We start from the raw sequence: 57,671 nt of genomic DNA, 5'->3' as shown, positions 1-57,671 counted from the left end.
GCAAAGCCACCAGTTGGAGCTCTTCGATTTCGTGCACCAGAGCTGCCAAATTCTTGGGAAGGTGTTCGTGATGCGACCTCGTTTTCCCCAGTTGCCCCACAACCTCAAAGTGAAATCATGGAGTTCTTAGGTAATGAAACCTTGAATATGGATGAAGATTGTCTGTATTTAAACGTATGGTCTCCAGGAGCTGACGATAAAAAACGACCTGTCATGGTTTGGATTCATGGTGGTGCATTTATTTCAGGCTCTGGGTCAAGTCATTGGTATGACGGTGCATCATTTGCTGCTCAAGGGGATGTAGTGGTTGTAACAATTAATTACCGACTTGGAATACTCGGATTTTTACACCTAGGCGAAATTGGTGGTGAGGAGTACGCCAACTCCGGTAATTGTGGTATTCTTGATCAGGTTGCCGCTTTACATTGGGTGCGAGAGAATATCTCAGCATTTGGAGGAGATCCGAACAATGTAACGGTATTTGGGGAATCTGCAGGTGCTATGAGTATAGGCATATTGCTTGGCTTCCCTTTTGCCCAAGGTCTTTTCCATAAAGCAATTCTTCAGAGTGGGGCTGCAGCTAATGTCCACCCTTCAGGAAAGGCAACAAAGATTGCTAGCAAACTACTTGCAGCTTTAGATGTAGACCCAACGAATATTTCTAAGCTGGAGGAATTACCTGTTGATCAATTAGTCCAGGCCTCTACTCTCGTCCCTATGATGAGCTTAGGACCAGTGATCGATGGTGTATCTATTCCAAAAGCTCCAGAAGAGGCAATTTCAGCTGGTTCAGCAAAGGATGTATCTATATTAATTGGAACAAACAAAGATGAATACCGTATTTTCACTGCTTTTGACCCAGAATGGAAGAACGCAGATGAATCAAAGGTTACTTCACATTTTGAAAAAACATTTGGACCACTGTTGCCAATCATTTCGAGGCAATTCTCTGATGGCAAACCTCTTAACCAAGAACTCTTTAATAAACTACTAACAATAAGTATCTTTACTTCTCCTGCCCAAAGACTAGCAGAGCTACAGGTAAATCATGGGGCACCTGTTTGGATGTATCGTTTTGATTGGGAAACGCCGGTTTTTGGTGGAGCTTTAAAAGCCACTCATGCACTAGAAATTCCATTCGTATGGAACACACTTAATAAGCCAAAGACAGAAAACTTCACAGGCGCTTCCCCAGAAAGACAGCTGGTAGCGAATCAAATGCATTCGGCATGGATTAGCTTTGCTCGCAACGGGAATCCGAACACAGAGCAGAATTCTGAATGGCCAAAATATGATGTTGAAAAACGACAAACGATGATTTTCAACTTAGAGGGAGCAGTTGTTAATGATCCCAATAGTGAGGATCGAATCAAATGGAGAGAAATAACTATGTTGTTGAAATCTTCTTATTAAATTTCATAACTAAAAAAACAACTGTTCATAGTATTAGTGTTGAGCAGTTGTTTTTTGTTAACAAGTGGTTTTTATTAGTTGAACGAATAATCTTATTTATCCTAAACCTAATTCACTTTTTATTAGATTAATATTCTCATCATGACAGGCTCTCATTCCTCTTAAATAAGAATAACCTTTTATTAAATGGGAGCCATCCCCATTAGAGTGAACTGTCTTTTTTAATTCTTCAATATAATACAAGGAATCCTTTTTTCTTTTAATTATTTCTTCTTTACTGTTTGTAAAATGCCCATGACCAGGTACGAGATAATGGATTTTATGAATTTCTTGAATTCTATCTGTCTTTTTCAAGGTTTCCTCATAATTTCTAGTACTAGTATAGATAAAAGGAAATTCGACATCCGATAAGTAATCCCCAGCAATCCAAATTCCTAATGGTTCAATGATGGCAAATATCCCATCATCTGTGTGACCTTTAGCAAGGTAAAAAGTGATGGACGTTTGACCAATATCCAAAACCTGTCCATCTTCAACAACGATATCAACTTTAGGATAAGAAATGGGATAATCACGATCTATGTAGTATTTATCGTCAAAATCTTTTATTTGTTCTATAATCTGCTCTTTTTCTTTTCCTTCTGCTAAGCCTTCGCTTGCAATAACAGTAGCGTCTGGAAAAGCACCACATCCCAATACATGATCCCAATCAGAGTGAGTTAAAAGTAGATAGATTCGTTTATTTTGTTTTACTTGATCAACATGCTGTCTGATTTCTTTCACTTCTGCTGGCAGCCATGTAGGATCAATTACAATAATACAATCATCGGTTTGTACAACAGTGGAAGTAGTTTTAAATAATTGACTTTCAAAAATAGTAAAGTCATTATTTTTAAATTGAATCAATGGGTTTCCTCCTTTCTTTTTCAACAATATAAATTTATTTATTAACAGGAGTTTTAGGTGTAAGATTACCTATTTCCGATAGTCGTTTTATCTCAACCTCATCAATACCTTCAAAAGGACAATATCCATTCCAATGACCTGAATAGGGATAAGACCACGACATTGGTATGATTAATTCTTTATCCTTTGAAACCAAAAAGCACATGCGATTGGTTTCGATTCGGAAATCATCATTCATGTCTCTTGTGCCTTGTTTCCAATACTTCTTACTTTCTTCAATTTGTTCATCTGAAAGAAATGGATATACCTTCTCCTCGGCTTCTTTTGGCAAACATTCCACCCAAAAGGCATCTCCTTGAAGTTGATTTTGATTGTATGACATCCTACAGTTTGGCCAATATAATCTTATTTTCATAGAGAAACTTCTCCTTAATTTTATCTCCTTTATTGGATAAGGTATTTTGATTTAATATTGGTTCAAGTTTAGCTTAACAAATACAATAGGGATTTCCAATATTAGCCGGCGGGGAAAATATGTAGATGGCGTAGACGAAATGTTATTTGGATTCGTTATAAAGGTTTAAATGGTTGAAGGTAAAAGAGAGTGATCTTCCATTTCCTTTATGAAAGACAAAATTCATCCGAAGAACAAGGAAATTGTCTTTCATTCCCCGCATGAAAGACAATTAATGCGGGTGAAGCAAGAGAACGGTCCTTCCTAGCACATCAGAGACAAAACCGAGTTTGAAAGAATAACAAAATCCTCACCCACCCTATTTTGATTTTTAAATATCCTCAAAAGCCCTGTTGAGCTCCTCAATATTGATTTTAGTTTTCATTTGAAGTAACGTTTTCATCACTCTATCTGATTTTTTTGAGTTTGCATTACTTAACATATCATTTAGCACTGCAGGGACTATTTGCCAGGAGACACCGAACTTATCTTTTAACCAACCACATACTTGTGCTTTCTTGTCTCCGCCTTCAGAGAGTTTTTCCCAATAATAATCTATTTCTTCCTGATTCTCACAATTCACAATAAACGATATGGCCTCAGTGAATGGATAATTTGGGCCGCCATTTAATGCAACAAATTCATTCCCTTCTAATTGAAAAGCAACTGTCATTACTGCACCCTCCGAATTACCATTCGAATCGGGTTTCTCTGTTCTATATCGGATTATTCGATTTATTTTTGAATTCTTAAAGATTGATGTGTAAAATCGTGCTGCATCCTCTGCTTCATCATTGAACCATAAATTTGCTGTAATCTTTTGAAATTTACTTGTCAAAGTTTTCCCTCCATAAAAATTGACTCTACTGTGTTGGATGTTTATTTAGGTGATTCCATTGTTTTCGTGCATTGCCATTTAACACACACACGACTTTCTTTTGACTCCTACTCGATTCCTCTCTTCTACTTTCTTAATATAATCTGTAGCAAGTGGTACCTTACAAGCGGTATTCCCTACATTTACATTCACTTTTCCAATTTGCTCAGCAACAAGTTTTGCTTCCTCATTAAGCTTCGCTACATAGGTGCCCACTGAAATGACAAATCCATTCATCACATATCGTACTCGATTTCTCTCTTCATGAATGGTGTTTTTCACTTGATTCAACAAAGCTCTTATTTCCTCAAGATCTAGCTCTTCATCAGGTGTAATCGATAAATAGTTAGAATACGTACTCCATCCACAAACTGCTTCCATTTCTGCCTTAGATTGTATCCATTCCCTTGCTAATACTAGGGCATATTTGCTTTCTGCTGCTACTTGTGCGACAGTATATTCTGCTATCATATACCAGTATGCTTTCTTAGCCCAATCCTTTAAGGTCTCTTTTGAGATAATTTTTGGATTAACCGAAAGACCTGCCAAGTACATGGCATCATGGTTCCCTGAATTATATAATTGCAAGGCTAATTCATGATCCTTTTTCACATACTTAACAAGCTTTTTCAAATCTCCTATTTTCACACCAAAAAAAGGTTCTTTTACCCCATGATTCTCAAATATTTTTTTCGTTTGTTCAGAACCTAATCCTTCAAGCTTTTGCATAATTTCTTCATAATTCATAATACCCACCATCCCCTTATAAACATGTCCAATATCACAAATTTTAAAGCCTTCAACTTAAGGGAAATTCCTCTAAGTGTACAGAAACTAAGTCTAATAAACCACTTTGATAACCTTTTTTACCTTTTATAAAATACTTCTACATTAATAATCTTAACCCCTGCTTATGTTCATACTATTGGATAATATTGTATATTTCCATGTACTCAACTATACTAAATCTATGGAATGATGTACTAATATAGATTACGTTCTAGCAAACATACTAAAAGGAGGAAGACCTATGAAACTAGGAGCATTTTCTATAAGTTTAAATGTAAAAGACATTCATGTTTCCAAAATATTTTATGAAAATCTAGGATTTCAAGTATTTGGTGGAGATATTAATCAAAATTGGCTAATTATGAAAAACGCAGATTGCATCATTGGACTATTCCAAGGGATGATTGAGAATAATACTCTCACCTTTAATCCAGGCTGGAATCAAAATGCAGAAAATCTTGAATCCTTTACAGACGTTCGAGAGCTACAAAAACAGCTTAAGGAAAAAGGAATTCATATTCTTACTGAAGCAGATCCATCGGGTGTAGGACCAGCTTTTATTATGATTGAAGATCCTGATGGAAATCCTATTCTATTAGATCAACATCGTTAAATCTAAAATTTTTACTATTAAAAAAAGAGCATTTGTAAGCTACTTTTTAAATATGTTCTCGTAGTATTCTTTTATAAGGGAAGCGTTGAACATGGGCAGTGGTAAAATAAAGTTTAAAATAACACCAATGATAGTTGGCCCAATAGGAGCGGGTTAGATAGGAGCTTCAGCAGACATGGATAAAACACCCTATTATATTTTGTTACTTATAGTAGGTATTGGATGATTGTTAACTAGTATTTTTCTATCAAATATAGGAAAATCCAATAAATCAACTTAAAGCGAGCATTAAATAGGACTCTCGTAATTGAGAGTCCTTTTTTTATCACAGTTTTTGGTTGTACATTTTGGTATCTGTAAATCAAAACCGAGGTTTCAATGTATTTTCCTTACACCCCCTTTCTTTCAATTGCAGTCATACCAACTTTCAGCAAGCTCCATAAATCACCCCATTAACTAAAAAACAGAATTTAAGAACGCCCTTGTCCGTTCTTCCCTCGGATTGTTAAATAGCTCTTGAGGGTTTCCTGTTTCCACTATTTTTCCATCATCCATATACACGGCTATATCTCCAACCTCTCGAGCAAATCCTATTTCATGTGTCACTACGACCATGGTCATTCCTTCTTTAGCCAGCTCCCTCATGGTGGCTAATACCTCTCCAACAAGCTCTGGATCAAGAGCAGAGGTAGGTTCATCAAATAGCATCACAGCTGGTTTCATTGCAAGGGCGCGGGCAATGGCCACGCGTTGCTTTTGCCCACCTGATAGCTTAGCAGGATAGACGTTGAATTTGTCGCTTAGCCCAACCTTTTCGAGCAAGGCCATTCCTTCTTCTATTGCCTGCTCCTTCGGTATTTTTTTGACTTGGGTCGGTGCTTCAATGACATTTTCTAACACGGTTTTGTGAGGGAATAAGTTGAAATGCTGAAACACCATCCCGACATTTTCTCTTACATTATTCAAATTATCCTTTTTTATATCAATCTTTGACCCTTTGATAAAAATATCCCCACTGTCCTTTACTTCAAGGAAATTAAGGCAACGTAGGAGGGTACTTTTTCCTGACCCACTGGCGCCGATAAGCACAACAACCTCACTTTCATGAACAGTTAGATTGATATTTTTTAAGACATGTAAATCACCAAAGGATTTGTTTAAGTCTTTTACTTTGATCATTTCCTTTTTTTCACTCATCATAACCCTCCCTTCCTCTAATCGCTAACAGTCATTTTTTTCTCAACACGACTAACAATATAGGTGAGTAATAAAACAATGAATAAATAATAGACTGCAACGGTTAAGTAATAGCTTAGGAAATCGAAGTGGTTGGAGCCCATGGTGCTGGCAACACCGAATAAATCCTGCATTCCAATGAATGAAACAAGTGATGAGTCCTTAATCCCAATGATAAATTGGTTACCTAGGGCTGGAAGTGCTCTTCGAAAGGCTTGAGGAAATATAATTCTTCTCATGGTAAGGCCTTTTGACATCCCAAGTGACATAGCTGCTTCCCTTTGCCCCTTATCTATTGACTGGATGGCTCCTCTTATGATTTCAGCAATATATGCCCCACTGTGAAAGGCAAGTCCTGCTACACCAGCCCAAAACATTGGAATAACGAGAATATTAGTTAATCCATAGAATAAAATAAATATTTGGACCACTAAGGGAGTTCCTCTAACAAGCCATATATAAGCATCTGCAATCCAAACCAATACTTTTATGTTAGAAATCTTAAGTAAGGCAAAGAAAATTCCGATAAATAACGCAATAATTAAGGATACAATAGATATTTTAGTAGTGATCCATAACCCATTTAAAAAGAAATCAAAACTACTTATAAAAACTTGGAAAAAATGCGCCAAATCAGGCAAATGAACATCCCCCTTTATGAAAAAATGTGTGCAGCAGCTGCACACATTTTTTAGTTTTTATCTTATTCAGCTGGTTTCTTGGTGATATCCACACCGATCCATTTCTCAGAAAGCTTTGCCAATTCCCCACTATCAATCATTTCTTGTAGAGCTTTATTTACTGCATCTAATAAGGTTTTATTTTCTTTATTAACCGCGATGCCCTGTTCACTTAATCCGAGGTAACCTCGATTTTCAATTTTTAGACCGTTATCGATTGCTGTTTGTCCGGTAATATCATCTGTAATTACAGCATCATGGTGACCACTAGCCAGGGATTGCAAAGCAACCACATCGCTGTCAACCTGTGGGATATTTTTCGTATATTCCTGTGCGATGTCTAGATACGCAGTTCCCCTCGCAACTGACACTTCTTTCCCCTTTAGATTTTCTGCAGATTTGATATTGCTATCAGGCCTTGTATAAATGACTGGACCAGAGTAATAGTAAGGAGTTGTAAAATTTACCTGTTTCAATCGTTCCTCTGTGATTGTATGACTGGCAACAGCAATATCATACCTACCCTCAACCACACCAGTAACAATTCCAGAAAACGCGGCCTTTTGTGGATTCGGTTCTAAGCCTAATTTTTTAGCAATTGCTTCTCCAACTGCAATATCAAATCCAACCATCTTACTCCCTTCCATGTAGCTAAACGGTTTAAATTCTCCTGATGCTGCAAAAGTCAATTTTCCATCTTCAATTAATCCATATTCATTTTTTTCTTCTGAGCTTTGTTTCGGCTCATCATTTTTTGCTTTCTCGTTGGAACTACATGCTGTGAAAATAACAAGCATCAAAGCGGAAAATAGCAGAATACTTATTTTTCTCACTTCGTAACCTCCCCCTTATTAGACTAAAAGAATTTGACCGTACATGCTGTTGATATATTTATATTTTAAAAGGTGGAATTTATTACTTTATTTGCAACAATCCAAGAATGGGTTTACAAAATCATCTTTTATTAAATGAATGTTTAAGGAAACTGAAACTTTCGATGATCCTTCATAATTGCTTTGGTTGAATAATAATAAATTGGCGTATAATGTAGACAACTCATGACAACAAGGTGGTGCTTTTTTTGATTATCCAAGAGAATATGCCAGTTAATGGAATTTTATTAGCATGGCCCTCAACAAGAGGAGTTTTTAAAAAGTATGGAATTTGCTGTAATACAAATAAAAACTTGAATTTAGTCGTCCCAAAGGATCGCATCGAGAAAATAATGGATGAACTGAACAACACGATTGGTCGTTCTATTTCATCATTGAATTAATATGATTTGTGTCATTGATAGGTGATAAGCGTTCATTTATTTGAGCGCTTTTTTATTTGCCTTCATTCTTAGCACAATTTCTCAATAAAATTATATAAAAGTAATATAAAAGGGTATTCAATATAAAAATAGTGAATATAATAAAGTAAGCGCTTTCAATTTTATAATATTTATAGTAAGATAATATTAAAGGGGGGAATGTATAATGAGTATCCAAAAACAAAGGGAAGCATTATTTAAGCGTGAAATCATAATGATTCAATTTAACGAAAGACAGCAAGCATTGTACTCTTCCAAACAGTCACAGGAAAGTAAGAAAAAAGACAAGAAATAACATTAAAACGCCCGAAAATTTTTTAACACGTTAGATTTTATATAGCGGAAAAAAGAATGGATAGATGAACAGGTTTACAGACCTGCATTCATCTATCCTTTTTTCACATCTGATTATTTGATCTACTATACATCTGCATAATACTTGGAAAAATAAAAAATTCCGTATCGCTTCACCAGAAAAGTCCCTAGCTTTGTTTGGGTAGCTGATTCAAATGGAGGTTCAGATAATTCATATAACTGTGCATTGTCGCTTATATGACTTTCACTTTCTATTTTTTTAAACTCAGTTTCAAATGCAAGGATTGGATGACCACTTAATACTAAATGTGTTCTTAATGAAGATGCTGGAGAAATGTGAAAGACGATAAAAATAAATAAAAATGTAAGGAAAACTAAACTGGCACCTATGTCAAGGACACAATAAAAAAAGAGATTAAGCTGCTAAAAGATGATTCCTATATTGAATAGGGGTCATCTTTTTTAAGTTCCACTGATATCGATAATTGTTATAGTAAACCATATAGTGATTTATTTTCGCCTTTAATTCTTTCAATGTTCTAGCTGATTGGTAATCTACTTCATCTTTTAGATGACCAAAGAAAGACTCCTGTGGGGCATTATCCCAACAGTTTCCTCTCCGAGACATAGATTGGCCTAAGCCATATTTTTTTAGTAACCTTTGATATCTTGGGCTCGTGAAATGGCTTCCTTGGTCCGAGTGGATAAAGGCATCTTTATGTAGAGTAACTTTCTTGTTGTTGACTAATTTAAGGATCGTCCGAATTGCTATATCTAAAGTAATCCGGTCTGAAACATGATAAGCTAGGATTTCATTAGTGGAAGCATCTTTTACAGTTGACAAATATGCCATACAATTCCCGTTATATGGCAAATACGTAATATCCGTTAATAACACTTTTCCAGGAACTCCTTGCTTAAATTCTCTGTTTAACTTGTTTGGAACGACTTGATGCTCTTTTGTTGCTTTAGCGATTTTTTTATAAGGATTTGGCCTTCTATGAGGGCAGACAATTCCATACTTATTCATGATTCTTTGAATCTTTTTTCGACTAAAGATAATGTTATAGTCATTCTCCAGTGTCATTTTAATGGAACGCGATCCTTTCTTATATCCCCGTCGATTAAATGCTTTTAGTATTATTTCTTTCGCTTCTAAATCCATTTTCTCTCTTGCTTCTCGGATATCAAAAGCCTTTAGGTAACTATAGTACCCTGAACGAGAAACTCCTAAAAGATCACAAAAGTACTTTGTCATTCGCTTAAATTGATTTTGTTCAATGGTCTTATAAATAAGCTGATACACTTTACTCAGATATAGATTTTCGCTTGCGTTTAGTAGCCTCCTTTCTGTCGTGTCTAGCTTTTTTAATAGCTCTACCTGTCCCTCCAGTAGCTTAATCCTTGCTTCTTGCCTTTCAATCACTTCGGAAGGTGTAAGTTCACGTTTTAATGGTCTGCCAGAAGCCGATTTCCTCGAATCTGTAAGCCCAATTAATCCATTCTTTTCATAGGCTTTTTTCCACCTATAGGCTGATTGTTCCATTCGCTTTATTCCGATCACGTCCACATCGAAGCCGCTCTCTTTAAAAATTGTTCGAGGAAGTTTACCAGCAAGATACTCCTCCATAAATCTACCTTTAAAGGAATCAGTATATGTAATAGCTCGCTCGCTAACACGCAGTACATTTGGATTTTTTTGAAGTGTTTTTATCTCTTTAGATGAAAATATTATTTTACTCATAAATAATGTCCCTTTTCCTCATTGTCTTGAAATTCAAGTATATAAAAAAATACCTGTAGATAAAACACTCTTTTTCAAGTGTCCTAACTACAGGTACCATTTTATAGGAGGCCTTTTTCTTTTTATTATTAATGTTTATGCATATCAATAACCATACGGCCTTGAATTTTTCCTTCTTCCATCTCTTGGAAAATATCGTTAGCTTCATGTAGGCAACGAGTTTGTACGATTGGAACAACTTTTCCTTCTGCACCAAATTGGAATGCTTCTTCTAGATCTTTACGAGTTCCAACAAGAGAACCAACAACTTGAACCCCATCAAGAACTGTTTTCACAATTTCAAGATCCATAGTTTCTGGTGGTAATCCAACTGCAACTACTTTACCCATTGCACGAACAGAGTTTACTGCTTGGTTAAATGCCACTTTAGATACAGCAGTTACAACAGCAGAATGTGCTCCGCCAACTTGCTCTTGAATCCATTTTCCTGCATCTCCATCAGTAAGAGGGTTAACAGTAAGATCTGCCCCAATTTCTTTAGCTAATGCTAATTTGTCGTCGCTAATGTCAATAGCAATAACTTTTGCATTAAATACGTTTTTAGCATATTGAATAGCTAGGTTTCCTAATCCACCACAGCCATAGATAGCAATCCATTGACCAGGCTTGATATCAGCAACTTTAATAGCTTTATAGCAAGTTACTCCAGCACAAGTAATACTACTTGCTTGAGCAGGATCTAGTCCTTCTGGAACTTTAACTGCATAGTCAGCTGTAACAATACATTGTTCAGCCATAGCGCCATCAACAGTGAATCCAGCATTTTTAACGTTGCGGCAGAAAGTTTCATTTCCAGTTAAACAATATTCACAAGTTCCACAGCCTTCGAAGAACCAAGCAACACTTACGCGATCTCCAACTTTGATACTAGTTACATCTGGTGCTACTTCTTTTACAATACCGACACCTTCATGTCCAGGAATACGGCCAGGTACTGCTCCAAAGTCACCTTTTGCAACGTGCAAGTCAGTGTGGCAAACACCACAATACTCAATATCAACTAAAGCTTCACCAGCTTTTAATGGGCGAAGTTCTTTTTCAATAATGTCTAATTTACCAGGTTGTGTTGAACTAACAACTGCAGCTTTCATATGAAAATCCTCCTCTAATGATGCTTAATTGTGAACCTTTTCACAAAACTGATTATATAATCACTAGACCTGTAGTGCAATCGTTTTTCTAAACAATTCACAATTCCATCATTTGGTTGCGACAATTTGTTCACAAATTCTACTAATAACTGTGGTTATATATGTTATAAAGGGTTATCAACCACAAACACTCAACCATTCTCAGGAAAAAATGGTCGGAGGTTGATATGGATTTTCTATCAAAGGAATTTAAAGAGTATCAATCTATTCTTGAAAGAAGTTTCTATAGATAGGAGGAAAGTAACAACATGAGCATATTAGAAGTAAAAAGATTAACCAAGAAATTCGGAAAATTCACTGCCTTAGAGAACATTCATTTAACTGTAAACAAGGGTGAAATTTATGGATTTATTGGTCCTAATGGTGCCGGGAAATCAACAACCATTCGCGTGCTGCTTGGAATGCTTAAGCCAACTGAAGGGGAAGTAAAAATATTTGGTATGGATGCATGGAAGGATGCCGTAGACATACATAAACGGGTCGCTTATGTCCCTGGGGATGCAAACCTTTGGCCTAATTTAACAGGTGGCGAGGTTATTGATCTTTTCTTAAAAATGAAAGGCAATGAAAACATCGGAAAAAGGAAAGTATTGATAGAAAGATTTGGTTTAGATCCTACCAAAAAGTGCCGGACCTATTCTAAAGGGAATCGCCAAAAAATCGCCTTAATCGCTGCCTTTGCGTCTGATGCAGACCTATATATTTTAGACGAACCAACTTCAGGATTAGACCCGCTAATGGAAAGACTCTTTCAGGAATGTGTTATGGAGGTCAAAGCGGCCGGTAAAAGTGTACTCTTATCCAGTCATATTTTATCAGAGGTTGAGAAACTATGTGACAAGGTGGCAATCATTCGCCAGGGGAAAATTATAGAGACAGGAACATTGAGTGAATTGCGCCATTTGACTCGTTCAAACTTAGTGCTTCAAACGAAGGAATCTATTCCAAACTTACATGAAATGAAAGGTGTTTATAATCTCTTAAGCAAGGATTCCGAGCTATCCTTCCAAGTCGACACTGAAGAAATAGATTCAGTGATTCGTTATATTAGCCAATTTGGCATTATCAAATTGGAAAGTGCCCCGCCAACGTTAGAGGATTTGTTCATGCGACATTATGAAGGAATAAAGCCAGCTCATCCAGAAGCTGGGGGTGAGTTGTAATGGGTTCTCGTTTGTTTATAGGAACAGGAAAAATATCCAAGCTTCTCTTTCGACATGAACGGTTTAAGATTTTGGTTTGGTTATTTGGTATTATTGCTGTCACCTTAGCTGCTGCTTCATCCTATCCAAATGTTTATCAAACAAACGAAGACCGTTTAGGCTTTGCTGTTACTATGGAAAATCCTGCGATGGTTGCCATGCTTGGTCCTGGAAAGGATGTTGAAGACTATACCATTGGCGGAATGTTCTCACATGAGATGCTGCTATTCACAGTTATTGCTGTGGCTATTATGAATATTTTACTAGTTGGGCGATGCACTCGAGCAGATGAGGAAGATGGAAGGCTAGAAATGATCCGTTCACTACCAGTAGGACGCCTTTCCTATTTAGCCGCTTCCATAATCGTCATTTTAACTACAAATGTGCTATTAATATTGATTACTGGATGTGGCTTGGTCACTTTAGGAGTGGAAGGTATCGATTGGGAAGGCTCCCTTTTATATGGATCCATATTAGGAGGAACAGGATTAGTGTTTGCCTGTCTAACAGCAGTATTTGCACAACTTGCAGAAACCTCTAGAGGAACAACTATGATTTCTTTATCCCTATTAATTGCTTTCTATCTTGTTCGTGCTATTGGTGATGTAAGTAGTGATGCTCTTTCATTATTATCTCCCCTAGGTTGGGCTGTGAGATCGGATGTTTTTTTATCTAATAAATGGTGGCCAGTACTATTATCAATAACTATATGCATGATTTTGGTTTGTTCGGCCTTTTACTTGAGTTCCATTCGTGATATTGATTCTGGGTTTATCCCAGCAAGAAAAGGGAACAAACATGCATCCGGCTTATTACAAAATCCAATTGGTCTTACCTTAAGGCTGCAGAGAACCAATATTGTTTCTTGGGCGATAGGACTTTTCCTTTTAAGTGTTTCCTTTGGGTCTGTGCTTGGAGATTTAGAAACATATTTTTCTGATATGGATTTTATACAGGCCTTTCTGGAGGATCCAAATTCCTCTATGACTGATCAATTTATCACGTTATTAATGGGAATCATGTCACTAATAAGCACCATTCCTGCCATGATGACGGTGTTAAGACTAAAGGGAGAAGAGAATAAAGGCTATACAGAAAATTTTTTTAGCCGCTCTGTTTCACGTACTCGCTTAATGGGTGGTTATCTTCTTATAGCCATTGCTGTAAGCTTCTTCATGCAATGTCTTGTGGCTCTCGGGCTTTGGTCTGTTGGTTCCAGTGTAATGAAAGAAGGATTATCCTTTAGCACTACTTTCGGTTCAGCGTTAGTATATTTACCTGCCATGTGGATCTTGATCGGAATAGTTATCCTATTAATCGGGATTTTTCCTAAAGCAACTGGTTTAAGTTGGTTGTATTTAACCTTTTGTTTTATTGTCATATATCTTGGTGGATTACTTGATTTTCCTGAATGGGTCAATCAGCTATCTGTTTTTGAGCATGTTCCGAAGATACAAACAGAAGACGTAGAATTAGTCCCAATCATGACTTTAATCGTAAGCTCTACCATCATTACATTTGTTGGCTTTATTGGTTACAATAAACGGGATATGGCTGGATAAAAGTAATTGAAAAAGGAGCTACAATCTCCTGAGAGAGGTTAGTTAGCTTCTTTTTCTTATTTTTTATTTAATTATAGAAAACACATGATATTCGTCAGTTGTGCGTCGCAATTGAAAGTGGTATTTTGAATATATTCTTTTTTTATGATTGAAAAGCCTATACGTGAAAGGAGTACTGAAATTGGCAACGACCCATCTATTCTCTAAACAAGAAGAAATCGCAAACAGTATTACTCACGGAATTGGGATGGCTTTAAGCATTGCTGCTTTGGTAATCTTAATTGTGTTTTCATCCCTATACGGAACGGCATGGCATGTGGTGAGCTTCACCATCTTTGGCGTAACCATGGTCATCCTTTATACTTCCTCTACCATGCTTCATAGTCTTCCAGCAGGGAAAGCAAAGGATGTTTTCGAAATTCTTGACCATTCCTCTATTTACTTTTTCATAGCTGGTACCTACACTCCTTTCTCACTAGTTACTATCAAAGGAGCTTTAGGCTGGACGCTCTTCGGGATAATTTGGGGACTGGCAATTGCAGGGACAGTTTTTAAATGCTTTTTTGTGAAAAAGTATCTTTTTACCTCCACAATCCTTTATGTTGTCATGGGATGGCTTATTGTGATTGCTTGGAAGCCATTATTGGAAAACCTGTCCTTTGAAGGATTGATTTTTTTAGTTATTGGCGGGGTTTTATATACCATTGGAGCCATCTTCTATGTTTGGCCAGCATTTAAATACCATCATGCTGTTTGGCATCTCTTTGTCATGGCTGGTAGTGCCGCACACTTTTTTTGTGTTCTCCTATATTTGTTACCTATGTAATGGGAGAGAGCTTAAGGTCTCTCGTCCCATTCTAGGTTCGAAAAACGGTTCTATATTCTAATTACTTCCCCATCCTTTGCAAGATATGTATCCTTATATTCTTCTGAAAACTGGCCAGGTTTTTCTGTGTGAATAGGGATTAGCTTTTTTGGCTCGCTTCTTTGAATTATACTCTTTATTGTCTTAACACTTGCATGCCCACTTGTGTGAAGATCGATGATTTCCATTTCCCTCTGCTTCATATCCTTCAACAGGCTTTTCATCTGGTTGTCTTTTTTATAACCTCTCCACATGGAATAAATAACTCCTGCATTCTGTAAATTCCTAATATGCTGAAGGTCAGAATGCATGGAGCCTCTAATAATCATGCAATAATCATTTCGCTCTCCTAGCTCTTTTCTTGATATTAAGTGGTGACTAAACCTTTTCAGCAAAGATTCTCCATCAAGCCTATTAAACATTCTTTTTGTTAGGTTGAAGGGATAAAACACCCGAATATCATGAAACTGACCTGGCTTTGGGATGCTGCTTCCCAATTGGGATAAAATATGTGCGGTGAAGATATCGATGACAAAAATACGACCACTCTTTTTGGCGGCTTTATACATCCCAACCAATCGATCAATATTCGTTGAAGATTGGACAACGAAGATCGGGGTATTTCTCCTTTTCATAAAATGATATGCCTGATCTTCAATCCAGTTTTCAGTTTCGACCCTTTCTCCCAGCCTACTCATCATAGTTCCTTCAACTAATAATGCGTCAATCCCTTTAGGAATATGACTGGTGAAATAATTCGTTGCCAGTTTTTTTCTTCCATGGTCTCTAAAATCACCTGTATAGACAATACATTTACCATCTGCCTTAATAATAAATGCATAGGCATCAAACCCAGAATGGTCAACCAAATAAGGAGTAATCCAAATATCCCCCATTTTTATTTCCTTTCCACTCACTAACAAATTCGCAGGGTTTATGATAGACTGGCCACCCGTAAACCTTGCTGTCATATTAACGATATTCAAAGCCTGTTCCCCAATAAAAATAGGGATAGACGGATGGACCTCCTCGATTAGACCTATATGGTCCCAATGTCCATGGGATACAAAAATTGCATCAACGGACTTTTTATCATCCTTATATAAGCCTTCAATGATAGGAGGTTCTGTTTTTATCACATGAGTCCCATCTTCTATTGAAGGCAGCATTTGACCGATATCAAAAATAATTCTTGTTCTTTCCGTCGACAACTCAACACAACTTCCTCCGATATGCTGGGTTCCTCGATGGATGATCAGTTTCATAGGAGATTCCCTCTTCTCTGGCTTTTATAGTATTATCCTTCGTCAGATTCTTCTTTATAAAGGCTGTCTATTAAAGCAATGGCATCCTTTTTATAAAGTGTTATGTCTTCTATTAATCTCCCATCCTCACAAAGCACACCATATCTCCTATTCCTTTTGAGTAAGTAATATTTTTTGGAAAGTGATGTAGCCATGATTCCTTGATTCCTTGACTTAACCCTCCATTTATTGTGATATAGGATAGGCTTTTCATCCAAACTTGGCTCGAGGATTTGCTGACCATTTTCATCAAAAACCGACCATTTAACTGAGCAATCACAGGTTGATTCACCTTTTATTTGAACAGTATCAAATACTGGCTTCTGCGTAATCTCCTGCCCTTCACACCGTTCTTTGGATGCACAAAATAATAAACGGTTCTCATGGTTTTCCTCTAAACTATCCCATTCCACAGGAATAATACTTCTATTTTGAACATCTAAAAGGCCCCACTTTTTATCCCGAGAAGCCTTAACGCATCTATGGGAATAAAGGTAAAATAATTCATCATACTCAAATGGAATACAGATATGATTATCAGAATCTACTAATCCCCAATGCCCATTTTGAAAAACCTTAAAACATTGATGATATGGGATATCTACGGCATCATCGTACTCCATTGGAATAACAAGCCTACCTTTGGCATCGATATAACCATGCTTTCCACCGCTATAATTGATATCTCCTCGATTCATTGACTCCACTTGTATATGTAATGCCACATGTGCATATCCATGATAGAAGGGGCCAGCGTAATCCCATACAGGTTCTATTATTATTTTTCCCGAATAAATATCCGCAAATCCCCATTTTCCTTCTACCTCAAATTGAATTAGGCCTTCTTCACATTCTTCTATGGCCATAAACATCTCTTCTGGATTACGGAGCTGGCCATCCTCCCCTTGGAGGTATACCCTATTATTTTTAATGACACCATTAGCAGATTCATATACTCCCGTATGATATAGCGTGCATAACTGCATCTTATCCCTCCATTCAATCTTGAAATCGAATGACCCCAGCTTCCCCATTTTTATGGAACTCTATTGATTTTTCCAAGTCCACTGTTTCTCCGTATCCATATACCGCATACCCTTCAACCCTCAAATGATCACTATTTACGGAGTGAATTGGATATTCCCTCAATACCCTTTTCATCTCCTCACCCTTTTCCTTTGTGTAGACCTCCACGTATCTTTTTACTTGGGTAACAGGATTATCCTTTTTATTACTTGGCTTTTTTAGCTCAAAGAAAAACAATCTATCCCTTCCATCATAGCCGATGATATCAATCCTCTCTCTTTTAGATTGATCCTCCCTATCGTGCAAAATAAATTCAGAGGCGATAAAAATTAGCTGATCGACCTTTAGGAAGTTTTTTAGTGATTGATTTTTTGACATATCGGAGATCATTTTTGCTTGGAAGACCTCTTCGGCATCTTTAGAGCTTTCCTTACGATCCTCAAAATCTAATTCCGTAAGTCTCAATGACTTTTCTTCATCTGACAGCTTCGAATAAGATATGTTATATAGTTCTGAAAGCCATCTTTTTACTGTGGTTTTTCCAACTTTCTTTCCTCTCATCGGTTTTGCTTCTAATGTGGATACAATAGTAACTTTGTCTTTAGTCGGTCTTAAATGGAAAGTACGTTGAAAAGTTTTGATATCCTTACATTCTTTTGCAAATTCATTCCACTGTTTTGAAGCTTCCTTTGTATTTTCTACAATCTCTTCTATGTACTTTTGGTCCATCTCCAATCCCTCCCTCTGGGTATTTACAGTGATTGATTCGAAACTTTTTAGTTCATTTTCTAGCTTTAATTTTCTAGCTTAATGGCTTTAATACTTTTTTCAACAAAATCCCCAGATATCTTCAACGCCCGGGATATTTCTTTTATATCATTGATTATTTGATCCTTTTCTGCTTTGCTAAACTGATTCTTGTAAGCCTCAATAGCATAAAGAATTCTTAATAATATTTTTTTCGTTGAAGATTCATAGAGTGTTCGTTCATTATCTTTTAATATTTGATAGGAGCATAAATGATGTCCTTCATTTCTTTCGTATATTTTGATTGTATACCATTTATTCTTAATGAATATTAAATATTTCCCTTCAGGAGCATCCATATTTTGAACACATCCTCTGTCTTTTTGATCTCATGACTAAGAGTTAAATCTTTTTCAATAATGGAAAGTAATTGATCTAGTAATGGGTTTCCATACTCCCCTCTTATAATCAATAGGGCTCCCTCTTTTATTAATTGTTTTTCTAGTAATTCCATTCTTGAACATTCGGTAGCCGATATATCATTATCTAGCATCAGCCTTAATTCTTCCTCATAATATCCTTCTACCATAAGTCTGATCGCATGTTTAAAGAAATTTGAACTAAGATTGGGGATATCATCCTCCATACTTAGGATTCCGTACTTATAAGCTTTGTTAGAAAGTTCGACCAAAGCATGAATCGTAGCAAGGATACCTTCTATCTTATTGTGGCCGAGTGATTCTAATAAACCTTTATTCATCCCCCATCATCCTCCCACGATTTTTTTGTTTAGGTATTCCATTCTTGACTGAATCCCTTCAATGCCGTCGGGAAAATCGACCTCATAGTATTGATCCTCTCGGTTGTATTCAATAAAATAGCCAATTCTATTTAACTCTTCAAAATCTCTTTGCATGGTTCTTGTACTAAGGTTAGGGAATTTCTTTTTGTACCAGGTACTGCAGGTTTCTTGACGAAGGCTTCTTTCATCATAGAAAGGATATTCTACATGACCCTTTAATTCGATCATAATTGTCGCTAATCTTATTAATCTGTCTATATGCCTATCCTTTGCCTTATTGTTAGAATAAACAGGAGGTGAAAATGGACAATGCCTTTCATCATCCATATGAACATACCCTCCTTCGCCCTTTGAAAAAATTACTCGAATCAATCCTGCCTCTTGAATCTCTTTCATATCACGAGAGATTGTTTTTGCAGAAACTGGTATTAAATTAGTAAGTTCAACTAATTCAACAATTTTGCTATATAAAAGGATATGAAAGATTATTAGCTGACGAGACGTTTTACCAATCATTGCCCTCCCCTTCCTTTCTTGTATCTTCATTGTAATTATATATAGTCTTTTATACAGACAACAGTATGTCGTATCAAAAAAGTAACCCTTCCCCCCTCTCTAATAAAAGCAAGGCCAAAAAAAGCTGTGCCTATCATTTTCGGGAGGCATCTACCTTACCAATAACCATACCAACACCCGTTCAAATAAAAAAACTAACAACTACTACTAGAGTTCCAGCTGTTAGTTCTCTTCTAATTTTTATCATTTAGTCAGGATGCAAACAATCTTAATGATCCCTGTTTATAAAATAGTTCAATAGATGTTTTAGAAAGACAATATCTCGCGGCATTTCTTGCAATGCCTCTAAGGCAAGGCAATAATGTTCCCACATGGCCTTTTTTGCCCCCTCAGAACCAAGAATCGACACAAAAGTGGTATTATTATTTTCTGCATCCTTTCCAATAGCTTTTCCTAGTAATCCAATTTCTCCTTCGACATCCAATAAATCATCCTTAATCTGGAATGCGATACCGGCATGGAGAGCAAATTTTTTCAAAGTCTTAAGCTCAATCTCTGAAACCTGAGCGAGGATGGATGGCATGATTAGTGATGCCTCAAATGCAATCCCGGTTTTATAAAAGCTCATCCGGTTCAATTGTTCCAGCGTCAGTGTCTTTCCTTTCGAGTCCAGATCCATTGCCTGACCGATACACATGTCTGCAGTCCGCCCCGCAGAATAATGAATTAATTTAAGTACAGAAATGGCGTCAAACTGCTCAAGAGATGCTAGCTCCTCAGTTGCTTTTTGTGTCAAAAAGAGCCCCGTTAACTCTGCGATAGCCGTGTTATATACTTGATGGAGAGTTGGACGACCTCTGCGGATGGATGCATTATCCTGGGATGGCAAATCATCAAATATTAGTGAAGCAGTGTGCATATATTCTATAGCCTTCAGTAAAGGTCCTATTGTTGAATGATTTAACCCATACTCTTTAACACCTAAAACCCATGTCATGATTGGCCTTAGACGCTTACCATCTCCTACTAGGCTATAGTTGGCAGCAGCAATTAGCGGATCGTTCAACAAAGGATCATCCTTATGAGGAATTTGCAGGCTTGAATTTATTTGGACACGAGCATCTTCAATTGTCTTTTTGAAATCCTCTCGCTCTTTCCGTTCATTTTTCAAAGTGGTAATCATATGATCACGAAGTAGTTTATCAAAGAAATCCACATCATCGGCTTTTTGGACCATTTTCTGGATAACTTTATTAAGCTCAGGAATCCCTGAAGCAAAAAGCCCCATTACTTCCCCATATTTTTTCTTTCCCATTCGCTCCTTGAACCGCTTCAAACCATTAATCGCACGATCCAGAATGACCTCGCATGTTTTTGCATCGGAATGATATACGTTATGAATTAAATTAGTAATAACAGCCCAATATAATTCAAAGGGATTTATTAAATTTGAACGCTGATTATGGTACTTCAGGTAGTAGGTATATGGAGTTACAGCACCTATCTTTAAATCATCAGACATATCTGCAAAGTCATCAGCTAGTTGATTATAAATACCATAATAGAAGGTTTGGATGTCAAAACCCTCGTCCAAAGGCGCAGATATTAGAGAACGAACAATTAATCGAGAAGAAGAGGATTTTAATATGATTGGAATAAAGAGCTCTTCATTAGTGTAATTGGCATTGGATAGATCCTTATTTCGGTCTACTTCTTGAGAATGAAAAAAAACAAAAGCCTGCTCGTAAAAATCCCTTCTTGTTTCTCGTCGCTGATGTGAATGGATATATTGAAATGCCTCACGTAATTCAGAATAAATAAAGTACATTAAATCCTTATTATCTCCAGACCACTCTCCCATTTTAGGGACATTTCCTGTGATAAGTGTGTTCCGAATCAAATCGGAAAATTGTCCCTTCTCGTTAGGTGACAAGACTTTTGAATCAAGTAAATCATCGATGAAAGGATAGGTTAGACCGTAGGAATAGCCTAACCTAATGGCCTCATCAAGCCTCAGTGAACGTTCTTCATGAGATATGCTATCATCCATCTCTTCTATCACATGCATGATGACTCCACCTATGATTTTTATTAATTTTCGTTGTGCTTGTTCACCATCCATCTCCTTTGGAATATTGGAAACAAATGTCTTTAACTTACCCATCAACCAAAAAAAAGTGGATTCAATTCCTTCCTTCTGAGCCTTCCGATACATCCATGACTTGCTTAGAAGGTCTGTTTGATCTTCAACGTCAGTTGAAGCAGGATAAATTAAATCTCTTTTTAATCCTTCGACAACATGCTGTATCCTAGCGAGAGTATCAGGTGATTCTAAAGATTTACCTAGATCACGCATATAAATATATGAAATGCTTCGGTCGAGGTACGATTCTAATTTTCCTGTATAATCCAACCATTTTAAATAATTGTGATACCCTTGTGGTCTGGTCTTACCTTTTTTTCCAGGAAAAAAGGATAATAATGAATGATGATGAATATGATTGCTTTTCCATGCCTGAATATCTTTAATTAGGGTAGAGATGTAGTTCTTTTGTGAGACTTGTTCAGATAGTGATTGAAAATATTGAACAGCTCTCCGTTCTGCCAGCCGATAGCATTCATCGGGATTTTTAAGTAAATTTTCGCTCATACAATCCATTCCTTCTACTTCCTAGTTATTCATCCAAGATTATCCTATGTAATTTCTTATAAACTATTAATTATTTTTATTAATCATTTAAAAACTCTTTATTAACTAGCCCTTGGCCTTGTTTGCCATATCGAACATTTTCTTAAATCGTTCTTCAACCTTAGCAAATATAGTTCCTTCCGGAAATTGACCATTTTCATCACGAATGTTCCCAGCTTTTACACCTGTTAAAATTTCAATTCCTTCTGCAATATGACCTATCGCCCAAATATGGAAATTTCCTTGTTTTATTGCCTCTAATACCTCATCCTCAAGCATTAGATTCCGAACATTTTGCTTTGGAATAATAACTCCTTGCTTACCAGTTAAGCCACGCTTTTGACAAATATGATAAAAGCCTTCTATTTTTTCATTCACTCCACCAATTGGCTGAATCTCTCCCCATTGATTGACAGAACCGGTAACAGCGATACCTTGATTAATTGGAACATCTGATAAGGAAGAAAGTAAAACATACAATTCTGTACTTGATGCGCTGTCTCCGTCAATAGCAGAATAGCTTTGTTCAAATGTAATACTCGCTGATAAAGGAATGGGACGATTTTTTGCAAATTCACCGGAAAGGAATCCAGTTAGGATCATCATTCCTTTATTATGAATTTGGCCGCTGAGCTCCGCCTCCCTTTCAATATTCATTATTCCTCTTTTTCCAACATACGTTTGGGCTGTTATCTTAGTCGGTATTCCAAATACAGAATCCCTTGTCCCCATTACCGCTAACCCATTAATTTGGCCAACTCGGTATCCATCTGTTTCAACCATTATCGTTCCATTACGAAACATTTCTTGGTACTCTTCGATAATATGATTGGAGCGGTTTGTTTTTTCAGAAAGTGCCTTAACGACATGACGGTCATCGACGACATCTTCCTCTTCCTTTCTTGCCCAATAGCTCGACTCTACAAGAACCTTTGTAATCTCCTGAAAGTCTGTTGATAACTTTGATTGTTCCTGTACCAAACGAGAGCAGTAATCAATAACCTTTCCGATTGCTCTACGATGGAATGGTAAAAGCCCTTCCTTTTTTACATAATTCTTTACAAAACGAGCTAGCTTCCAGATATTTTCTTGATTCTTCTCCATAAACGTTACAAATTCTACCTTCACCTTGAAAAGCTTATGAAAGTCCTCATCATATACAGAAAGGAAATCATATAAATAGTAAGAACCGATAATAATCACTTTTAGATTTAACGGAATGGATTCAGGTCGATTAGCGTTTGTAGGAATTACCCCGTTTTCTTCATATGAATTTTCAATTTGGATACTTCCGGTTTGCAATACCCTTTTCAGACGGGTCCAAACATTAGGCTGCTGTAACAGTTCTGTTGCTTGAAGGATTAAGTAACCACCATTCGCTAGATGTAAGGCTCCCGGCTTTATTAGAGTGAAATCCGTCGTCCAGCTTCCAAGTGACCCCTGATATTCTACTTTTCCAAATAAATTATAATAGTTTGGATTTGTTTCATAAATTACAGGTGCACCAGACAGATTCTTATTGTTAACAAATAAATTAACTGTATATCGATGATGGAATTGTTCATTTGAACCCATTATTGCCTTCATAATGTTCTCTTGATCATTTTTGTCTTCATCAAGGAAAAAGGAATAATGCGATACAACATCATGAAAATAAGCCTCTAAGTACTCCATTACCTTTTTGTTTTCCTGATATTCCTTTCGAATCGGTTGAAAAAGACCATTTATGGAATTGGCCGCTGTTTCCATCATAAATTGATTCACATTTTTCTTTAGCTGCTCCTCAACCTTGAGTGACTGATAGACCGTTTCATCTATCCGATTTTCTACTAACTTCTCCCGTTCACTGATCATTTCTTTATTTTCTTCGGACAGTTGCTCAAATTCCGTAATTTCCATTGGTCTGCCCTGATACAAAGGAACCATCTTTATTCCTGATGGAGTCCGTTCAATTTTGATTTGTTTTTCTAACGCAAAAGCATCGGTCTTCTTCCAAATTGCTTCTATTTCAGAGCGAAAGTCATCAATGATTTTCCTTTTTTCCTTCTCAAATACCTCGCTTGTAAAAGTGGTACGAATTTGCCGTTCTATATCAATTAATAAGATCTCCATTTCACGTTGAAACTTCTGCCCCGTCCCTGCCGGAAAATCAATGACCAATGGCATGTCAGGGTTTTCAAAATTATACACATAGCAATAATCATGAGGGATCGGAAGCCCTTTTGCTTGCTTTGTTACACTATCTAATGTGTATGTTAATCTTCCTGTACCTGCTGGGCCAACAACAAATAGGTTATAGCCCCTCTGCTCTACTGACAACCCAAATTCCATTGCCTTCTCGGCACGTTTCTGACCTATCATTTCATTTGATAGTGCTTCTAAATCATCTGTTGTTTCAAACGGAAAGTTTTTAGAATCAAACTCAGATCGGAGTTGTGATATAGGAACTCGATATACAGATAGAACATTTTCATATTCTTCAATATTCATATTTTCATACCCCTCTTTTCTATTAATTGAATCTCCATCCGGAATAAAAAGGAAATTAAGTTATTAAAGATTTTCTGCAATATTTGCTTATATGAAAATTCTATCAAATTTTACATTCATATGTACCCTTTAGGTTTTCAAAATAGTGAATAAATTCATTTTCTCCTCTTCTATTTTCATTGCTAATCACAATACATATTATATTAAAATCTTTTTCTGTTCATAATCCCTTGCGATATTTATTATAAGTTCATATTATTTGAGTTTTTTCAGATAAAGTATTACTATAATATTATAATATTTTAAACCATCATATTATACAGAAATATAACCGTAATCATTACTAGATAAGGTGGTTTAACTACACAATAAAGGAGAATGACTATGGATTTCAAAAATATTACTGTAGCTGGTAGTGGAGTTTTAGGAAGTCAGATTGCCTTTCAATGTGCCTTCAAGGGATTTGATGTAACCGTATATGATATTAATGACGAAGCATTAGACCTTGCGAAAGAAAGAATTGAAAAGTTAAAACCCCGTTACCAAGCGGATTTGGGTGCAACTGAAGAAGAAGTTCACTCTGCTTATCATCGGTTGTCGTTTAACTCCGTATTATCTGAAGCAGTTGCCAAAGCAGATTTAGTTATTGAATCCATTCCTGAGGTTGTAAATATTAAAACTGAATTTTATCAAAGGTTGAGTAAAGTTGCTCCAGAAAAAACCGTTTTTGCGACAAACTCATCCACTTTATTGCCTAGCCAGTTTGCAGAAGCAACAGGAAGACCAGAAAAATTTATTGCGTTGCATTTTGCAAACGAAATCTGGAAAAACAACACTGCAGAAGTCATGAAACATCCTGGCACAGATATGAAGGTTTTCGATGATTTAATTGAATTTGCAAAGGCTATTGGAATGGTTGCTTTACCTTTACACAAGGAGCAGCCTGGATATATTTTAAATTCATTACTAGTTCCTTTCCTAGAAGCTGGTCAGATGCTTTTGCTAAATGAAGTTGCTGACCCAGAAACCATCGATAAAACATGGATGATTGCTACCGGCTCACCAAAAGGTCCATTTGCCATTTTAGATATTGTAGGAATTACGACAGCTTATAATATCGCAAACGCTAAAGGAGAAGCAGGTTACGAGGTATTTCAAAGATTGGCTCACCTATTAAAATCAGAGTATATCGATAAAGGAAAGCTCGGAATTGCAACTGGTGAGGGATTCTATACATACCCTAATCCAAGTTATCTAGATCCAGAATTCTTAAAGAACTAAAACTAATAAAATAAAAGAAAAATAATACTAAACTACTTAAATATCATGGAGATAAATTTTACTACCTCTACCAGGGACGTTACAATTGAATTAGTTGTCCTGTAGAATGACTATAGATCACTACTTTTTATAATTAAATGCCCCTAGCATCTTTCTAATGTTGGGGGCATTCTAGATTAATCCATCATAATTTGGAAAATTATTAGAATAATTGATTTTTTCCTTTGTCTGTCTATGATTATATATTATTAAATTAAAGTTTCTGTGTGGCTAGCTTATTATAGATTGCCGCTAATTGGATCATTGGCTCTTTAAAGCTCTTATTCCATTCAAATGCTTTCTTATAATGATATACTGCTTCATCCAATAGATTCAGTCGCAAGTAACAATGCCCTAAGGAATAATGGGCTCTTTCACGATTTAAACCCTTTTGGTTTGCATATTTAGGATTTTCCTTTGTAACGAGGCATTGGTGAAAAAGACCAATTGCCTGTGGATATTCTTTGAATTCAAAATGGCATGTACCCTTTTGAAATATTAAATCATAATAATCTGGAAAATATTTTAATCCTTTAACCAATATTTCACTTGCATCTTTGAATCTCTTATCCGCTATTAAGGTCCCAGCAAAATTCCGAAATAAGCTAGGTACCCACATTTCATGATAATCTTTAAGGAAATCTATAGAATGATTGTATTCCTTAATCGCCAGGTCACTTTTCTTCATCCTTGAATACTCCATTGCTAGATTATAATGGGCAAAGGAAGAATTCGGGTACCTTTCCACTTCGGCCATAGCAATCCTAAGATTTCGTTCACTTTTCTTCTTTTCTTGAACTATCCCTTCAGAATAACCATAGTGATGGATACGGATGGGGGTTAAGATTAATGGTTCTGTTGGATGATATCTAACAATAGAAGAAGCAATTTGCTCATGGAGAGCACCATGATAGCGATATTCCATTCGATTTCTCCATAATCTAACACTAGGAAATATAATTTGATCTCCAGATGTCTCATATTTATGATTGTGAATTTGTAAGAAATATGCTTCTGATTGACTATTTGAAAGTAAAGACTGTAAAAGCCCTATATCTAGTTGTTCCATCTGCTCATCTGCATCTAATTGTAAAATCCATTCACAGGTTGCATGACTTAATGCAACATTCCGTGCTTTAGAAAAGTCATCCTCCCAAGGAATATTCCAGATTTTCGCACCATATTGTTTAGCGATTTGTATGGTGCGATCTGTAGAACCAGTATCAACGATAATAATTTCATCAATAAAGGATTTCACACTATCTAAACAAGAAGGTAAGAAATGTTCCTCATCCTTTACAATCATACAAAGGCTCACTGTAGGTTTTTTTTGTTCACTCACCTTTTTCACCCCTAAAATTGATTCACTAATATTTCCTCTGCAAGCTATCTATAGGTAGCATCCTTAAGAATTAATATTAATAAGAAAAAATCTTCTCTTTATGTAATGCAAAGAGGAGGCTTGTGGTCAGGGTGATTGTACTATTATATTAATCAAAAATAGTAGACAAGTTCATCAATTATGAAAAAGTAATTAAGTTACATTAGAACTTCTTAAAGAGAATTCCATATTCTACAATAAGAACTTTATTAATAATAGAGTTCTATTTTAATGGAAAGGATGATTCATTTGCCAAGAATTTTTGATAACCCCTTTGAAGATGGTTATTTGGCATTAACAACTAGAATTCCTATCAGCGGTCCTGAATGTACATCGTTTTCCTCTATCACTGATGGTACACAGACGGTAACTTTTAGTTCACCCTTAGAAAGACATGATGTCCCTGGTGTAACTTGTAGGTGGTGTGCATGGTCTGGTCCACCAGAAGGAGAAGAAGCTAATCCACCAGTTCTATTTTCATTCGGGACAACCTTAACTATGACATTATCAAATCCTTCTCGCATTTTTGGTTTTGAACTTATGCCCAATCTTCAAACCCCTCCAGAAACCCATAGTGTCCGTGTAGACTTTTTTTCAGGTGCTAATCTAATTCAAAGTATTACTAGAACTCTTACCCTCACCTGTGATCCAGGAAATGGTGGTTCCCGACTGTTCGCAGTTCAAGTAGATGAGCCGGACGGTCCTTGTATAGATAATGTTGTCATAACTGTCCTTACTCCTCAGCCGGCACAGGGATTCTCAATTGCACAAATTCGTTATGCGGAATGCTGCGATACTTGTCTGCCTCTTTGCACCGATCGTGAAATTTCATTTACAGCAACATTTAGTACAGGAGTTCCTTTTACATTGACCGCAGTCGGAACACCTGAATTTAACGGAAATCTTAATGATAATGTTGAGTGTACTACTGGAACCTGTCTACAAACAGTGATGTTTACCATTTGTGATACCACTCTAGAATGCTGCATTACTCTCGGAACGATTAATTTCTCCGGTACGGCTGACTTGCTAATATCTTTACCTGCTTTACTTGAGACAGATTGTGGTTCCGAAGTAGTTACTCTATTTGACAATGTAACAGTACCTATTTCTCAAACCTGCTTTACCTGCTTAGGTGAAGAAGAATGCCCAACAGATATTTGCGGATTACTTGAACCAATTACAGATACCTTTACTGCAAATATTATTAGTGCGACACAGGTTGAGGTTTCTGGAACCTTACTCTTCCATTGTCCATGAAATTGATTTACCTTTAACAAAAAGAGGTTGTCCCAATGATACTTTTGGGACAACCTCTTTTTTGAGTATTATCATAATAGTTTATTTATTTTGGAATTTTTTGAGAGGATACTAACAATTCTCTTTTTAAAAGATTCTATAATTGATAGGTTATTTTGTGGAAATTCCGAAGCAGAGTGATCTTGTATGCCCATTTTTTTCACATTTTCCAATTCAGCAAAAGAAGCATTTTGAGTCATTTTCCTTGTTAAACTATTTTTATCTTCAATCACTTTATTTACAATTAGTTTATTCAAAATTTTGTTAACCTCTAAAGACAAATTTGGTTTAGAACTTTCATGCTTTTGTAATTCAGGTGAGAGTTCAAGTTTTTTTGTTGGATTTTGATTGCCAGACATTCCTTTTTTTCCACCACAATTACAGCCTGTAGATCCCCTTACAACAATTCCTTGAATAGGCGCTCTACCAAAATGATTGCCTTTTCCTAATGATGATTGCGACGATTTTTCATTCATGTTGATTGCCCTCCTTTTCAGTATTTTAGAAACCTCTACTTCCTCTTATTAATATACTCTAGCTTTTGAACTGTGGAATGGACAAACATAATTATCAATCGCCCCTTTTTTCTAGAGGGAGGGAAGTATTCCCTCTTTGAAGGAATGGAAAAGATTATTAGATTATTTAATGACAATCATGCTACACACTTGTATAATATAATTACCTTATTTATGTTGAAAATTCAAATAATTACACCTTCATTTTTTACTTGAACCATTCCTACACTTATTCCTATTAAAAAATATATACAGGATTCAATTTCGCAAAGTTGGCTTTTTTTCTCAAGAATAAATAAATAGCCTTTTTTGTACTGTAAATCAATTAATAGGAGGGTCTTATCTACACTAGGACCAACCACAGTATTTGGCTATATTTCTGCTAATCATATAAAGGAAAGTCTACTTCAAACGGTCGATTCAACATCAAAAATGGTTTAAAAACTAAGAAGGTATCAATTAGAAAAGCCTAATTTCTCAGCCTCGGAAGTGAGAAATTAGGCTTTTGCTTCTATATAGTAGAAAAGCATATGTTACTATTCAATTAATTATTATTTACTTAACTGATCAACAGCAATAATCGCGTTCGCAACATCCTCAGCAGTAATTTCTGGAGAAAGATTACCCATTGTTTCTCCTTCTTGAGTAGCCGCTTCTCCAATCTTCAGTAGATCTTCATATGTTGCATTTTCTAAATGCAATTCTTTTAATGTTGTAGGTAGCCCTAGCTCACGGTAGAAATTAATATATTTATATAATTCTTGTTCTGGATGTAATTCTAGGACTAGTTGTACTAGAGTCCCATAAGCCACCTTTTCACCATGTGTTAGATGATGGATATCACCATCTAATACGGTAAAACCATTATGGATAGCATGTGCAGCAGCCAAGCCACCGCTTTCAAAGCCAATACCTGATAACAATGTATTTGCTTCCACAACCGCTTCAACCGCTTTTGTAACAACACCTTTTTGTACAGCTTTGTAAGCTGGAATTGCATAATTAAATAAAGTCTCTTCACATGCCTTAGCAATTGCCTTTGCCGCGATACTAACCTTACCTCCAGCCATCGCTGAACTATTGCTATGAATAGTTGCTCTTGCTTCAACCCAAGTAGCCATAGCATCTGCAACACCTGATGCAAATAATCTTGCTGGTGCTTTTGCTACAACAGCCGTATCAACTAAAACCAAGTCAGGATTTTTGTCATAGAATTTATAGGATTCAAAAACTCCTTCATCACTATAAATAACAGATAAGGCGCTAGTTGGAGCATCCGTAGAGGCTGCAGTAGGGACAATCACTACTTTAACAGCCAATCCATCAGAAACAGCCTTAGCTGTATCAAGAGTTTTTCCTCCTCCTACCCCAATGACCATATCAACTGAATTTACTTTCCCTTCTTCTACAAAACGATTAATCTCATTTAATGAAGATTCACCTTGAAATTGTACATAGTGAAAACCAACACTTTGGGATTTTAGACTTTCACTAATTGTTTCTCCAGTTATTCCCCAAACAATCTCATCTGAGATAACTAATGGTTTTTTGCCCATCACTTTTACATACTCGCCGATATTTTTTAATACATCTTTCCCTTGGACATATTTGCTTGGTGAAGTAAAACTAATAACTGCCATTAATTATTTCTCCTTTTCTAGTTGATTTTAATATAATAAAATTCGCGAAACTTTTCACAAATTGAATTAAAAAAAATTATGTAGGGAGAGAATCCAAAATGATTCTCTCCAGCCTTCTATTAAAGTACTTGTTCTGTTCTTTCAATGATGTCATCTTGTGTTTGTTTAGAAAGAGAGTTAAAGAATGCACTATAGCCAGCAACACGAACGATTAAATCCCTGTACTTTTCAGGATGCTTTTGTGCATCAATAAGAGTATCTCTAGAAACTACATTATATTGAACATGGAATCCCTTTAATCGATTAAAGAAGGTTCTCAATAATGCGATTAATTTTACTCGATCTTCCTCTTTCGATAACATTTGCGGTGTAACCTTTTGATTTAATAGAACCCCTCCAGTAATTTTATCTGTTGGGAGTTTTGAAACAGATTTAAACACTGCAGTTGGACCATTTTTGTCCATGTAATGAGATGGCGAACATCCTTCTGCCAAAGGTTCTCCAGCTTTTCTACCATCTGGAGTTGCCAGTGTTCCCGCTCCTTGTGGGACATTTGCGGAAATAGAAGATGTTCCAGCATAATAAGCACCGCCGATTGGGCCACGGCCATATCGAGTGTTTTTGTATTTACTAATTTCATCTATATAAACATTGTATGCATCTGTTAATAGGAGATCGATATAGTCATCATCATTTCCATATTTAGGGGCATCATTTATTAAGATATTTTGAATTCGTTTGCCTTCTTCTCCTTCAAAGTTATTGCTTAATGCCACCCATAATTGCTCTGGAGTGATGCTCTTATCTTCAAATACGCATTTTTTGATAGCAGCAAGTGAATCACCAAGATTCGCGATTCCCACTTGAAGATCACTTATAAAGTCGTATACTGCTCCGCCTTCTTTAAGGTTCAATCCTCTTTCAATACAATCATCAGTTAAAGCGGAGCATAAAACGTCTGCTGTAACCTCTTCTAAAGCCGTATCTACACAGTTATCAATAATGACACATTGTCTTGTAAATTCACGGATAATCTTATCCCATGCAGCCTTCACTTGATCAAAGGAAGTCATATCTTTGAAATGACCTACTCCCTCGCAAAGTTTCACACCTGATTCTGGATCAACTCCGTCATTTAGAGCAATTAGCAGGGATTTAGGGAAGTTTAAGAAGCTCATTCCTGTGCAACGGTAACCCCATTTTCCCGGAACAGCCACTTCCACACAGCCAATTGCGCTATAATTATAGGCATCCTCTTCTGCTACCTCTTTTTCAATAAAGGATGGAATAATGATTTCATCGCTGTTGAACGCTGGCATACCAAAGCCTAATCTTACCACTTCAATACATTCTTTCATAAAGTCATCATCTAAACCTTTGTGGTAACGAACCGTTAAGTTAGGCTGTGGTAGTCTCGTTTGGGCCACACTGCGAAGAATTAGGTAAGATAAAGGATTTACTGCATCCTTTTTATCTGTTGTTTGTCCACCTACTGTAACATTCTGATATAATGGGCTTCCTGCGCTGAATCGAGTGTGGGACCAGCTTCTGATTTTATTGATGGTGAATGTTTTAAGCCATAAATTAGTTAAAATCTCACATGCTTGATCCTCTGAAATCTTCTTCTCTTCAAGATCCTTTTTAAAGTAAGGGTATAAGAATTGATCCATTCTTCCGTAGGAAAGGGAATGTCCATTGGATTCAATTTGTAAAATTAAGTGAATCATCCACACGGATTGAACTGCCTCTTGGAAGCTTTCAGCAGGATAATAAGGAACCTTATTTAGAATTCTTGACATTTCAAGTAATTCTGCTCTTCTTTGTGGGCTTGTTTCAACCTCTGCTTTTTGAGCAGCTAAGTCAGCATAACGTTTTGCAAAGGCTGTAACGGCGTCAATTACGATAAGAATTGCTCGATAAAAATAGGATTTATTTAAATTACGATAATCAGTAAGTTCTAGTTCCTTTAATTTCTTTTCTGCTCTCTCTTTAAAATCAATTAGCCCTAATTTTAAGACCTTTTCATAACTAACGGCGATGTGAGCATCACCAGACGTAATATTTCCTTCTGCTTTGATAATTCCTAAGTCATAGAAAATTTTTGTATCCTCAGGCATTCCTGCTAAGCCACGATCTTTCAATGTATTTCTTTCCCAAAATGGGGCAATCTCTCTTAAAGTTTGTTTCGTTTCTTCAGTAATATAGAATCTGTCGCCGTCACGCTGATCAAACTTATCCAGCTCATCGATTACCCAATCCATTGCATATTCAGGAAAAATAGGTGCTGAACGATTAGAAGAAGCCTGGTTTCCAGCAATTAAAGTTTCATCTTCAATAAAGATGGACATATTATTTAGAATATTTTCCAACATGTATGCTCTACGTAAAACCATAGGTTTGTCCGCATGGTCTTTATAGCTTTGAGTTGTATAAACCGCTCTTTCTGCACACACCATTGGCTTTGCATTTAGTAAATCTTCACGGAGTTTGTGCATTCTGTCTGTTAGTTCACCAAAGTGGCTCTTTGCTTGCTCTGATACCGCTACACTCATCCTCTATCCCTCCATTAATATGTGATATTTTTCACATTCAAATCAATATATGTTTAACGATATATGCTTACTATTTAGCGTAATCGTTAATAGCAATTTTTAATAACTCATACGCCTCTATCCCCTCAAAAGAAGTAGAGGCTAATCAACCTGAACCATTTGTACATGGACCTTTTTATCTCTTAGCTCTTTAAGAATATTATCTGGAATATTTGCATCTGTAATAACAGAATCCACTTCCTCAATGTTAAACTGAGCGACAACCCCATGTTGAGAAAATTTCGAGGAGTCCGTTAAAATAATCACCCTATTTGCACTTCTTGCCATTGCTTGAACGGTTTCTGTCCGTGATAGATTGGAGCCAGTAAAGCCAATGTTGGGGCTGTACCCATCTGTTCCAAGGAATAACTTGTCCACAAAAAAATCTGCAGCTCCTTTTTTGGCTAATGGGCCTATTAATACTTGGGACTCTGTTTGATAATCCCCTCCAAGCAAAATTACTTTTGCAAATGGTGCATCTTTAATGAAGGTTGCAATAAATACAGAGTTTGTAATGATTGTGACATCTCGTTTATTGTTTGCTAGTTCTGCTGCAAGCAACGCACAGCTTGAACCCGATTCAATCATAATGGTTTCCCCATCTTTAACGAGATGTGCAGCCAAGTGTGCAATCTTACGCTTGATGTCATAGTTCATTGCTAGTCTTCGATTGATATCATCACTGGAGCCCACAACTGCATAGCCATGCTCACGTCGCAGGAAACCCTTCTCTTCTAGTATCCCTAAGTCCTTGCGGATCGTTACCTGAGAAACATCTAAAAGATCAGCAAGTTTACTAACTTCAATTTTTTTGTGTCCATTCACTATTTCAATGATTTTTGAGTGCCTATTAATCATGATAAATCTCCCAGTTTTATTTTCATGGTTATTATATATTAGAAAGATTTACTAGTACAAAAATGTGAATGATCAAGCAAGTAGATTAAGGGTTCTTAAAGCTCAAACACATATTCATTTTTCTACCAATATCTACACCATTAGTATATACCCACAGTTATGAATGTCAATAAAAAGATTTCATTCGAAACTAATTTTAGTTTTAAACGAAATATTCTCGTTTACATTTTTATAGACCTGATGCTAAAATAAAGGCATACAAAATAGTTTAGAAGGTGCCACTTATGGAGGAAAAGACAGCTACGATATTTAATATCCAAAAATATAGTATCCATGACGGTCCAGGAATAAGGACGGTTGTATTTTTTAAAGGATGTCCGCTTCGATGCTTATGGTGTTCGAATCCTGAGTCACAAAGCAATAAAGTGCAAGTGTTATATGATAAATCAAAATGTCCAAAAGACCAGTGTTTTCTATCTGATTTTAATGAAAAAACAACAACAGATAGCGGCTGTTTTGAGATTAATCCAAACGAATATGATCTTTACGTAAAAGATGCAAAGTCATGTCCGGATGGTGCTATGAAAATCGAAGGAAAGTACTTAACTGTTTCAGAAGTCGTTAACGAGGTATTAAAGGACATCGATTTTTATGAGGAATCTGGTGGAGGTGTCACACTATCTGGCGGCGAGGTATTACAGCAGCATATATTTGCAAAGGAGCTATTACAATCATTAAAAGAAAAAAATATTCATACTGCTATCGAAACAACTGGGTGCACAACAAATAAAATTTTTTCGAGCTTTATAGATGATGTCGATTTAATATTATTTGATATGAAACACTACGACAGACAAAAACATCATGAAGCCACCGGGGTATATAATGATGTAATTATTGAAAACTTAAAAATTGCAATAGTAAAAGGGAAAAATGTAATTATACGGATTCCTGTTATCCCTTCCATTAACTCAACATTAGAAGATGCACGAGGATTTTGCGAGCTTCTTAATACAGTTGGTGCAAATAAAGTAAATCTTTTACCCTTCCACCAATTTGGACAAAAAAAATATGAGCTATTACACAAAGATTATGCCTTTCAAGGTGTACCACAATTACATGAGGAAGATTTACTTGATTATCAGCAAGTCTTTCTTGAAAATGGATTTGATTGTTACTTCTAATCCTCCAATAAAAGTTAAATATAGAAAGTCTCCTATCAATATTTACTGTCGATTTGAAACCGCCAAATACATTCTGATTGGAGACTTTTTTATTACTCTATTCATGATAAGTCCATTAGAACTTCAAAAAATCCGCTATCCCATTAATGGAAAACGGATTTTTCGAAGTCAGGCAACACCTTTTTGTTTATATTACAAATCAGATATTTTTGTATCTACTCCATAAATGGCTTCCCAATCACTAGTAAAGTCATCTACTGCTTTTTGAATTGAAGGCATTGATAGAGCACTTTTAATCACATCAACGCCCATTGTAGCTGCTTGTGCACCACATTCACATGCAGTATTTACCTGGGAGACATTTTTAAAGCTTGCTGCTAGTATTTTGGTAGAGCTATTCGTTCGCTCAATTTCCTTTGCCATTGCTGTAATGGCTTCACGAGGATCGATATTTAAGTTTTCCATACGATTAAAGTATGGTGCAATGTAATCAGCACCTGCAGCAATAGCTAAGTATGCTTGAAATTTTGTATATATAGCAGTAGCTGTAACATTTACCCCTTGCTTTTTCAATGCTTGAATTACTTTCAATCCTTCTGCATTTGTTGGCACTTTGATATAAACGTCTTTATCTATATTTTCTAAAATAGTTTGAGCATCCTTCATCATTCCTTCAAAATCCTGTGCAACCACCTGAACATGTAATGAGCATTCTTGTCCAATAATGGAACGGATTTCTTTCATGTGTTTAAAGAAGTCAATATTTCCTTCTTTTTTTACGATTGAAGGATTTGATGTCACTCCTGCTAAAGGGACAATTTCACTGTATTTTTTTATTTCATTTAAATTTGCTGTATCTAATAAGAATTCCATGACTACCAAACTCCTTTTTTTCTTTGATGTAATGTAATAGTAGCATTCGGAGATTCCTTTTGTACGTTCTGAAGCAAAGATAATTACAAGTGCCTTACAGCACCTGGCTTTTAGAAGATAACATTTTTTATTTTGCACATTTGTTGCAAAATTTATCTAATAAGCATTTTTGATCATTATTGGACTTTATCCGCAAATCTCCTCCAATTTGAGTCCTTTGCGACCTTTAATATTTCAAGGGCTGTTTCCTCATCTGTAATCAATACATTAATATACTGTTTCTTTAGCATGGCTAATATGGAACGGCTCTTTTGCTTGCCCCTTGCTACCCCGATGGAATAAGGTGTCTCTTTCAATTGTTCTAAACGTACGCTTACTGTCCGATTATATAGATTGCCCTTCAATATTTTTCCATCCTGGTCGATAAATTGGCAGCAGCAATCTCCAATGGCCTCCCGTAGCTTTAGTTCCTCGCGATCTTCATTTGTTAGTAAATCTCTCCATTCACTTGATTTTGCTGAAAGGGGACCACCTATCCCGACTAAGGCAACATCAAGGTTTTCCCAATAATTCTTAATCTCCTCGAAATATTTAGAGTTCATAATCCCATCTCGAAGCTCCTTTGTTTCTTGTACCACTGTTGCATTGATGAAAATACTTTTCCCGTTAAAGTGCCTGGCCAAATCATACACAATGGTATTGACATGGTATAGGGAATGGACATGGCTTGGTCCTCCTGCCAGTGGAACGAAAGTGGCATCTGTCATCTTGACTCTTTGTATTTTTCCAATCATTTTTCTTAATGTAGAACCCCATGATACTCCGACTACATCATTCTTTTTGATGATTCTTTTTAAGTAGCTTGCAGCTTCTTCAGCTACATTCTCTTCCTTCTCCTCTTCAGTTCCTTCATAACTACTTGGACAAATAACGATATCCTTTAGGTCAAATTTTTCCTTTAAATACAATTCTAATGAGAACACAGCGGGATCATAATCATGAATCTCTATTGTCACAATTCCCTCGTCTCTCGCTTGTTTTAACATTCGACTAATGGTTGTTCTGTATATATTTAATTCTTTTGCTATCTCATTTTGATTCTTATCTTCAATATAGTAAAGATACGCAACCTTAGCTAAAAGCTTCCTTTTGCCTTCCTGCATGGCTATTCTCCTAATCAAATAAATATTTTTGGAAGCATGGGGACGGTTCTCTGCTTCGAGAAGCACAAGCAGGAAGCAAAGAACCGTCCCCATGCTTCATTATTTTTTCAACGAAATCTTCACAACATCATCCAAATATTTCGTTGTATTATATCCATAAATCTCAAGTCTTTTAGGAACCACTTTCTCTTCTCCGTTGTCACTGTGTAATCTCATAGTATGAACGGTAAAGAAATAACGGGGCTGCTCGATTTCTTCATAAGGAACAATGACTTCATTCATGTCGTATTTATTTCCATGTCTATCAATAATCATTCCTTCTGTATCCATCTCCATAGAAATTGAGTCATATTCATCCTCACCCACAATGTGAAATTGAAGTGACTCATAGGCTCTGCCCTCAATTTCATGATTGCTTATGACCACATTACTTGGCTGTCCAACTTCTACTTTGTCAATAGAGATGGTAGTACCTGCATATTCAAAGGTTTGAGGATATTTCTGAGAAGGATCTAATTTAATATTTCTAGGGTCATCAAATGCTAAATGAACAGAGTCTAATTGTGCGTATACCTCTTTTGGCTTTTCTCCATAAAGTGGACCAAAGTGAACTTGAAAGGAATTCCAATTCGCATCTTGTTGAGTATCCGAATAATTGCCGCCATATAAATCAACTTTCAATTTTTTATCGTTCACTTTTAGATTATCAAAATTAAGAAAATCAATCCGGTTCTTTGGTTGTTCGATATTAATACCATATTGCAGTATGGTCACTGTTGGAGCGATGGTTAGCTTCTCAAATCGAACCGGGATCCCATCAACTTTAGTTTCCCCCTCCAATGCATATTCGACGGAAGGCTGCTTTGTTACAGGAATCTTGAAATCCCACTCTCCTGTTTCATAATCTATGTTTTCGTAAGTATTTATAACATTCCTATCAGAGGTATCGCGAATTAATCTCTGAAGCTTTGTAATCTTCAGCTTGATGGTTCCATTATCCTCTGTGATTGGAGGCAAACTTATCTTCCCATGATACACAGATTTTTCCTTGTTATTTACTTCCGAATCAAGGTCAGGAGGATAATACCTTGGATATCTTGCAAGGTTCATGATGTCATATTGGTTCTCTACAGATACTCCAACATCAAAATTCATGAAATATTGATTGTTTTGTTTTGTATCTTCTATTTCATAAAAAATTAGCGTCTGAACATCATCAGCAATCGCACTCTTAATTTTGATTTTCACCCCAGCGCTTTCCGCTTCGAGTTTCAACCTTTCACCAAGACCCTGTTTATAATAGGCTTGCAATTCCGGATTTTCTTCTGTCCATGCATAGTAGTAACCAGTAAATGTCTTAGTAAAATATTCTACTCCTATTAACAAAGCGAAAACAAAAACAAAAACAAGACCGATTCTTTTCCGTTTTCTATTCTTCTGTTGTCTTTGTTTTTCCTTTTCTGCCAACCTAGCCTTGACATTCTCCATGAACCCAGAGGGTATATGGAAATCCTCTATCTCTTCAGTAAAATTTAACAAGGTTAACATGACATCCTGAAAGGTGCCCAAGTCCCTCTGGCAATTCTGACAGTGATAAATATGTTTTTCAAAATCAATCTTCTTTGAACGTTCCAGTGTTCTTTCTAAGTAATCGATGTAATCCCTATGATACTCCTTACATCCATGAAAGGGTGACTCGTGCCCCCATTCCTCTCTAAGTGATTGAATTCCGGAAAACAAGAGTTCCTTCACCTTTTCCACTGAAACCTGAAGAAGATGCGCCACTTCCTCCTGAGATAGTCTTTTAACATATTTAAGGATTATTGCTTCCTTCTCGAACTCTTCCAATTGATCAAATGCATTAAATAAATCCGGACGTGTTTCATTTTCCTCTGAGGCTTGTAAACCTCTATCCCCACCTATTTCCCGGCAGTTATGTATGAAAATGGATGTAACCCAGGTTTCGAATGAAATATCACCTTTTAATCGAGGCATTTCCTTATGAACCTTTATAATAGAGCGGTAAAAAAGTTCTTCCATTTGCTGTTGGTTGGAAAGATACGACCAACCAAGCATATAAAATGAATGTTTATGCTGATCGAACCAATTTGTGATGGATTCCATACTATTATCTTTTTTCAAAGGAGCTGGAATGGTGTCTATTTTTGCTGGGATCATAAATATGTCCCCCCTTTTTCATTCTCTTTTGAACTTAATAGAATTTTGCATTTATGATTCTAATCATTCTACTTGTCTAAAATCTATTAACCCTATTATAACTTGGTTCACATACTTTTCTAAATATTTATTACTTTACCGTCCTTTAGTTATTTTTCTTAATCTTAGAGAGTAACTTTTTATGAAAGTTCGAATAGAAGTATGGTGTACGGGTGATGAACACAAACAATTTTTTTAAAAAAACATCAAAAAAAAGAGCTAGTATAGATACTAACTCAGGAAAAGGAAAACTTTTCACAATAATTCTCTCCTCATCAGGATTAAGCCACCTTCAAGCAAAGTATACTCACACCCTTAGCAATCCACGGAAGCCCCTAGCAGCATAGTAGGATTCCGCTCCATTATGATATACAAAGACTGTGTCATAGCGACGATCACAAAAGATGGCCCCACCTAGTTTTCTAATCCTTTCAGGTGTTTTCACCCAGCTTGATGTTTTATTATCGAAATTCCCAAGGCTTTGCAACTCGCGATATTGTTCTTCAGTTAAAATCTCAATCCCCATATCAGCAGCCATGTCCATAGCGCTGTTTTTAGGTTTGTGTTCTTTCCTTGACTCCAATGCTTCACGATCGTAGCAAACGCTTCTGCGACCTTTTGGGCTTTCCACTGAACAATCACAAAAAATATATTCGTCTGCCTTTTCATCATAACTAATGACATCTGGTTCACCACCAGTTCGTTCCATCTCATTAAGTGACCACAGTTTTTCTACATTACCTTCTAGCTTTACTTGTACTTTATTCCATTCAAGCCCCTCGTGGAGATTCATGTTTTTCCCAAAACGGACTTTCAATGTATTGAGTATTTCTTCTCGTTGTTCAAGTGACAACTCCCTTTTTTCATTTGTCATACATTACCTCCTCGTTTTCCTTTCAAAACTTAATATTTATGATTTTCTACAATAATTGATAACAAAATACATATTCGTGGGGATGTTATAATAAAAATGGATAAACCTTGAAAATATAATCTAATGACAGAAGGGAAAATGTAGGATGCCTCCACGTGAACTTACCAAAACAGTTAAGCTCAGCCTCAATAATGGTCTCTTAAACGAAGATTGCATTGGATGGGCACGCCAACCTTTAATAGACTGTAATGTAAAAGGAAGCTTTCTTCGCAAGAAAAAATGGAATTACTGGTGCGTTACTACCCCCGAAGTACTATTTTCAGCAACAATCTCACATATTGATTATGCTGCTGTTATGTTTGTCTATCTTCTTGATTTAAAGACTCTTAATTTCTATGAAAAAACAACTCTAGTTCCCTTTGGAAAAAATGTTCATATGCCAACTGGTGTTTCCGAATCCATCTCATTTGAAGGAAAAGAAATGACTATCCATTTTAAAGAGGTGGGAAATAAGACGACAATTCATGTCCAATGTCAGAACTTTGGCGAAAAAGGAAAGGCGATGAAAGCAGAAATTCATTTAACAAGGCCAAAGGATTATGAATCCCTAAATGTTGTTGTCCCATGGAGTAAAAAGCGATATCAATTTACATCCAAACAACCTGCTATACCAGCCACTGGAGAAATCATTTGGGGTGAAGTTGAATATAAGTTTAATGCTAAGGAAGCCTTTGGATGCCTTGATTTTGGCCGAGGAATATGGAAATATCGTACCACCTGGAACTGGGCATCAGCAAGTGGTCTCATGAATAATAGAAGTGTTGGTCTTAACTTTGGTGGTAAATGGACAGATGGTACTGGTCAAAATGAGAATGGCCTCATCATTGATGGCCGATTACATAAGATTCATGACAACATTATGTGGGATTATGATACACAAAATTATATGAACCCCTGGATGTTAAGAACGCAGGATTCCAACCGTATCTCTCTGGTCTTTACCCCCTTATTTGAGAGGATTGCAACGACAAATGCCCTCATCATTCAATCCAGTGTACATCAGATGATTGGTCACTTTGATGGTGTGGTAGTAACTGATGAAGGTGAAGAGATAAAAATTAATAGCATGCTTGGCTGGGCAGAGGATCACATGGCAAAGTGGTGAAAATGTAAAGAGGGGAAGCAAGGGTTTAGACCTTACTTCCCTATATTTGGACTAATACTTGCAAACTAATTCTTTCATAAAATAGCCTTTTAATTACCCTTAATCATATATTACTTCCGGTTAGTTCATGCCATTTTAGTGAAAGGAAAAACCATCTTCCTTACTTACAACATTAGTTTCTTCTAATCTGTCATTTTCGTATTATCTTTACGGACACTAGTTCCGTTAATACTTTTATTAAAAAATTTACAAAATCAATATCTTTATCATTGAGTTCTTATTAACTAATTTCCCCTTCACCTTAGATAGTCATTTCCCGATTATTAATATCTAGCATTTCCATCTTTACAATACCTCCAAGATATTGTGACACTAGTTCAGCCAATTCTTTAAGCGCCATTTGAAACTCATCGATTCTTGATTCATCGATTAATTCAATACAAAGGAACGCGTTTTTTGTATTTTCCGTTAGCATCGTCCTCTGTGCTTCTCGCCAATTCCAACATCGGCATATGGCCCCGACATCATCTTTATAAACAATCTCTCCTTCATATGGCGAAGCATTTTCATCACTTCCCAATGGAAGAAAGGCTTCATGACCATCTGCCTTCGTTAGTCGAATATCACCTACAAAAGTGTCGATATCCTCCCCACCACATGGAAGTCCATAACGCATTGAAATGGTATTATATATATCTACAAGCGGATTAATTGTTCCGATATGATTGCCGTTTTTCACTCTTTTTAATAGGGCTTCAATGGAACATCTTGCCCCTTTCTTCGTTTTAAATTGTTTAAATGCCTCTCGCCAAACAGATATGACCGGATTTCTACTAAATTCCTCTGCATTAAAGAATTTATCTGCTTCTTTCTCTGCTTCCTCCAATAGCTTCTCGTAGATTTCAACGTCCCTTATTGAATTATCAATCCCCTGACAAGTCACAATGCCGATTTTTGCATGAGGGAATAACAACCAAAAATCTTCTTCAATGATAAATTTAGGCATAAAATATCTCTCCATTTCAGTATTCATAAGGAAGCTTGGGGACGGTTCTCTGCTTCCAAATCAAGAGCAGGAAGCAGAGAACCGTCTTCGATTTTTTCAGTTATTGTTACGTAACCTTCTCAATGACCTGCTAAATCCCATATACGGAAAAAACGTAAAGATAAAACAAATAATAAGTGCCATCATGACCAAAACTGTAATAAATCCCAAATCAATTACATTTGTTGCAAGAAACCATACGATAAGCAGAATTCCAAAGATACTCGCCCACTTACCGCTCATCTTCTGATTTCTTTGAAGAACATCCTCTTCTGATTCCCTATCACTAAAGATGGGGTTTAGTTCCTTCCTTCGCTCTAAAAATCTGATGGCCAGGGCCTATAACCACTGGACTCCAGCCACTAGCTTCATAATATGATAGCATGTCCTTTTCGACTTCCATCTCAGTGTTTAATGTATAATCATAATCGCAAGGTTCACCTTCTTCAAAGCGATAAAAAATACCTTTCAACTCAACTAGGTGCCAACCTCTTTTACTCATGTCTTTCAAAAGCCTCATATCACGATTAGGCATCATTGCCAAACCACCGCACATTTTATATTTAGCCATTGCCTTTACCTCCAAAGCACTTTTTCTGCAATCGTTATCAAATTCTTACGATAATCAAAGTTCCTTTTTAAGATCTTTCGTCCTTCTTCCGTGACTTCATACAGAATCTTTGCATCCTCTTCACCAATATCCAAAATCCACCCAGCACCCTTTAGCTTCTTGAGGGTCGTATACATGGTTGCAGGACCAATCTCAACCTTACCATCTGTCATGTCCATAATTTGTTGCATTATCCTGTACCCATGAATTGGTTTAAGCGTCGCCAAAAGTATCAAAAAAATGCTATCAGTTAGTTCCCCAGTTTCAAATGGGCTTGCCTTTGCCATAATTCCCTCCTTATATCCATCATTGATATAGTGTATTATATCAATGATGGATATACATTGCAACAATAATATTAATATTTGCGAAAGTTCCATACCTTTACTAAAAAACGACATATTTTAATATTATCTAGTAGCATGGGCTTATTAAATACATCCAAACTGCAGAAAAAAGCTCTTGGAAACAGCAGCAACGCCATTCCAAGAGCTTCTATTCCTATATTTTCTCCAACTGACACACCATCTCCACATGGCACAGGAGGATAAAATAAAATCCTTTCCAGTCATTAATTATTAGACATCAAACAATCTGTCTCCAAATGGATTGGCTGGGCAGCATTAATGTATTTAAAACGGTTCGTTTTCGGACAACATATCTATGCCTTTTTGGCCGTGTCGGTAGGTGGGAACATATAGACCTTCTATATATTTAGTTAATAATTTCACCTTTGTTTTTAGCTGATTTTTCGTTCCATTCACGTCGCTCAGTAGTTGAAAGTTTCGTCCACTCATTTACTTCACCAATAATTCTTAAAGGTTCCTTTGAGCGATAAGAACGTGTTAAGTTACCGGGGAATTTCTTGTCAGTAACATTTGGGTCGTTTTCAAAATCACCTGTTGGTTCTATTATATAAATGCGTTCTCTTCCTTCTCCTTTTGCTAAGGCTGCTGCAAGTCCTGCACCATTGACATTAGCAGTGAAATAAATGTGGTTCATTTTGAGCCCAGGTTTGTAATTTGAATTTCCTCCCGCTACTAGTAAATCACCAACCTTCAAATCTGCCTTTGTCCCATGGTAAAACGGTCCTACATCAGAAGGTGCACCCTTAGATGAGTTTGACAATTCATCATTTCTTTTTGCATTCTTAGAATCACCCAACTCCTCATAACATTTGGCGATGTTTGAATATAATGTTGGGTATGCACTCTTAACATTTTCATCATTTATTTTTAGCGCACACTGTAGAGATGTTTCCATCCATTTTAATTCTTCTGCAATACTCTTTTGCTGACGAGCTAAATGATATGCTGCAATAAATCTTTCATAGTCATCCGTTGCTTCGTTCCATGCTTTATGAAACATTGTGAGCGCATCCTCAATGTTTCCACTATCCTCCAACTCCAACCCACTCACACAGAGTTTAATAACAACATTGTTTGGATTAAATTTCATATTCAACTAATCTTGCCTCCAAATAAATTGATTCATTCATTCTTTCCATAGCTATTCATTTCTGTAGATTGAAATGCCACTGGATTTCTCCAAAGTATCTTTGAAATATTTCAAAAGGTATTCAAATGTCATTTGAGTATATCTGTTCTCGGGAACATATCCATTACGTTTTTCGTACTATCGGTAGACGGGAACATATCGACCTTTAACAAACAGTCTATATTTGCCATTTTATACATATTATCAGTGAAGTTACTCACCTTTTTGTGCCGTAGTAGAGAGGCCACGAGTCTATGGATTGTTCATTAATTGCTCTAACCCTGCTTCGGATGTTAACATTTCAAGATTATTAAATATTTCCTCTTCGCTCCAATTCCACCATTGAAGCTTTAGCAAGAATTCAATCTTTTCATCACTAAAGCGTTTTTTGATAAACTTAGCTGGATTCCCACCACATATTGAATAGGGTTCAACACTTTTTACTACTGTTGAGTTAGTAGCAATAATCGCACCATCTCCAATTTTAACACCTGGCATTATGGTTACATTTTGACCTATCCACACATCATTGCCAATCACTGTGTCACCCTTAAAAGGAAGTTGTTCTATTGTAGGAGTCACTTTTTCCCATCCACAGCCAAAGATATTAAAGGGATAGGTTGTAATTCCATCCATTCTATGATTAGCACCATTCATGATAAACTTAACACCCTCTGCCATTGCACAAAACTTGCCTATAATGAGTTTATCGCCAAGAAATTCGTAGTGGTGCTCTATATTATCATAAAATTTCTCAGGAGACTTATTATTATCGCTGTAATAAGTGTATTCACCAATCTCAACATTTGGTCTTTTAGGTAGATTACTTATATAGCAAACCGTCTTTATATTTTCATTCGGATAAAGCTTTTTCTTATCTGGCCCCGTCATTGAATATGGGCTCCTTTCAGGTATTCAACCTCATTTACTAGTCTTTGAAGAATCTCTATTCCTTTATTTGTGCAATCTACATCAGTTGATATTAAGGAAATAACCTTATTGACCCTTTCTTTGTAATCGCTTGGCTTGATCTTAAAATCTTCAATCATCTTGACAGCCTTTTTTTCATTTATACAGTATTCTTTATTTACTGCAAATAAGACTTGATTAAGGGAAGATATGCTTCGAAAGCAATGTCCGCAAACATAAGATACATCATCTTTATCTATATTGTTCTCAGCAAACATTAAAGAGAAACCTGCCTCAAACATAAAAAACTCAGTTAATCCTTTCTGCAAAGCGGCTGGATAACGCTCTGCTTGCCTTTTAACCTCATAAAATTTTTCATCCTTAGCATATTGTATCTTGCAGATTGCCAATTCTCCACGATACATAGCACTTATATAACCATGGGGATGCCCGGTCTGATAATTGGCAGTAACAATTCCTTGCTCCGTATCTTTGATTATTTGTTCTACCCGTTTTATATCACGTAAAATCAAGTCAACATGACGCCCGTTTATAACTAACCATCCGCCACCATTAACCCAATCACCCCATGATCCGGGAGGTACAACAAGGTTGTTTCTATCCTCATCATCCAACTCTGTAGCAATTTGGTTAATCGCTGTCAGGTCAAATGATTCTGAATTGTAATAGATTCCGATATCTATATCAGAATCCTCTGTATAAGTGCCTCTTGCACGTGAGCCCCCTAATACAATGCCTTCTATGCAAGGCAAAGAAGATAATTTTTCTGTCACTGATTGAATAATATTATCTATCATACTGAATCACTCCTTTCAATATCAAAAGCTATACCTCATACTGAGAAATACCCTTTTTTGCAAAATGTTCCTAATGCTTTACGTCTATTTCTATGGAAAGGGGCCTTCAAAATTCACTTTGAAGGCCTTATTTCCCCTGGTTAGTTGTCTAACCTACTTAGTGTTTAGATAAAATCCTTAATCTCTTTCACTAGCCACTTACAATTTATCATATGAAAAGTAAAAAAATTATCGGACTAAGTTTAATTTCTTATCTTTGATTTCATATATCACATCAGCCACATTTTCGAGTAACCTTTTGTCATGGGTGATAAACACTATAGTTCCAGCATACTCCTTCATTAATATTTCCAAAGCCTCTAAGCTTGGTATGTCAAGGAAGTTGCTCGGTTCATCCATTAGTAGGATGTTATATCTACCCATAAGCATTTTAGCTAGCAACAATTTAATAATTTCCCCGCCGCTTAAAACAGATAAGCTTTTTTCAATATCGTTTTGCTTAAACCCCATTGATGCTAGCACTGAACGAATTTCTGAAACATTGTAATCACAATCCTCCTGTATAAACTCTATGACTTTCTGATTGCTGTTGTACTTGTATCCATTTTGTGCAAAGTATCCTATTTTTGCCTTAGGTGAAGTAGAAATTCCATCTTCATGGTTTAAGATCATTTGGATTAAAGTTGTTTTTCCTGTTCCATTACCACCAGTTACAGCCACTTTTGCTCCAAGAGGAATTTGAAAAGATGCATTTTCAAACAATACCTTATCTCCAACTATTTTATTAATTTCCGTACCGACAATAGGATATGGATTGTGGAGCTCCAATGCTTTACTTTGCCTAAAACGAATCCTGCGAGTGTCTTCTGGAGCTTCTACATTTCCTAAGGCTGCAATCCTATGCTCGAGCGACCTAGCGGCATTATGCAACTTTTTTTCCTTACTTCCCGTTGATTTTTGATGAGCTAAACGCCCTCCCCCTTCAGTACTTTTTTTCTTTGGAGCACCCTTTGCCTTCTGTTCAATTTTACGAGCCTGTTTTCGCTTTTCCTCCGCAGCCCTTTCCAATCGGGCCCGTTCCGCAATAAATTGTTCGTATTCTGCAGCCTGACTCTTGCGTTCTTCCTCTTTCTGACGAAGATAATCAGAATAGTTTCCCCAATACTCAGTGATTTTGCCATCTTTCAGTTCCCATATTTTATCTACTATTTCATCAAGAAAATAGCGGTCATGGCTAATAACTAACAGTGCACCTGTATAATATTTTAGCTGACCAATTAGAAAATCAATTCCTTCGCGGTCTAAATGGCTCGTAGGTTCATCTGCTAAAATACCATGAACCTGTGCTGATAAAGCCTGTGCTATTTTAAGCCTTGTTTCTTCACCACCGCTCATGGTCTGTATATCTAATTGCTCAACACCGAGCTTGCCTACAAGTGCATAATCTTTTTCCTCCTGTAAATGTACTTCTTCTAACTGAGGGATATAAGCAAGTTCACCCAAACAATTCATTTTGCATCCTGGGGGAGTTAATTCTCCTAAAAGCACCTTGAGTAAAGTGCTTTTTCCTGAACCATTTGCTCCTACTAAACCAATACGGTCATAATCATATACTTCTAATTCATCTATATCTAAACAAGTGCGTCCTTTTAATTCCACACGAATGTCTTTTGCTTTTAATATCAATTCCATAACATTTCCTCCTGTCTATAATCGCATGTTTTCATTTGCTTGTACGCAGGGAAAACCCTACGACTTTAGCAGGAAGAATTACATGAAAATTAAATACATAAAAATGGCCCTCCTATGAATTTTGTTTTAAAGTATTCCATGCTGATCAAAGGAAACATTGCATTAATTGGCATATAAACAAAACTATATAGTGTTCCTAAGAGCAATAAGGCAAATAATCCTATGTTTTGTCTCAGTACGACAATTCCTTCTTTCATTTCTCTTATGAAATTTGGTTCCAAACTTTACATTTGATCACCCAGCTTAGGAATACGTACAATTGCTACCGTAATAGATGCAATCACAGCACCCAATACATCGATGGCAATAATAGCATTTAAATCCCAAACGGAGTATAGGAGTGCTGCAACTGCCGGACTAACAATATAGCTTATAGACTGCAAAGACTGACTATAGCCTGCGCATTTTGTCAGCTGTTCTTCTGATACTAAAAGTGGCGTAATCGCATTGATTGCTAGGATATGAAAAGCTGTTCCAATGCTACGGATAAACAATACTACCATAACCATCCAGACAGGTAGCTCCATATACAATGCAACAATAGCAAGCACTGCCCCAGCTGCTGCGATAATTAAATCAGCACCAATCATTATCTTCTTCCTATCATGACGATCCACTAGCACCCCAATGGCAGGTCCAAAGACCGCATAGGGTAAAAAAACCTACTAGTGAAGCCATAGACAAGACCATCGCAGATCCTGTTTTTTCTGTAAGGTAAAATATAATCGCCATTTGCAGGATGGCACTAGTGATTAATGATACTGCCTGCCCTGCCCATATTGTATAAAACTCAAGTTTCCAATTTCTGTATTTTTCCATTTATATTTTCTCCTGCATAATTATTTTGCTTGAATTTCTATTTTGAATAGCATTCTAGGCAATAAAAAATGCAGGCCTAAATCCACAATGTGGCTTTTGGTCTGCATACATACAATTTGGAAACATTCATATTAAAAACATAGTTAAATAAAGGTATAGTTAGATAAACTATATCCTCACCGCAACTAATGAATGCTCAATATCGTATAAATAAGCACAACAAAAAAGCCTATCATCGGGGATAGATTTTGCTTTTTTTATTGCCAGCTTATCTTAAACGCATTGAGGCTGTCATAGTTTCGGTTCCTCCTAAACTCTTATTTGTATCAGCGCATATTTTAACACAATAAGTCGTTTTAAACAACGTTTAAAATTTTAAAAAAGCCGCGGGACAGTACAACAAACATATACATCCCAGGAAGATAATATTGATTTAATTATAGATTACCTGAATATACCGATAAACCATGTTTGATGCAATAAACATATAGTTTACCACCCGTAATTACAGGAAACCGACACGTTGGACTTTGTTCCGGATACAAGCGGTTCAGTAATACTCTGTCGCTTTTAACAACGGCCACAAAGGAAATATAATGTTCTTTGGTCATAGGATGGTCAAAGGTGATAAAGTGATCAGTATCCATTTCCTCTACTGTGATTTTAGTTGCGGTAAGCGAATCCATAGGCAATATACTTTCCAATTTTCTTCCACAACAGAAGATAGAGGCACTTCCTGTGCTCACCAAAATATTCCCGCAGGAAGGACAGACATAAAAACGTACTTTGTCAATGTTGCCGTTATCTGGCTTATTTGATGTAATTTCACCCTCCATCATCTGTTTCATATCAACGCCCAAAATAGCAGTTAGCTCCGGCCACAGCGATAGATCAGGACACCCTAAACCACATTCCCATTTTGAAACCGTTTTACTTTGAATACCCAACGCATCTGCAATATTTCTCTGGGTAAGGTGTTTTTCCTTTCGCAGCTTGGCAATTAAATTGCCTATTTTCACACAATCCATGCCACCACCTCCATTTCATATATCATACTACATGAACCTTGCGATTACTTGTACCAATCTTGCTGGAAGCTGCTTCAAATCGGTTATATCTAGTGTGTTTTCAGCACCGTAAAGTTCTCGGATAGCCTCCTTATCCTGTCCAATAGCTGCAGCAAGGAACTGGATGCCTTTTCGCCTAAATTCCAGCAAAGTATCTTTCATATCATACGCTGCCTTTTCACCTGTATAATCAGGCATAGCCTTAGGCTGTCCGTCACTGATGCTGATTATTAATTTGGTTTTTTGGGGCGCATTAAGCAATCTATCGGAAATAATGCGCAATGCCATACCATCCCGATTGTTGCTGCGAGCCTGAATGTTCATAAGAGCATATTTTGCATCTGCATCTTTGCTTTCAAAGTCTACATAGGCATAGACAGACATTTGCTCCAGCTTTGAGCGGTCTGCTGTATCCCCATAAACCATTATCGGAATGCCACACCCGGTGCAGAATTCATATAAAGCAACTGCTGCCTGTTTTGCTGCCTCTAAACGGCCAAAGGCTGACATTGATGCTGATTCATCAATTCTGAGAGCAACCGCAAGGGAGGGTTCTTCCTCTGGTGGGCGCTTGCGAGCAAATACGCGAAAATCCAAAGAAGCGGCCTGATCCGCACAGAATTTTGTGCCATATAGTTGAAATTTAGCGAATTCAGAAGAAACTTCATGCTCTAAAAGTGGGTTTGTTTTGCGGATTAGTTCTCGAGTGACTGGTAGCAAAGTAGCAGCCCTGTTATGATACTCTTCCATGTTCCCCGTGGTAGCTTCAGGGAGGTGGACAATAAGCTTGATTTCTTCATGGCAGCTGCCTTGAACACTTTGCCGTGCTTCTCTGTTCAACTGTTTACGAAATTCCTTTTTTTGTAATTCGTTTGCATCTGATTTATCGAGCTCATGATAGAATGGAGTGCCATTTTCTCCATTATCATTGCTTGAAATATCAGTATTTTTATCACTGCTTGTATCAGAATGCCCCTCACTGTCTTCTGATTTTCTCAGACGCAATGTATTTTTATCAGCTTGATCTGTCTTGGCAGAGAATTCTCCATTTTTGGAAATATTAAGTTCAATTAAATCTGGATTCTCTCCGTCTGAATGGGAATGACAGATGATATCCAATTCCTCAAGCTTATCTGTCAAGCCATGACTTACCAGCGCCTGCTCTAAAATGGCAAGCTCCTGTGGGTCAGTGGTAATTTTATAAAGTACCTTATGATAAAGAGTATTTTGTACCGAGGCACCGCTTTGAACGGCATCAACCCAAAAGATATAGGATCGCATCCCAGCCACACCTTTAATTGCATTAGCCCGAGCTGTTTCATCCAGCAGCATAATTGTCTCGGCTAAAAGAGAAAGAACATTTTCAGATTGATAACCAGTCTTAGCCTTTGCCCGTTCCATCATAACTTCTTTAGGTGGTAAATCCAGTTTTTCTGCATGTTGTACTCTATCACGCAAAGCTTCATTTAAAGGGCGGTAGCCATTGTAGCCTCGATTTGTTGTTATAACGGCAATGAAATCAGGATGACGATGTACAATTCGGGTAGGTAAGTTTAGACTGCCATCTGGTTCTAATGCAGAATTTAAAGCCATTAAAACAGCAGCATCCCTAATCACTGTGGGTTCCTGAATCTCCAAGAGCCATCCATTTTCATACGCACGTACAATTTCTGATGGATAATATCGATATTCAACAGTATCTGATTTATCACCTTTTTTCTCCAGTACCGGAAGAATAGAACCCAGTACATCGGATTTATCCATATCTGCAAAACAGGTTACTTTAGTATAAGGCAAATTAAAATCAGCAGATAAAGCTTTGGCAAGCTGAGTTTTTCCCGAACCTGCATCACCCTCCAGCAAAATGGTACTGATTTTCATTTCGCCGCGGTTCCAATTTCTTACTATTTCTTGATATATACGTTTTTCTGCTTCACTTTCAATATGTGAAGGCGGTTTTTGCCAGACAAGAGATTGTTCCTCTTCTGTCAGCTGTCTGGCAGGTGATAGAATACGGGTCTGTTTCATATTAATAAAACTCCAATTCTTCTAAAATTCGGCTAAGTATCCGCCTACGTTCCCCAATTAATTCTCCTAAATCATTCAGACTCTGGGCAAATGCCTTGATGTCCTCATTGATGTTTTGATTGTCTACACACACTTCTATAGGTAGCACATCACCTTGTACCCCAACACGTTCCACGAGAGGTTTTTCCGGGTCATATAAAAGGGGGAGTCGGTAAGCCTCCTTAAAATATATCAATGTTCTCAATAAAAAGATCATCAAGTCGAATACTTGATGAACAGGCAGCTCCTGTGCCAAAATCAATTCCCCATCTTTATTATTTTTCCAAATTTGTGCTGCAATCTGCATTTTTTTATTTTCTTCTAATCTAGGAGCACCTAATGTTAAACGTTTGATGTCAGATTGATAGGCATTTCTGCCATCTATACGGTCATAACCATTTGATACAATAACAACTTTTTCATTCATCGCCATATCCTCCTTGCATTTGGATCATCAGCGAGACACTGCTCTCTCAAACTTTCTAATTCTGCTGTATGATCTTCATGTGGGTCATCATACTTTAACACTTTAATGACTGATAGTTCAAAGCCTTCCGAGCCATATTTGTTCCAAAGTTCCTGTAATCGTTTATTAGGATGCCAGTTTGCTGCCAATTTCATATTATTACTGTTAAAGTCTGATTTTGTATCTTTGGAGATACCCAAAAATACCTCGCCAGTTTCTCTACAACGGTAAGATATTACACCTATTTCAGGATGTCTATTTTTATAGGCTTCTAAAAGCTCTCTTTTTCTTTTAATATCCATTTGTCTTCACCTCGACTTTATTATGTACTTATATACTTTAAAACATAATCCACGCTCCGTAGACCAATTAAATGCATTTATCCAATCTTCTCTACTCTACAAACTTCATCTATTCTGCCAACTCAACCCTATCTAATTATAGGCTCATTTTTTACCTAAAAATAAACCCTCGATATGTTCCCATGAACACATATCGAGGGCAAAAGTCAGAGGACAGAATTACTTTTAATATTAACATCCTCTGAAATATATTGTTTTCAAGGCCTTCAAAGCCTTACTTTTTAGTTATTAACACTACACACTCCACATGTGTAGAGTGCTGACGGTAGGTAATTAACTCTGAGATGTAGTAGTTCACCTTATTTATTTTCCACTTTAGATAGAAAGAGAATTTATTTTACTCAAAACAATATTTCCTTATGAATTATATCTTTGAAACTTCTTTCTTTTTCTTGTTTTCACTTTTTAATTGACAAATTCTTATAAAATTTTGCTCAGCAACTATACTGAAACGATTTTGTAATTTTTCCGTAAGATGTCCCCACAATATTTTATGGGTCACAATTTTTTGGATATACAGGAAATTAGTCGTGTCATAATATTAATAATCCACAAAGATAAAGGTGCTCACTCCAAGGTATTAATTTTATATACATTTTGAAAAGGTCTTATAATAGATTCTAATATTTATACATATTAAGTTGAATTGCATTTTTTATTTCAGAATTTTAAAATAATATATATGGAAAAGTCTGTTATAATGTTTAATAGAGTTTATATGCATTATAAAGGAGGAACTTAATTTGTCTAATGAACCCGGACTAACTCCTATACAAAGAAGGAAATCTACCTCTGGGACAGTCTCGTTTAGTGACCCAGTCATTATACATGAAAGTAGTCGTACTCGCATTACATTCGTTCCCTTTTTCATACCTAGAAGTGCTGGTAGCGAACTGGCTATTAAAATTATTACCTATAGAAAACAACCGCCGCCATTGGATTGGATGGAAATAGAAGAGAAATCAATTTCTTTAAAGGAAGCGGCGTCAAGGAATTTATTACGTGCTTTAAAAGAGCATTTAGCAGTAGCAGAAAAGGATGGAGATGGGGATTACATAGCTATAAAAGTAACTGAGGGAGTTGCTGATGTTGCAGGGGTAGATCCTTCCGTGGTTGCAAAAGCAGTAATTTCTATGTTAGATAAAAAGGATATTGTACGTCATTTAACAATGAGCGAGATTGGAACAGAAATAGTATCTGCATTCCGAACATCAATACGGCTTCAAGAATTGAGAAGTGCTGTGGCAGAACTAAGACAAAATCTTGAGGGAAATGTAACAGACGAGCAAACCTACCAGATATGGTGTGAAAAACATAGTTGGGCTTTCGGGAATGCGTTTATTGTTCGGGATAGTGTTAGACAAATTGCACCCGGAGATAACATTGATTTACTCTTGCCAACCGTAATTGCTGGGTATCGTGACTTAATAGAATTAAAACGACCAGATATGGAAGTTTTGAGGTACGATAATTCGCACCGGAATTATTATTTTTCCTCTGATGTATCTAAGGCAATAGGTCAATGTCATAGATACCTGGATGTATTAAATGAAGTAGCTGCTAACGGTTTACGAGACCACCCTGAAGTTGTTGCTTACCACCCCCGTGCTACGATTGTAATTGGAAGGTCTAATGATTGGAATGAGGAAAAGTTAAAGGCATTGCATGGTCTTAATAATAGATTGAGCGGAATAACCGTAATGACGTTTGATCAACTTCTTCTTCAAGGAGAAAGGTTGATCGAATTGTTTACTGTACACGATAATGAAGAACTGGATGAAATAAGCGAAGGAGAAGATATGGATTCCAACTTTAAATGGGATGATGATGAATGATGTATAATACACTTTTTATGGATAACGTTAGGAAGCATGTCCTTTTTTAATAGTCGGGACTATCAACTATAATTTTGATTTCCAGTCAAAACAAAGAGTTTCCATCAATATATTATTTCATTTAAGCACCTATCCATTCTTTTTTCTAAAACTAAAATTGACTGTATAGTACAAAATGAACTATAAAAAATGGAAAATCCTCAAAATATAAGTCATTCGATTTATTATCAATGATTAGCTACCACTTAGGAAGATGAGTACAAAACTATATTTTTTCGGAGAGGAAAAATGGAGGATCAATTAATTACATATAGCGAACTAGTAAAAAAGAATAATATCCTACTTGATAATTTATTATTTGGAAATGGCTTTTCCATTCACTTTAACCAGAAATTTAGATATAACAATTTGTATGAACAATGTAAGGATTCTTTTGAAGCAGAAGATCAACAAATGTTTGAAAAGTTTGATACTCAAAACTTTGAAACGATCCTTAGAGCTCTACATACCACTATGTTGACGAACAGAATATTTAATATACAAGATAAAAATATTGATGCAAGTTACAATAGGATTAAACAGTCTTTAATTAATGCAGTAAGGGAGGTACACCCTCAATTCGAAGAACTTCATCCTCAAAAGGGGCACCAACTAAGATTAGCTTTTAACATATTTAAGAAGTCCATTTTTACAACAAATTATGATTTATTACCTTATTGGGCTTTATTAAGTGTACTTAGTAATCGTTCCAGAAAAGTAAGTGATGGTTTTGGTTATGACAGTGCAAGTGAGCTAATAATGTTTGAAAAAGGGGCTGGTGTCAGCCCTTCTGAAAACCCTCTTGAGCTTTATTATTTGCACGGTGCATTGCATTTTTATATGAGGAATGGAGAAGTTGTAAAAATAACCAGAGGTAAAAATCCAGCTTTTAGATTATTAGACATTATTACTAACACGTATGAAGAGGGTCACTTCCCACTTTATGTTTCCGAAGGAACTTGGCAGCAAAAACTTCAAAGAATTGAAAATAACAAGTATTTAATGCATTGCTATAGGAATTTTAAAAGGATAACCGGTGGCTTAACAATTTATGGACAATCCCTTGATAGAGAATGTGATATGCATATTATTAATGCTATTAAGGAATCTAATATAACTGATATCGCATACGGGATTTACGATAAAGAAAAAGCTCCTGATATAATAAATGAAATTACGGTGGTGTTTAGAGGAACTAATAAGAATCTTCACTTTTTCGATTCGAGTGTTTTCTTTAATTCACTAGAAGAACTTGAATGGCTCAAATTATTTGCTTAATATCCTACTAATTTTGAGAGCTATGTCCTATGAAACGGTTCTTTACTGATGATTACTGAAAAGTTTTTTTTGAAAATCACTCTTTGATTTTCTAAGTTATTTACAAACAATAGAAATATTAAAGAGACAAAAATACGTTTTTTCATTTCTTGTATTTTTTGTTTTCTTTCCATCATAAAACATGACACAACAACTGACAGGATTTTTTAATTAGCATTATCCACTATGGAAATTTGCAAGAAAAATCTATTGGTTTATATAAAAAAACAGACCCCTTATTAATAAGGGGTCTGTTTACTATGGTGAAGAGCCACCACACTTCTTGTAAATTTAATATACAATAAATTAGGAAGTACATCAATACTTTCCATTCAGAGGAATTTTTCAGTTATTCCAGCTCACCTTTAAAGTCATTGATAGATTTCAACCTTTCAACAAAATCATCTAGCTCCTCTGGCTTGAGTATAAAGCTCACCTCATCTCCAAGCAAAGTTTGAATTGAAAGTTCTACGTTGCCATTATCATCGACAGATCCAATACTAATAGAATCAATACCCATTCTTAAGTCCAACGTTATATTCAAACATATCCCCCATCTCCAATAATTAACTCTTTACACAACTAATTTATACCTGTCATGCATTACATTCAATGCCATTCATTAATAATTCATAGAAATCAGAAGTAATTTCGAAGAATTCTAAGTTTAGTATTAAGAGAGTGTCTCGGATCTATTCAGATTAATCCAATCCCTTTGCTATAAACTGAGAGTCAGGGTGCACCAAGAAAGCATTAAAAATATAATAAAAGCATGAACTAATAGCTTTAAACTACACCGGTGTAAACAAGTTCATAAAAGAAATTCTAATTAAATTAACTTGATAAATAGTGATTAATTTGACGAAAATTCTTTTCTATTTACCGGAGGAAATTATTATGAGTAAGTATTTTAAAGTAGTTATTAGTAACAAATACGTTGAAATCATAAAACAAACAAATTCTCCTATTACTAGAAGAACCTCTTCAGGTGGGCGAAAATCTCATTCAATTCTAAATAGTGAAAATTACGATACCAATGTTAAGACCAGCATTACACGAGCTCGTAGAAAAATTCGTAGATTGCTAGAATGCAACTTTACAGATAAATATGCTTTTGTAACACTCACCTTTGCCGCCTCAGAAGCAGTAGATATCACGAACATTAATAGCTGCAACAAAATATTTGCAGACTTTAAAAAACGTTTAGCCTACTATTTAGAGAAGAATCAATT

Annotated in this window: 54 protein-coding genes and 1 pseudogene (2 of these 55 only partly in view); 15 read left to right on the top strand and 40 right to left on the bottom strand. The window is 36.3% G+C overall.

Annotated elements, in window-relative coordinates:
- Window positions 1-1,413, top strand: partial view of a carboxylesterase/lipase family protein gene (locus BQ6100_RS01125; protein WP_075980000.1) — the 3' portion only. It extends 87 nt beyond the left edge of the window; the window shows 1,413 of its 1,500 coding nt (coding positions 88-1,500); its start codon lies beyond the left edge, outside the window; it ends in the stop codon at window positions 1,411-1,413.
- A gap of 96 nt (window positions 1,414-1,509) precedes the next feature.
- On the opposite strand, the gene BQ6100_RS01120 is transcribed toward BQ6100_RS01125, so the two are convergent.
- The 4 genes from BQ6100_RS01120 to BQ6100_RS01105 form a co-directional block, all read right to left on the bottom strand.
- Entirely contained in the window at window positions 1,510-2,319 is an 810-nt protein-coding gene (locus BQ6100_RS01120) for an MBL fold metallo-hydrolase (RefSeq protein ID WP_075979999.1), read from the bottom strand.
- A gap of 34 nt (window positions 2,320-2,353) precedes the next feature.
- Window positions 2,354-2,734, bottom strand: a complete 381-nt coding sequence (locus BQ6100_RS01115; protein WP_075979998.1) for a hypothetical protein — start codon at window positions 2,732-2,734, stop codon at window positions 2,354-2,356.
- Between the two features lie 370 nt (window positions 2,735-3,104).
- Window positions 3,105-3,611, bottom strand: a complete 507-nt coding sequence (locus tag BQ6100_RS01110; protein WP_075979997.1) for a VOC family protein — start codon at window positions 3,609-3,611, stop codon at window positions 3,105-3,107.
- A gap of 78 nt (window positions 3,612-3,689) precedes the next feature.
- On the bottom strand, window positions 3,690-4,397 hold the full coding sequence (locus BQ6100_RS01105; protein WP_075979996.1) for a DNA alkylation repair protein: 708 nt from the start codon (window positions 4,395-4,397) through the stop codon (window positions 3,690-3,692).
- 283 nt (window positions 4,398-4,680) lie between these two features.
- Here BQ6100_RS01105 and BQ6100_RS01100 point away from each other — a divergent pair, with 283 nt between their 5' ends.
- Complete coding sequence (locus BQ6100_RS01100; protein WP_075979995.1) at window positions 4,681-5,052, top strand: VOC family protein; 372 nt, start codon at window positions 4,681-4,683, stop codon at window positions 5,050-5,052.
- Between the two features lie 456 nt (window positions 5,053-5,508).
- Here the strand turns inward: BQ6100_RS01100 and BQ6100_RS01095 are convergent, their stop codons facing one another.
- The 3 genes from BQ6100_RS01095 to BQ6100_RS01085 all read right to left on the bottom strand — a co-directional run bounded on the left by BQ6100_RS01095 (window position 5,509) and on the right by BQ6100_RS01085 (window position 7,801).
- Window positions 5,509-6,249 (bottom strand): amino acid ABC transporter ATP-binding protein, encoded by a 741-nt coding sequence (locus tag BQ6100_RS01095; protein ID WP_075979994.1) that lies wholly within the window; start codon window positions 6,247-6,249, stop codon window positions 5,509-5,511.
- Between the two features lie 17 nt (window positions 6,250-6,266).
- On the bottom strand, window positions 6,267-6,929 hold the full coding sequence (locus tag BQ6100_RS01090; protein WP_075979993.1) for an amino acid ABC transporter permease: 663 nt from the start codon (window positions 6,927-6,929) through the stop codon (window positions 6,267-6,269).
- 62 nt (window positions 6,930-6,991) lie between these two features.
- Window positions 6,992-7,801, bottom strand: coding sequence for a transporter substrate-binding domain-containing protein (locus BQ6100_RS01085; RefSeq protein ID WP_097677892.1), 810 nt, complete (start codon window positions 7,799-7,801; stop codon window positions 6,992-6,994).
- Between the two features lie 248 nt (window positions 7,802-8,049).
- On the opposite strand from BQ6100_RS01085, the gene BQ6100_RS01080 reads away from it, so the two are divergent.
- Window positions 8,050-8,244: a hypothetical protein gene (locus BQ6100_RS01080; RefSeq protein WP_075979992.1), complete on the top strand. Its 195-nt coding sequence runs from the start codon at window positions 8,050-8,052 to the stop codon at window positions 8,242-8,244.
- A 205-nt stretch (window positions 8,245-8,449) separates the two neighbouring features.
- Complete coding sequence (locus BQ6100_RS21785) at window positions 8,450-8,578, top strand: hypothetical protein (RefSeq protein ID WP_261798566.1); 129 nt, start codon at window positions 8,450-8,452, stop codon at window positions 8,576-8,578.
- A gap of 435 nt (window positions 8,579-9,013) precedes the next feature.
- On the opposite strand, the gene BQ6100_RS01075 is transcribed toward BQ6100_RS21785, so the two are convergent.
- Together BQ6100_RS01075 and adhP are read right to left on the bottom strand one after the other, a co-directional pair.
- On the bottom strand, window positions 9,014-10,342 hold the full coding sequence (locus tag BQ6100_RS01075) for an IS3 family transposase (protein ID WP_075979991.1): 1,329 nt from the start codon (window positions 10,340-10,342) through the stop codon (window positions 9,014-9,016).
- Between the two features lie 128 nt (window positions 10,343-10,470).
- Entirely contained in the window at window positions 10,471-11,493 is a 1,023-nt protein-coding gene (adhP, locus tag BQ6100_RS01070) for an alcohol dehydrogenase AdhP (protein ID WP_075979990.1), read from the bottom strand.
- Window positions 11,494-11,801: 308 nt separating this feature from the next.
- Here adhP and BQ6100_RS01065 point away from each other — a divergent pair, with 308 nt between their 5' ends.
- From BQ6100_RS01065 to trhA, 3 genes are all read left to right on the top strand, one after another.
- Window positions 11,802-12,716, top strand: a complete 915-nt coding sequence (locus BQ6100_RS01065) for an ABC transporter ATP-binding protein (RefSeq protein ID WP_075979989.1) — start codon at window positions 11,802-11,804, stop codon at window positions 12,714-12,716.
- The gene (locus tag BQ6100_RS01060; RefSeq protein WP_075979988.1) at window positions 12,716-14,317 is read left to right on the top strand and encodes an ABC transporter permease; all 1,602 of its coding nucleotides are present in this window, start codon (window positions 12,716-12,718) and stop codon (window positions 14,315-14,317) included. The genes BQ6100_RS01065 and BQ6100_RS01060 overlap by 1 nt, the downstream gene beginning before the upstream one ends.
- Window positions 14,318-14,498: 181 nt before the next feature.
- On the top strand, window positions 14,499-15,143 hold the full coding sequence (gene trhA / locus BQ6100_RS01055; protein ID WP_075979987.1) for a PAQR family membrane homeostasis protein TrhA: 645 nt from the start codon (window positions 14,499-14,501) through the stop codon (window positions 15,141-15,143).
- Window positions 15,144-15,193: 50 nt separating this feature from the next.
- Here trhA and BQ6100_RS01050 read toward each other — a convergent pair whose 3' ends face one another.
- The 8 genes from BQ6100_RS01050 to BQ6100_RS01015 all read right to left on the bottom strand — a co-directional run bounded on the left by BQ6100_RS01050 (window position 15,194) and on the right by BQ6100_RS01015 (window position 24,756).
- Window positions 15,194-16,447, bottom strand: a complete 1,254-nt coding sequence (locus BQ6100_RS01050) for an MBL fold metallo-hydrolase (protein WP_075979986.1) — start codon at window positions 16,445-16,447, stop codon at window positions 15,194-15,196.
- Window positions 16,448-16,479: 32 nt separating this feature from the next.
- Complete coding sequence (locus tag BQ6100_RS01045) at window positions 16,480-17,472, bottom strand: WG repeat-containing protein (protein WP_075979985.1); 993 nt, start codon at window positions 17,470-17,472, stop codon at window positions 16,480-16,482.
- A 13-nt stretch (window positions 17,473-17,485) separates the two neighbouring features.
- The gene (locus BQ6100_RS01040; protein WP_075979984.1) at window positions 17,486-18,241 is read right to left on the bottom strand and encodes an endonuclease NucS domain-containing protein; all 756 of its coding nucleotides are present in this window, start codon (window positions 18,239-18,241) and stop codon (window positions 17,486-17,488) included.
- Between the two features lie 65 nt (window positions 18,242-18,306).
- A complete protein-coding gene (locus tag BQ6100_RS01035; RefSeq protein WP_075979983.1) occupies window positions 18,307-18,618 on the bottom strand; it encodes a hypothetical protein in 312 nt (103 codons plus the stop codon).
- On the bottom strand, window positions 18,591-19,019 hold the full coding sequence (locus BQ6100_RS01030; protein WP_075979982.1) for a MotA/TolQ/ExbB proton channel family protein: 429 nt from the start codon (window positions 19,017-19,019) through the stop codon (window positions 18,591-18,593). Before BQ6100_RS01030 ends, BQ6100_RS01035 begins: the two co-directional genes overlap by 28 nt.
- Before the next feature lie 6 nt (window positions 19,020-19,025).
- Window positions 19,026-19,577, bottom strand: a complete 552-nt coding sequence (locus BQ6100_RS01025; RefSeq protein ID WP_075979981.1) for a DeoR family transcriptional regulator — start codon at window positions 19,575-19,577, stop codon at window positions 19,026-19,028.
- 268 nt (window positions 19,578-19,845) lie between these two features.
- The gene (locus tag BQ6100_RS01020) at window positions 19,846-22,227 is read right to left on the bottom strand and encodes a polyprenyl synthetase family protein (RefSeq protein WP_075983386.1); all 2,382 of its coding nucleotides are present in this window, start codon (window positions 22,225-22,227) and stop codon (window positions 19,846-19,848) included.
- A 105-nt stretch (window positions 22,228-22,332) separates the two neighbouring features.
- A complete protein-coding gene (locus BQ6100_RS01015) occupies window positions 22,333-24,756 on the bottom strand; it encodes a Lon protease family protein (RefSeq protein ID WP_075979980.1) in 2,424 nt (807 codons plus the stop codon).
- A gap of 384 nt (window positions 24,757-25,140) precedes the next feature.
- Between BQ6100_RS01015 and BQ6100_RS01010 the strand changes: the two genes are divergently transcribed.
- Window positions 25,141-26,037 (top strand): 3-hydroxyacyl-CoA dehydrogenase, encoded by an 897-nt coding sequence (locus tag BQ6100_RS01010; protein ID WP_075979979.1) that lies wholly within the window; start codon window positions 25,141-25,143, stop codon window positions 26,035-26,037.
- Between the two features lie 253 nt (window positions 26,038-26,290).
- Here BQ6100_RS01010 and BQ6100_RS01005 read toward each other — a convergent pair whose 3' ends face one another.
- On the bottom strand, window positions 26,291-27,418 hold the full coding sequence (locus tag BQ6100_RS01005) for a glycosyltransferase (RefSeq protein WP_075979978.1): 1,128 nt from the start codon (window positions 27,416-27,418) through the stop codon (window positions 26,291-26,293).
- Window positions 27,419-27,706: 288 nt separating this feature from the next.
- Here BQ6100_RS01005 and BQ6100_RS01000 point away from each other — a divergent pair, with 288 nt between their 5' ends.
- Window positions 27,707-28,717 carry a hypothetical protein gene (locus tag BQ6100_RS01000; protein ID WP_075979977.1) on the top strand — a complete coding sequence of 337 codons (1,011 nt, stop codon included), beginning with the start codon at window positions 27,707-27,709 and terminating at the stop codon, window positions 28,715-28,717.
- A 71-nt stretch (window positions 28,718-28,788) separates the two neighbouring features.
- On the opposite strand, the gene BQ6100_RS00995 is transcribed toward BQ6100_RS01000, so the two are convergent.
- From BQ6100_RS00995 to BQ6100_RS00980, 4 genes are all read right to left on the bottom strand, one after another.
- Window positions 28,789-29,232, bottom strand: a complete 444-nt coding sequence (locus BQ6100_RS00995) for a hypothetical protein (protein ID WP_075979976.1) — start codon at window positions 29,230-29,232, stop codon at window positions 28,789-28,791.
- Between the two features lie 590 nt (window positions 29,233-29,822).
- Window positions 29,823-30,911, bottom strand: a complete 1,089-nt coding sequence (locus BQ6100_RS00990; RefSeq protein WP_075979975.1) for a glycerol dehydrogenase — start codon at window positions 30,909-30,911, stop codon at window positions 29,823-29,825.
- Window positions 30,912-31,030: 119 nt separating this feature from the next.
- Window positions 31,031-33,463: a glycyl radical protein gene (locus BQ6100_RS00985; RefSeq protein WP_075979974.1), complete on the bottom strand. Its 2,433-nt coding sequence runs from the start codon at window positions 33,461-33,463 to the stop codon at window positions 31,031-31,033.
- Between the two features lie 141 nt (window positions 33,464-33,604).
- Entirely contained in the window at window positions 33,605-34,360 is a 756-nt protein-coding gene (locus BQ6100_RS00980) for a DeoR/GlpR family DNA-binding transcription regulator (RefSeq protein ID WP_075979973.1), read from the bottom strand.
- Window positions 34,361-34,644: 284 nt separating this feature from the next.
- On the opposite strand from BQ6100_RS00980, the gene BQ6100_RS00975 reads away from it, so the two are divergent.
- The gene (locus tag BQ6100_RS00975; protein WP_075979972.1) at window positions 34,645-35,544 is read left to right on the top strand and encodes a glycyl-radical enzyme activating protein; all 900 of its coding nucleotides are present in this window, start codon (window positions 34,645-34,647) and stop codon (window positions 35,542-35,544) included.
- A 192-nt stretch (window positions 35,545-35,736) separates the two neighbouring features.
- Here the strand turns inward: BQ6100_RS00975 and BQ6100_RS00970 are convergent, their stop codons facing one another.
- The 4 genes from BQ6100_RS00970 to BQ6100_RS00955 form a co-directional block, all read right to left on the bottom strand.
- Window positions 35,737-36,417, bottom strand: a complete 681-nt coding sequence (locus BQ6100_RS00970) for a fructose-6-phosphate aldolase (RefSeq protein ID WP_075979971.1) — start codon at window positions 36,415-36,417, stop codon at window positions 35,737-35,739.
- Between the two features lie 176 nt (window positions 36,418-36,593).
- Window positions 36,594-37,580: a sugar-binding transcriptional regulator gene (locus BQ6100_RS00965; RefSeq protein ID WP_075979970.1), complete on the bottom strand. Its 987-nt coding sequence runs from the start codon at window positions 37,578-37,580 to the stop codon at window positions 36,594-36,596.
- A 99-nt stretch (window positions 37,581-37,679) separates the two neighbouring features.
- Window positions 37,680-39,758 carry a DUF4179 domain-containing protein gene (locus BQ6100_RS00960; protein WP_075979969.1) on the bottom strand — a complete coding sequence of 693 codons (2,079 nt, stop codon included), beginning with the start codon at window positions 39,756-39,758 and terminating at the stop codon, window positions 37,680-37,682.
- Window positions 39,759-40,104: 346 nt separating this feature from the next.
- Window positions 40,105-40,671: a DUF4256 domain-containing protein gene (locus BQ6100_RS00955; protein WP_075979968.1), complete on the bottom strand. Its 567-nt coding sequence runs from the start codon at window positions 40,669-40,671 to the stop codon at window positions 40,105-40,107.
- A gap of 145 nt (window positions 40,672-40,816) precedes the next feature.
- Between BQ6100_RS00955 and BQ6100_RS00950 the strand changes: the two genes are divergently transcribed.
- Window positions 40,817-41,836 (top strand): DUF2804 domain-containing protein, encoded by a 1,020-nt coding sequence (locus tag BQ6100_RS00950; protein WP_075979967.1) that lies wholly within the window; start codon window positions 40,817-40,819, stop codon window positions 41,834-41,836.
- 301 nt (window positions 41,837-42,137) lie between these two features.
- Here the strand turns inward: BQ6100_RS00950 and BQ6100_RS00945 are convergent, their stop codons facing one another.
- From BQ6100_RS00945 to BQ6100_RS00930, 4 genes are all read right to left on the bottom strand, one after another.
- Window positions 42,138-42,842 (bottom strand): B3/B4 domain-containing protein, encoded by a 705-nt coding sequence (locus BQ6100_RS00945; protein WP_075979966.1) that lies wholly within the window; start codon window positions 42,840-42,842, stop codon window positions 42,138-42,140.
- A gap of 96 nt (window positions 42,843-42,938) precedes the next feature.
- Entirely contained in the window at window positions 42,939-43,124 is a 186-nt protein-coding gene (locus BQ6100_RS21080; protein WP_141770124.1) for a hypothetical protein, read from the bottom strand.
- A gap of 43 nt (window positions 43,125-43,167) precedes the next feature.
- Window positions 43,168-43,452 (bottom strand): DUF2812 domain-containing protein, encoded by a 285-nt coding sequence (locus BQ6100_RS00935; RefSeq protein WP_075979964.1) that lies wholly within the window; start codon window positions 43,450-43,452, stop codon window positions 43,168-43,170.
- Window positions 43,453-43,457: 5 nt separating this feature from the next.
- Window positions 43,458-43,778: a PadR family transcriptional regulator gene (locus BQ6100_RS00930; RefSeq protein WP_075979963.1), complete on the bottom strand. Its 321-nt coding sequence runs from the start codon at window positions 43,776-43,778 to the stop codon at window positions 43,458-43,460.
- A gap of 135 nt (window positions 43,779-43,913) precedes the next feature.
- Between BQ6100_RS00930 and BQ6100_RS21780 the strand changes: the two genes are divergently transcribed.
- On the top strand, window positions 43,914-44,042 hold the full coding sequence (locus BQ6100_RS21780; protein WP_261798565.1) for a hypothetical protein: 129 nt from the start codon (window positions 43,914-43,916) through the stop codon (window positions 44,040-44,042).
- A gap of 163 nt (window positions 44,043-44,205) precedes the next feature.
- Here the strand turns inward: BQ6100_RS21780 and arr are convergent, their stop codons facing one another.
- The 9 genes and pseudogenes from arr to BQ6100_RS00885 form a co-directional block, all read right to left on the bottom strand.
- Window positions 44,206-44,619, bottom strand: a complete 414-nt coding sequence (gene arr, locus BQ6100_RS21945; protein ID WP_390622428.1) for an NAD(+)--rifampin ADP-ribosyltransferase — start codon at window positions 44,617-44,619, stop codon at window positions 44,206-44,208.
- Between the two features lie 621 nt (window positions 44,620-45,240).
- A complete protein-coding gene (locus BQ6100_RS00920) occupies window positions 45,241-45,879 on the bottom strand; it encodes a Vat family streptogramin A O-acetyltransferase (protein ID WP_075979961.1) in 639 nt (212 codons plus the stop codon).
- Window positions 45,876-46,715 carry a nucleotidyltransferase domain-containing protein gene (locus BQ6100_RS00915; protein ID WP_075979960.1) on the bottom strand — a complete coding sequence of 280 codons (840 nt, stop codon included), beginning with the start codon at window positions 46,713-46,715 and terminating at the stop codon, window positions 45,876-45,878. The genes BQ6100_RS00920 and BQ6100_RS00915 overlap by 4 nt, the downstream gene beginning before the upstream one ends.
- A gap of 228 nt (window positions 46,716-46,943) precedes the next feature.
- A complete protein-coding gene (msr(D), locus tag BQ6100_RS00910) occupies window positions 46,944-48,407 on the bottom strand; it encodes an ABC-F type ribosomal protection protein Msr(D) (RefSeq protein WP_075979959.1) in 1,464 nt (487 codons plus the stop codon).
- Window positions 48,408-48,535: 128 nt separating this feature from the next.
- Window positions 48,536-49,286: pseudogene (locus BQ6100_RS00905) on the bottom strand (MFS transporter); the annotation flags it as partial.
- Window positions 49,287-49,723: 437 nt separating this feature from the next.
- Window positions 49,724-50,314, bottom strand: a complete 591-nt coding sequence (locus BQ6100_RS00900) for a helix-turn-helix domain-containing protein (RefSeq protein ID WP_075979958.1) — start codon at window positions 50,312-50,314, stop codon at window positions 49,724-49,726.
- 27 nt (window positions 50,315-50,341) lie between these two features.
- Entirely contained in the window at window positions 50,342-52,381 is a 2,040-nt protein-coding gene (locus tag BQ6100_RS00895; protein ID WP_075979957.1) for an AAA family ATPase, read from the bottom strand.
- 1 nt (window position 52,382) lies between these two features.
- Window positions 52,383-52,847, bottom strand: a complete 465-nt coding sequence (locus BQ6100_RS00890) for a DUF6530 family protein (RefSeq protein ID WP_173719799.1) — start codon at window positions 52,845-52,847, stop codon at window positions 52,383-52,385.
- Window positions 52,844-53,188 (bottom strand): GIY-YIG nuclease family protein, encoded by a 345-nt coding sequence (locus BQ6100_RS00885; RefSeq protein ID WP_075979955.1) that lies wholly within the window; start codon window positions 53,186-53,188, stop codon window positions 52,844-52,846. Before BQ6100_RS00885 ends, BQ6100_RS00890 begins: the two co-directional genes overlap by 4 nt.
- 803 nt (window positions 53,189-53,991) lie before the next feature.
- Here BQ6100_RS00885 and BQ6100_RS00880 point away from each other — a divergent pair.
- Window positions 53,992-55,083, top strand: coding sequence for a Shedu anti-phage system protein SduA domain-containing protein (locus BQ6100_RS00880; RefSeq protein WP_075979954.1), 1,092 nt, complete (start codon window positions 53,992-53,994; stop codon window positions 55,081-55,083).
- A gap of 288 nt (window positions 55,084-55,371) precedes the next feature.
- Window positions 55,372-56,400 (top strand): DUF4917 family protein, encoded by a 1,029-nt coding sequence (locus BQ6100_RS00875; RefSeq protein ID WP_075979953.1) that lies wholly within the window; start codon window positions 55,372-55,374, stop codon window positions 56,398-56,400.
- Window positions 56,401-56,788: 388 nt separating this feature from the next.
- Here BQ6100_RS00875 and BQ6100_RS00870 read toward each other — a convergent pair whose 3' ends face one another.
- Window positions 56,789-56,983 carry a hypothetical protein gene (locus tag BQ6100_RS00870; RefSeq protein ID WP_075979952.1) on the bottom strand — a complete coding sequence of 65 codons (195 nt, stop codon included), beginning with the start codon at window positions 56,981-56,983 and terminating at the stop codon, window positions 56,789-56,791.
- Window positions 56,984-57,336: 353 nt separating this feature from the next.
- On the opposite strand from BQ6100_RS00870, the gene BQ6100_RS00865 reads away from it, so the two are divergent.
- Window positions 57,337-57,671, top strand: the beginning of a protein-coding gene (locus BQ6100_RS00865) for a rolling circle replication-associated protein (protein WP_075979951.1). 439 nt of this gene lie beyond the right edge of the window; 335 of the gene's 774 nt are visible here — the first part of the coding sequence; the start codon lies at window positions 57,337-57,339; its stop codon lies off the right edge, out of view.

Source organism: Bacillus massilinigeriensis, assembly GCF_900117315.1.
Lineage (GTDB): Bacteria > Bacillota > Bacilli > Bacillales > Cytobacillaceae > Bacillus_BE > Bacillus_BE massilionigeriensis.
This window is presented reverse-complemented; position numbering and strand designations above follow the sequence as displayed.

Bases quoted from the DNA above. Each gene is read 5' to 3' on its own strand.
- BQ6100_RS01115 (WP_075979998.1), bottom strand. From the start codon at position 2,734: ATGAAAATAAGATTATATTGGCCAAACTGTAGGATGTCATACAATCAA.
- BQ6100_RS01105 (WP_075979996.1), bottom strand. From the start codon at position 4,397: ATGAATTATGAAGAAATTATGCAAAAGCTTGAAGGATTAGGTTCTGAA.
- BQ6100_RS01100 (WP_075979995.1), top strand. From the start codon at position 4,681: ATGAAACTAGGAGCATTTTCTATAAGTTTAAATGTAAAAGACATTCAT.
- BQ6100_RS01095 (WP_075979994.1), bottom strand. From the start codon at position 6,249: ATGAGTGAAAAAAAGGAAATGATCAAAGTAAAAGACTTAAACAAATCC.
- BQ6100_RS21785 (WP_261798566.1), top strand. From the start codon at position 8,450: ATGAGTATCCAAAAACAAAGGGAAGCATTATTTAAGCGTGAAATCATA.
- BQ6100_RS01075 (WP_075979991.1), bottom strand. From the start codon at position 10,342: ATGAGTAAAATAATATTTTCATCTAAAGAGATAAAAACACTTCAAAAA.
- adhP (WP_075979990.1), bottom strand. From the start codon at position 11,493: ATGAAAGCTGCAGTTGTTAGTTCAACACAACCTGGTAAATTAGACATT.
- BQ6100_RS01065 (WP_075979989.1), top strand. From the start codon at position 11,802: ATGAGCATATTAGAAGTAAAAAGATTAACCAAGAAATTCGGAAAATTC.
- BQ6100_RS01060 (WP_075979988.1), top strand. From the start codon at position 12,716: ATGGGTTCTCGTTTGTTTATAGGAACAGGAAAAATATCCAAGCTTCTC.
- BQ6100_RS01050 (WP_075979986.1), bottom strand. From the start codon at position 16,447: ATGAAACTGATCATCCATCGAGGAACCCAGCATATCGGAGGAAGTTGT.
- BQ6100_RS01045 (WP_075979985.1), bottom strand. From the start codon at position 17,472: ATGCAGTTATGCACGCTATATCATACGGGAGTATATGAATCTGCTAAT.
- BQ6100_RS01040 (WP_075979984.1), bottom strand. From the start codon at position 18,241: ATGGACCAAAAGTACATAGAAGAGATTGTAGAAAATACAAAGGAAGCT.
- BQ6100_RS01035 (WP_075979983.1), bottom strand. From the start codon at position 18,618: ATGGATGCTCCTGAAGGGAAATATTTAATATTCATTAAGAATAAATGG.
- BQ6100_RS01030 (WP_075979982.1), bottom strand. From the start codon at position 19,019: ATGAATAAAGGTTTATTAGAATCACTCGGCCACAATAAGATAGAAGGT.
- BQ6100_RS01025 (WP_075979981.1), bottom strand. From the start codon at position 19,577: ATGATTGGTAAAACGTCTCGTCAGCTAATAATCTTTCATATCCTTTTA.
- BQ6100_RS01020 (WP_075983386.1), bottom strand. From the start codon at position 22,227: ATGAGCGAAAATTTACTTAAAAATCCCGATGAATGCTATCGGCTGGCA.
- BQ6100_RS01015 (WP_075979980.1), bottom strand. From the start codon at position 24,756: ATGAATATTGAAGAATATGAAAATGTTCTATCTGTATATCGAGTTCCT.
- BQ6100_RS01010 (WP_075979979.1), top strand. From the start codon at position 25,141: ATGGATTTCAAAAATATTACTGTAGCTGGTAGTGGAGTTTTAGGAAGT.
- BQ6100_RS00995 (WP_075979976.1), bottom strand. From the start codon at position 29,232: ATGAATGAAAAATCGTCGCAATCATCATTAGGAAAAGGCAATCATTTT.
- BQ6100_RS00990 (WP_075979975.1), bottom strand. From the start codon at position 30,911: ATGGCAGTTATTAGTTTTACTTCACCAAGCAAATATGTCCAAGGGAAA.
- BQ6100_RS00985 (WP_075979974.1), bottom strand. From the start codon at position 33,463: ATGAGTGTAGCGGTATCAGAGCAAGCAAAGAGCCACTTTGGTGAACTA.
- BQ6100_RS00980 (WP_075979973.1), bottom strand. From the start codon at position 34,360: ATGATTAATAGGCACTCAAAAATCATTGAAATAGTGAATGGACACAAA.
- BQ6100_RS00975 (WP_075979972.1), top strand. From the start codon at position 34,645: ATGGAGGAAAAGACAGCTACGATATTTAATATCCAAAAATATAGTATC.
- BQ6100_RS00970 (WP_075979971.1), bottom strand. From the start codon at position 36,417: ATGGAATTCTTATTAGATACAGCAAATTTAAATGAAATAAAAAAATAC.
- BQ6100_RS00965 (WP_075979970.1), bottom strand. From the start codon at position 37,580: ATGCAGGAAGGCAAAAGGAAGCTTTTAGCTAAGGTTGCGTATCTTTAC.
- BQ6100_RS00960 (WP_075979969.1), bottom strand. From the start codon at position 39,758: ATGATCCCAGCAAAAATAGACACCATTCCAGCTCCTTTGAAAAAAGAT.
- BQ6100_RS00955 (WP_075979968.1), bottom strand. From the start codon at position 40,671: ATGACAAATGAAAAAAGGGAGTTGTCACTTGAACAACGAGAAGAAATA.
- BQ6100_RS00950 (WP_075979967.1), top strand. From the start codon at position 40,817: ATGCCTCCACGTGAACTTACCAAAACAGTTAAGCTCAGCCTCAATAAT.
- BQ6100_RS00945 (WP_075979966.1), bottom strand. From the start codon at position 42,842: ATGCCTAAATTTATCATTGAAGAAGATTTTTGGTTGTTATTCCCTCAT.
- BQ6100_RS21080 (WP_141770124.1), bottom strand. From the start codon at position 43,124: ATGAGCGGTAAGTGGGCGAGTATCTTTGGAATTCTGCTTATCGTATGG.
- BQ6100_RS00935 (WP_075979964.1), bottom strand. From the start codon at position 43,452: ATGGCTAAATATAAAATGTGCGGTGGTTTGGCAATGATGCCTAATCGT.
- BQ6100_RS00930 (WP_075979963.1), bottom strand. From the start codon at position 43,778: ATGGCAAAGGCAAGCCCATTTGAAACTGGGGAACTAACTGATAGCATT.
- BQ6100_RS21780 (WP_261798565.1), top strand. From the start codon at position 43,914: ATGGGCTTATTAAATACATCCAAACTGCAGAAAAAAGCTCTTGGAAAC.
- BQ6100_RS00920 (WP_075979961.1), bottom strand. From the start codon at position 45,879: ATGACGGGGCCAGATAAGAAAAAGCTTTATCCGAATGAAAATATAAAG.
- BQ6100_RS00915 (WP_075979960.1), bottom strand. From the start codon at position 46,715: ATGATAGATAATATTATTCAATCAGTGACAGAAAAATTATCTTCTTTG.
- BQ6100_RS00900 (WP_075979958.1), bottom strand. From the start codon at position 50,314: ATGGATTGTGTGAAAATAGGCAATTTAATTGCCAAGCTGCGAAAGGAA.
- BQ6100_RS00895 (WP_075979957.1), bottom strand. From the start codon at position 52,381: ATGAAACAGACCCGTATTCTATCACCTGCCAGACAGCTGACAGAAGAG.
- BQ6100_RS00890 (WP_173719799.1), bottom strand. From the start codon at position 52,847: ATGAATGAAAAAGTTGTTATTGTATCAAATGGTTATGACCGTATAGAT.
- BQ6100_RS00885 (WP_075979955.1), bottom strand. From the start codon at position 53,188: ATGGATATTAAAAGAAAAAGAGAGCTTTTAGAAGCCTATAAAAATAGA.
- BQ6100_RS00875 (WP_075979953.1), top strand. From the start codon at position 55,372: ATGGAGGATCAATTAATTACATATAGCGAACTAGTAAAAAAGAATAAT.